General features: G+C 49.8%; 30 protein-coding genes, 1 tRNA gene and 2 pseudogenes. 19 read left to right on the top strand and 14 right to left on the bottom strand.

What is annotated here, in order from left to right; all coding sequences use genetic code 11:
- Positions 1-34: 34 nt before the first annotated feature.
- From tnpA to L4C36_RS19675, 10 genes and pseudogenes are all read left to right on the top strand, one after another.
- Positions 35-325, top strand: a complete 291-nt coding sequence (gene tnpA, locus L4C36_RS19720) for an IS66 family insertion sequence element accessory protein TnpA (RefSeq protein WP_428479509.1) — start codon at positions 35-37, stop codon at positions 323-325.
- A 112-nt stretch (positions 326-437) separates the two neighbouring features.
- A pseudogene (locus tag L4C36_RS19715) lies at positions 438-1631 on the top strand (ISL3 family transposase).
- Between the two features lie 15 nt (positions 1632-1646).
- A complete protein-coding gene (gene tnpB / locus L4C36_RS19710; protein ID WP_428479508.1) occupies positions 1647-1964 on the top strand; it encodes an IS66 family insertion sequence element accessory protein TnpB in 318 nt (105 codons plus the stop codon).
- An 86-nt stretch (positions 1965-2050) separates the two neighbouring features.
- A complete protein-coding gene (gene tnpC / locus L4C36_RS19705) occupies positions 2051-3550 on the top strand; it encodes an IS66 family transposase (protein WP_428479507.1) in 1500 nt (499 codons plus the stop codon).
- A gap of 1058 nt (positions 3551-4608) precedes the next feature.
- Positions 4609-5157: a leucine-rich repeat domain-containing protein gene (locus L4C36_RS19700; protein WP_428479506.1), complete on the top strand. Its 549-nt coding sequence runs from the start codon at positions 4609-4611 to the stop codon at positions 5155-5157.
- A 284-nt stretch (positions 5158-5441) separates the two neighbouring features.
- Complete coding sequence (locus L4C36_RS19695) at positions 5442-5834, top strand: SMI1/KNR4 family protein (RefSeq protein WP_428479505.1); 393 nt, start codon at positions 5442-5444, stop codon at positions 5832-5834.
- A 106-nt stretch (positions 5835-5940) separates the two neighbouring features.
- Positions 5941-6585 (top strand): hypothetical protein, encoded by a 645-nt coding sequence (locus L4C36_RS19690; protein ID WP_428479504.1) that lies wholly within the window; start codon positions 5941-5943, stop codon positions 6583-6585.
- A 110-nt stretch (positions 6586-6695) separates the two neighbouring features.
- Entirely contained in the window at positions 6696-7178 is a 483-nt protein-coding gene (locus L4C36_RS19685) for a hypothetical protein (RefSeq protein ID WP_428479503.1), read from the top strand.
- A gap of 113 nt (positions 7179-7291) precedes the next feature.
- Positions 7292-8281 carry an alpha-amylase family glycosyl hydrolase gene (locus L4C36_RS19680; protein WP_428479502.1) on the top strand — a complete coding sequence of 330 codons (990 nt, stop codon included), beginning with the start codon at positions 7292-7294 and terminating at the stop codon, positions 8279-8281.
- A 469-nt stretch (positions 8282-8750) separates the two neighbouring features.
- Complete coding sequence (locus L4C36_RS19675; protein WP_428479501.1) at positions 8751-9314, top strand: hypothetical protein; 564 nt, start codon at positions 8751-8753, stop codon at positions 9312-9314.
- A 247-nt stretch (positions 9315-9561) separates the two neighbouring features.
- On the opposite strand, the gene L4C36_RS19670 is transcribed toward L4C36_RS19675, so the two are convergent.
- The 3 genes and pseudogenes from L4C36_RS19670 to L4C36_RS19660 form a co-directional block, all read right to left on the bottom strand.
- A complete protein-coding gene (locus tag L4C36_RS19670) occupies positions 9562-10962 on the bottom strand; it encodes a sugar porter family MFS transporter (protein WP_428479500.1) in 1401 nt (466 codons plus the stop codon).
- Positions 10963-11345: 383 nt separating this feature from the next.
- Positions 11346-12644, bottom strand: coding sequence for a glycoside hydrolase family 18 protein (locus L4C36_RS19665; protein ID WP_428479499.1), 1299 nt, complete (start codon positions 12642-12644; stop codon positions 11346-11348).
- 219 nt (positions 12645-12863) lie between these two features.
- Positions 12864-13169: pseudogene (locus L4C36_RS19660) on the bottom strand (hypothetical protein); the annotation flags it as partial.
- A 767-nt stretch (positions 13170-13936) separates the two neighbouring features.
- Here L4C36_RS19660 and L4C36_RS19655 point away from each other — a divergent pair.
- Positions 13937-17152, top strand: coding sequence for an Ig-like domain-containing protein (locus L4C36_RS19655; protein WP_428479498.1), 3216 nt, complete (start codon positions 13937-13939; stop codon positions 17150-17152).
- Positions 17153-17426: 274 nt separating this feature from the next.
- Positions 17427-20675, top strand: a complete 3249-nt coding sequence (locus L4C36_RS19650) for a M66 family metalloprotease (protein WP_428479497.1) — start codon at positions 17427-17429, stop codon at positions 20673-20675.
- A gap of 120 nt (positions 20676-20795) precedes the next feature.
- On the opposite strand, the gene L4C36_RS19645 is transcribed toward L4C36_RS19650, so the two are convergent.
- The 4 genes from L4C36_RS19645 to L4C36_RS19630 form a co-directional block, all read right to left on the bottom strand.
- On the bottom strand, positions 20796-22067 hold the full coding sequence (locus L4C36_RS19645) for a leucine-rich repeat-containing protein kinase family protein (RefSeq protein WP_428479496.1): 1272 nt from the start codon (positions 22065-22067) through the stop codon (positions 20796-20798).
- An 86-nt stretch (positions 22068-22153) separates the two neighbouring features.
- Positions 22154-23149, bottom strand: a complete 996-nt coding sequence (locus L4C36_RS19640; RefSeq protein WP_428479495.1) for a hypothetical protein — start codon at positions 23147-23149, stop codon at positions 22154-22156.
- Positions 23146-24480 carry a cytochrome-c peroxidase gene (locus L4C36_RS19635; RefSeq protein WP_428479494.1) on the bottom strand — a complete coding sequence of 445 codons (1335 nt, stop codon included), beginning with the start codon at positions 24478-24480 and terminating at the stop codon, positions 23146-23148. Before L4C36_RS19635 ends, L4C36_RS19640 begins: the two co-directional genes overlap by 4 nt.
- A gap of 115 nt (positions 24481-24595) precedes the next feature.
- Positions 24596-25012, bottom strand: a complete 417-nt coding sequence (locus tag L4C36_RS19630) for a FixH family protein (protein ID WP_428479493.1) — start codon at positions 25010-25012, stop codon at positions 24596-24598.
- Between the two features lie 312 nt (positions 25013-25324).
- Here L4C36_RS19630 and L4C36_RS19625 point away from each other — a divergent pair, with 312 nt between their 5' ends.
- The 3 genes from L4C36_RS19625 to L4C36_RS19615 all read left to right on the top strand — a co-directional run bounded on the left by L4C36_RS19625 (position 25325) and on the right by L4C36_RS19615 (position 27483).
- Positions 25325-25789 carry a GNAT family N-acetyltransferase gene (locus L4C36_RS19625; protein ID WP_428479492.1) on the top strand — a complete coding sequence of 155 codons (465 nt, stop codon included), beginning with the start codon at positions 25325-25327 and terminating at the stop codon, positions 25787-25789.
- 245 nt (positions 25790-26034) lie between these two features.
- Complete coding sequence (locus L4C36_RS19620) at positions 26035-26952, top strand: DUF808 domain-containing protein (RefSeq protein WP_428479491.1); 918 nt, start codon at positions 26035-26037, stop codon at positions 26950-26952.
- A 150-nt stretch (positions 26953-27102) separates the two neighbouring features.
- Positions 27103-27483, top strand: a complete 381-nt coding sequence (locus tag L4C36_RS19615; protein ID WP_428479490.1) for a hypothetical protein — start codon at positions 27103-27105, stop codon at positions 27481-27483.
- An 82-nt stretch (positions 27484-27565) separates the two neighbouring features.
- Here the strand turns inward: L4C36_RS19615 and ptsP are convergent, their stop codons facing one another.
- The 3 genes from ptsP to L4C36_RS19600 all read right to left on the bottom strand — a co-directional run bounded on the left by ptsP (position 27566) and on the right by L4C36_RS19600 (position 31080).
- Complete coding sequence (gene ptsP / locus L4C36_RS19610; RefSeq protein WP_428479489.1) at positions 27566-30055, bottom strand: phosphoenolpyruvate--protein phosphotransferase; 2490 nt, start codon at positions 30053-30055, stop codon at positions 27566-27568.
- Positions 30056-30071: 16 nt separating this feature from the next.
- Positions 30072-30383: a PTS fructose transporter subunit IIB gene (locus L4C36_RS19605; RefSeq protein ID WP_428479488.1), complete on the bottom strand. Its 312-nt coding sequence runs from the start codon at positions 30381-30383 to the stop codon at positions 30072-30074.
- A 334-nt stretch (positions 30384-30717) separates the two neighbouring features.
- Positions 30718-31080, bottom strand: a complete 363-nt coding sequence (locus L4C36_RS19600) for a hypothetical protein (RefSeq protein WP_428479487.1) — start codon at positions 31078-31080, stop codon at positions 30718-30720.
- A 360-nt stretch (positions 31081-31440) separates the two neighbouring features.
- On the opposite strand from L4C36_RS19600, the gene L4C36_RS19595 reads away from it, so the two are divergent.
- From L4C36_RS19595 to L4C36_RS19585, 3 genes are all read left to right on the top strand, one after another.
- Entirely contained in the window at positions 31441-36051 is a 4611-nt protein-coding gene (locus L4C36_RS19595; RefSeq protein ID WP_428479486.1) for an alpha-2-macroglobulin family protein, read from the top strand.
- Positions 36052-36068: 17 nt separating this feature from the next.
- A complete protein-coding gene (gene pbpC, locus L4C36_RS19590; protein ID WP_428479485.1) occupies positions 36069-38315 on the top strand; it encodes a penicillin-binding protein 1C in 2247 nt (748 codons plus the stop codon).
- Positions 38316-38389: 74 nt separating this feature from the next.
- Positions 38390-38653 (top strand): hypothetical protein, encoded by a 264-nt coding sequence (locus L4C36_RS19585; protein ID WP_428479484.1) that lies wholly within the window; start codon positions 38390-38392, stop codon positions 38651-38653.
- 62 nt (positions 38654-38715) lie between these two features.
- Here L4C36_RS19585 and L4C36_RS19580 read toward each other — a convergent pair whose 3' ends face one another.
- The 4 genes from L4C36_RS19580 to L4C36_RS19565 form a co-directional block, all read right to left on the bottom strand.
- On the bottom strand, positions 38716-41205 hold the full coding sequence (locus L4C36_RS19580) for a beta-mannosidase (protein WP_428479483.1): 2490 nt from the start codon (positions 41203-41205) through the stop codon (positions 38716-38718).
- A gap of 242 nt (positions 41206-41447) precedes the next feature.
- On the bottom strand, positions 41448-42290 hold the full coding sequence (locus L4C36_RS19575) for an AraC family transcriptional regulator (RefSeq protein ID WP_428479482.1): 843 nt from the start codon (positions 42288-42290) through the stop codon (positions 41448-41450).
- A gap of 265 nt (positions 42291-42555) precedes the next feature.
- Positions 42556-42870, bottom strand: a complete 315-nt coding sequence (locus L4C36_RS19570; RefSeq protein WP_428479481.1) for a PTS fructose-like transporter subunit IIB — start codon at positions 42868-42870, stop codon at positions 42556-42558.
- A 21-nt stretch (positions 42871-42891) separates the two neighbouring features.
- The gene (locus L4C36_RS19565) at positions 42892-43926 is read right to left on the bottom strand and encodes a PTS fructose transporter subunit EIIC (protein ID WP_428479510.1); all 1035 of its coding nucleotides are present in this window, start codon (positions 43924-43926) and stop codon (positions 42892-42894) included.
- A 491-nt stretch (positions 43927-44417) separates the two neighbouring features.
- Between L4C36_RS19565 and L4C36_RS19560 the strand changes: the two genes are divergently transcribed.
- Positions 44418-44508 (top strand) — tRNA-Ser (locus tag L4C36_RS19560).
- Positions 44509-44597 lie beyond the last annotated feature (89 nt).

Raw genomic sequence — 44597 nt, 5'->3', positions numbered from 1 at the left:
GATCCTGTTTCTTCGTTATTTAAGGAGAAACACCATGACATCTACCAAACGACAACATTGGCAGTCTATTATCGATGAGCAAACCCAAAGCGACCTCACCAAAGCCGATTTTTGTCAGCAGCGTAATATCAAACTGGCGACGTTTTACTATTGGCTGAAAAAGCTACGCACTAATGACGAGATTCAATGTGTATTACCTATCTTGCTCGATGAAAAGGCAGAGGCTTCATGCGTTGAAGTGTTTCTGCCTAGCGGATTGCGGGTGTGCCTTCCCTGTGATTTTTCGCACGAGCAAATTCGCCATTGGCTTGAGGCCCTGCAATGATCCCCAGTGGCTATATTTAGGTTCATCGCGGATAAGCGGGAACTCAAAACAAAAACGGTAGTAAGTGATAGAGTTTTATCGCCAAACAAAACCAACACAAACTACCGTTTTCATGCCGAATCATACTTTCCTATCTTCATTCTGGGAAGGCTTTCAGATAGTAAAGTCTCATCAGACTGCATCACTTATTACGCTCACGCTTGAACCTCACTCTATCGCAAAGTGCCCTTGCGGACTTAATGCTCAATCCGTGCATGAGTACCAATGGCGTAACGTGAAGGAAGCAACGCTGCTTGGAGCGCCAGTTGAACTCTTTGTTCAAACTCGGCGGATTAAATGCAGTCACTGCGGTATTAGAACGGAGCGATTATCTTGGCTGGAGCCTTATGCTCGTATCACCAATCGCATGCGAAGTTATATCGAACAACTGCTGCCTCTTTTGCCGATCAAGCATATCGCCGAGATGACAGGAGTGCATTGGCACACCATCAAAGAGATAGATAAGCGCCGGCTTCAATAAGTGGTACCTCAAGTTAAATGGGGTGAATTGAGGCAACTCGTCATGGATGAGTTCGCCATTTTTAAGGGGCACCGCTACGCCACTGTCATTGCAGATGCGAAAAGTCATCAGGTTATCTGGATTGGTCTAGGTCGCAGCCGCAAGGATATACGACCATTCTTCGAGTTGTTAGGCGAACATGGCAAGAATATCGAAGCGGTAGCCATGGATATGAATACGGCTTTTGATCTTGAGGTTCAAGCGCATTGCCCAAATGCACGTATTGTTTATGACTTGTTCCACGTTGTAGCAAAGTTCGGTCGAGAAGTGATGGATAGAGTCAGAGTCGACCAAGCCAATAAGCTAAAACATGATAAGAAAGCGAGGCAATGGGTAAAGCGGTCACGCTGGGTATTATTGAAAAATAGAGATAATTTAAATACACAGCAGAACAGCTATCTCAATGAAATATTGGAGATAAATAAGGACTTGATGACGACCTATGTATTGGGCGCACAGTTGAAGGAACTCTGGCGTTGTGAGTCAGAGCATCAGGCAAAGAGCTTATGGAAGGTGTGGTGGGCTCAAGTCAATGAAAGTGGAATTAAACCCCTACAAGAGTTTGCCCGAAAGCTCAGTCCTTACCTTCATGGGATTACCGCTTCAGCACGCTATCCGTTGAACACCTGTACGCTTGAAGGGATCAATAACAAGATAAAATTAATAAAACGGATGGGCTATGGTTACCGAGATACCGATTACTTCTTCTTAAAGATCAAAGCGGCTTTCCCCGGAAAGCCGCGATGAACCTATATTTATCTCGTGTCGGGAATAACCGACATGCGCAAGTCGATTGATGGCTTGTCTCTCATTGTGGCAGACGTACTAGAAATGGATCCGCTGAGTAACGCATGGTTCATTTTTTGCAATCGAGGCCGAGATAAAATAAAAATCCTATTCTGGGATACCAATGGTTTTTGGCTCTATTATCGCCGACTGGAAAAAGGCCGCTTTAAGTGGCCAAAGCCCACGGCAGCAGGCCATATCCACATCTCTACCCAGCAGCTCAACTGGTTGTTATCAGGGCTAACGCTTGAAAACCCGCAAGCTCATCAACCTCTATACGGGCGAGAAGTGTGAGCTAGGATGCTGATCCGTATATTGAGCTTGAACGATCCTTTTTCGCTGTCAAACTAGGTAAAAATGATGAATGAAGAGCTGTAACAATGACCGTACTTCCTGATGATGTAGAGCAACTGAAAGCAATGTTGCGCCAACTTCAGCAAGAGAAACAAACACTGTCGGAAGAAGTCATTGAACTTAAAAGTGCGGTGCAACTGCTCACAGAGCAGCTCAACCTGAGTAAATCTAAACGCTTCGCGGCGCAAAGTGAAAAACATCCCAAAGGCACCTTCAACGAAGCTGAGCAGCAAAATAAGCCCGAGCCAAAACATCATAAGAAAGGCAGAAAGCCACTGCCTAAGACGCTAGATCGTGAAACTCGGGTACATACATTGAATGCACCGTACTGTGATTGTTGTGGTGATGCCATGCATGAGTGTGGCAGTGAAACGTCGGAAGAGCTGAAAATCATCCCTCAGAAAGTCAGCGTGATCCGCCATCAGCGAACCAAATATGCCTGTCGAACCTGTGAGAAAACGGAGCTAAAAAGTCAGATCATTACCGCGCCTAAACCGGCYAGTATGATCCCAAAGAGTATCGCCAGCCCTGAAACCCTTGCCGCCGTGGCTACCGCTAAATATGTCGATGCACTACCACTCTATCGCCAGGTTGAGATCCTAAAGCGTGCCGATATCGATATTAGCCGCGGTACGTTAGCAAACTGGTGTGTTCAACTTGGCGCTAAAGTTAACGTGCTGGTTGAAGCGATGAAGCAGCARCTTCTCCAAGAATCCCTTATCTGCGCTGACGAGACCACGGTGCAGGTGTTGAGTGAACCTGACCGAGCCGCGACAAGCAAATCGTACATGTGGGTGTATCGCAGTGGCGAATTCGYCCCACACCCTGTTGTCATCTATGAATATCAACCGAGCCGCGCTCAATATTGTCCGARAGCCTTTCTTGGTGATTACGCAGGTTACTTGTTGTGTGATGGATATGTCGGTTATGAGGGCCTAGAACTTGTTACCCTCGCAGGCTGCATGGCACATGCCCGCCGCAAATTCACCGATGCACAAAAAGCTCAGCCAACAGGGAAATCAGGACGAGCAGACAAAGCCCTCAGTTACATCGGCAGACTTTATGTAGTCGAAAGTCATTGCAAAACGTTGAGTGCGGAGGWGCGTCATCAATACCGGTTAGAAAAAGCTATCCCGATACTGGATGAGTTCCACGTATGGCTGAAAGATAGCCAAGAGAAAGCACTGCCAAAAAGTTTAATAGGTAAAGCCATCAACTACACGTTGAATCAATGGAATAAACTAATTACCTACCTCGAAGACGGCAAAATCAGCATTGATAATAATGTGACCGAACGAGATATAAGGCCGTTCACAACGGGTCGGAAAAACTGGTTGTTCTCAAAATCAGTCGCAGGTGCAGAGGCGAGTGCAAACTTATACAGTATTGTAATGACGTGCCGAGCCAATGACATCAACCCATATTATTACTTCTTACACCTGTTCCGTGAGTTACCGCAGAGGGCATCGGGCACTGATCTCACCAATTTACTGCCATGGAATGTTGAGTTAGGTGAGGCCGAATAAGGCCTCACTGCTTAACTGCGCGCTTACGTTGCAATGGTTGATTTACGCTCTCGCCATGCGGTGAGTCGCTAAGTTAACCGACTTTTCGTTATATATATTCTTCCGCTCTCACCAATATGATGAGAGCCCTTCACCCCACCACCCAGCTCTCGTTTTTGTCACTGAGGGTAACGGTGGCGACGGTAACGGTTCTACCTTGAAATCAAAACAATGAGCCTTGGTGTGAATTTGAGTCGCTAATATTGAAAGGTGAGTCTACGTTTTGGTGGTATGTAACCCATACCTTATTACTTCTTGGAAATTCGCGTTTTAAGGCTCTGTGTGCCTGTTTTTTAGTGGTCGCCATATCCCCAGTGGATGACGTATTGGAAAAGCCCGTTTCAACAATTTGAAAGTAACCTGGGGTTACACAGTAGATGAGAAAACCGCGATCTTTTTTGTAGGTTTTAAACTGAACAGCCTCTTTGGGCTGCAAAAGCTTGAGTTGTCGGTCTATTAACGGCGCGACTTGGGAGATATGAATCATAATTGTTTTCGTCTACGAGTATTACACAAGCAAAACGTCATTTAACAGTCAAAATAGCGTTGGCTCAAGCAGATTAGCTAAAGAAGGTTGTCGTAAGACGATTGGTTCAGGCTGGCCGCTATACTTTTGGGTCAGATCACCTCCCAATAAGAGGAAGCGCCACAGGCTTCAATACCAATGAGGGCTGGCGGGATATTAGCGAACGTTGCAAGAACTTTAGAGCTTTCCCTGAATTTATATAAAGAAAAGGGTTTTGTGTATCAATAGCTTGCCTGTCGCATCTTTGCCATGGATACTGAAACTATGTTGGCAAGATCAATGCCATAGATTGAAAGTGATAGGGTGGCCTCCGAGATTTTATTTAGCCTGACTCATCAAGTGTGGCAGAGTCTGGATGAGGGGAAGTCTATGTCATTCGTTAAATGTCTATATGAAAATTCTTGAGAGTACTTATTATCGAAGAGCGCATGTTTCGCTGCGTTACACGATTTTCATCCGCTCATGGTGGCGGCAGCACTCAAGGGGGGGGGATATGTTTTGGAGTCGAAAGTTTTCATCATTAGCTGCAGCTCTTGAAGTACCGCATAGAGCCAAAAAGCTATATCTTCTGAAGTCTGGTATTGACGCCGAACTGAGGAATATCGCGAAGTTAAGAAAGCTCACGGTGCTGCATATTGGTTGGCAAGAACTGAATCAGTTGCCCGTCGAGGTAACTGAGCTAACCAATTTGAAAGAACTTGTTGTTTTGAATTCTCCGATTGCTGTTATACCGCCAACGATAAGTCATCTCGCTTCTCTAAGGAAGCTAGTTTTCAGAGGTACTGATATCACGGAAATACCTCCTGAAATCGGGCTACTTCAACAACTAGAAGATCTCGATCTTGGTAACAACAATATTCACTCTTTACCTAGAGATATTGGTAACATCAAAAGATTAAAGTCATTGAACTTACATTATAACCCAATTGATTCTATCCCAGATGAACTTGATCGGTTGGATCAGTTGACGTTTCTGGGATTAACAGGAACTAAGTTCAGTGAGGCAAAAAGATGTGAGTTAACGTTGAGGTTTGAGTGTTAACAAGTGCTTTCAGCCTGACCCTAGGCTTGCTCCGTTTTAGTGAGCACACATTGAAGATCTTAGGCGATCATCATGCCAGCCTACAAACGGGAAAAAAGACAGCGTAATATTCACTAGCCTTCAAGTTGAAAACGGTTGAATGGAGCTTTGGAATACACAGAACCGTTTAGTCAGTAGCTGAAGAGCTTGATAGCGGCGTGGATCGAAATTTTAATATTTTAGTTTGGGTGATGATACAAAAGTCACCGATGGACAGAGTCAAATAAGCACTAAAGGAGTTAAAAGTGGCATTCAACCTAGATGAAGAATATGTCCTTCAGGCTGAAGTTGCGCTGGAAGCAACGCTTCCACGTAGTTACAGAGCATCAATGCAAAAAAGCAATGGTGGAGCCGTTGAAGTCGCTGATGATGTATGGGAGCAATATCCTATTTTTGATTCGTCTGATAGGAAGCGTATTTCTCGGACTTGTAATCACATTATAGCTGAAACTAAGTCTTGCGAAGGCTTCGGAAATTTTCCTAACAACGCACTTGCCATTGCAGGCAATGGGAGTGGTGATCAACTTGTCCTAATTAAACAAAGCAATTATTACACGGGCTCAGTTTATATTTGGTCATCTGAAACAGGTGAGCTTGATAAAGTGGCTAATGACTTCAATGAATTAACGCGCTTGTAACAAAATTCTCAGGCGAGTCCTATGTAGCAAAGAGCACGGGAGTATCGCACATAAATATCTCACTGCTTAATTGGACATTAAACGCAATACCACATAATGGTGAAACATGCATCGAAAACTTATCATATTATTTGCGTTATTTTTTTCAGGTTTAGCAATGAGTTCAGAAGAAGCGTTCTGGCAATGGTTTGAAGCCAATACCAGTAAGATCGAATCTTATAAAGAGGGGGATGATGAAGCGATATTGGATGAAATATTAACCCATCTTCATGCGTACAATAGTTCGTTGTACTATGAGTTTTCGACCAATCTCGAGCCTAACGAACTTGTCATCACTGCTGAAGGAGATCCGGATCAAGTCGACAGTGTTATGAATTTAGTATCAGCAGCACCTGACGTTGCTGGCTGGGCGTTTATTGCTTTCAAGCCTGCTCATGGCTTCACCTTCATAACAACGTATGAAGGCGTTGACTATGATCCTGCTAAACTCTGGTTTTTGCCTTTATCGAGTAAGAATAACCCTCAGGCTTTGGGGTTAAGAGTTGGCATACCTAACTATGATGAGGGGATTCACAAGCACGCCAAGAATGCTATGTATATTGTGCTAGATAGCGGCATTGGCGAGAAGAAGGTAATTGAGAACATTGACTACCTAGAAACAGTACCTCTCCCGAAAGATCCTGAATCGGAAGGCTACATTGAACTAGAAAGATTAGATGAGTATATTGATTACCATCGAAAAAATACTTAATGATCCAATGCATCAGACCGCTAATACTTTACTTATTTTGTGTTTGCTCACTGCATTCGCAGATTCATACTAAATAAGCGCATATGGGCTAAAGATTGGGGTGTTTGTGCATGATGAAGATTGAGAGTCCAGTATCCGCTTACATTGCTTTTGAAATCGAATACCTCGATGATCGTGACCTCATCGAGTGGGCAGTCAACTACCTTCTAACCAGTGAATATTCTATTGATGACATTGATCTCATTGCGTTGTTATCGATAAACACGAAGGATATTAGTGACGTTGAAAAAGCCGGATCTTACCTCTCTAGCTTCATATCTAGACAATGGCCAGAATTCAGTTTAAAAGGAAGCAAAGCAGAAGGTTACGCTAAGAAGCTCTTCCACCATCGCCTGAAACAATACCTAGCTGGAAAATGCAGGCCTTACGATGTCTGCAAAATGATTTGTCCGATTGAACAGTTATACGATTTTCCAGAATGGCTGGGTAATTTGTACAACGCCTGCGACTGGTTAGAGCCGGGTACACAACCCGCTGATTGTAGGTATTTGGAGGCGGAAATTGAGCAAGTGCTTAAGCTTCAGCCTAAATAATCAACGCGCCCCCTCCTGATAGCCCAAAACAAACAAGACACCCACACTTTTGTACTTTTTTGCCCTGCGTTCTAGGCTTTCTTTATCATGGATGAATTAGGGAGCCTGCAAACATGCCAAGGGCAAGAAAAACACAAGTCAGCTTGACCGACACACCGTATTACCACTGTGTATCGCGTTGTGTGAGAAGAACCTTTCTATGCGGTAAAGATCCGCTAACGGGGCAGTGTTTCGAACACCGACGAGCATGGGTGGAGCAACGGCTGCTGTTTCTTGCCAACGTATTTGCGATTGATATCTGTGCTTACGCGGTGATGAGTAATCATACTCATGTGGTACTGCATGTGGATGCTGAACAAGCCCAAATGTGGTCACAGGAAGAGGTGATCACGCGCTGGCATCGGGTGTGTAAGGGAAACTTTCTTTCCAATACTTGGCTGGATGAAAACCTGCGCAGCCAAATGGATCGTGCACAGTTACAGGCGGTTGAGCGTATCGTAGAAGACTGGCGAAAACGGCTACATGACATCAGTTGGTTTATGCGTTTGTTGAATGAACCTATTGCACGTCAAGCCAATAAAGAAGACGGCTGCACCGGACGTTTTTGGGAAGGGCGCTTTAAATCTCAAGCCTTGTTAGATGAAGCGGCACTCCTTGCCTGTATGGCTTACGTTGACCTTAACCCTGTTCGGGCGGGTATCGCGACAACGCCAGAATCCTCAGCCCATACCAGTATTAAAAAGCGCGCTAATGCCGCCAAATCAAGCTACCAACCGAAAACCTTACTCCCTTTTGTGGGAAATTCCCGAGCCAATATGCCCAAAGGCTTACCTTTTGTGTTTACCGATTATTTATTACTTGTCGATGAAACAGGGCATGCCATTCGTAATGGAAAACACGGCTACATATCAAAAAACGCATTGAATGTAATTTCCCGTCTTGGCTTGAGTGAAGAAAATTGGTTGGAATTAGCCTGCCGTTTAGAGCAAAACTTCTCTGGTGCAATCGGTAAAGAACACATGTTGCGTGAGTACCATCACCATATTGGCCAGCAACGAACTCAAGGGGTAAGCGCCAGTCGACGGCTGCTAAGTGCGGCTTGATAAATAACTTTAAGGGTTTCATTGTCGACTAGCCACCTGGCTAGGCTCTGTCGTGCAAGAAATTGACGGAAATCGCCATACCACAGCACTGAGATCGAAAATACTGATGAATACAGCCAATGGATTGGGGAAAGTGTGAGAAAAATGGTGGTTGAATAAGGGTGCTGTTAACCGGGTTTTATCATGGATGTCACAGTAAGGGGGATGAGTACGGCGGGATATGTGCAAACGTTGCAGTACGCGTGGGTGTCACAGTACGCGTGGGTGTCACAGTACGCGGTACGCGTCGTTGGCTCAATCTTGTCTTTCAGCAAAGAGTACGATTGCGTAACGAAAATATCCAAAAATGAGTAATTATGTTGAAGCCAAACACCTAGCACGGGAGAATAAACGGCGTAGACTTGCTGAACAAAGGTAGACATACCTGTCTCTGTTCATTGAAATATCAGTCTGCATAGAAGAACACATAATGCCATTATCACGTGTAAAAAAAGGGGTGGGCGCGCTATTCGCTGAACTGCCAACATCAGAAAAAGTGCTGCATGGTTTGAGTCTCGTCTGGGTTCTTTTGCAGATCATTTCCTCTAATTTCATGCATGTTCATGCCGACACACTTTGGGGAAATATCAACCTGATGGCCAAGTTCCACGTGTACAGTGGACTTTGCTTACTGCCAATCACGTTGGTGTTTGTATACCACGTGATCAAGCGTCGTACTATCGCCGATATGTATCCGTGGCTTTTTGGCCATTTCAGCCAAATCAAAAAAGACATCAATGTTCTCCGCACACTGCGCCTTCCTGAATCTCACCCCGCAGGCTTGGCTGCGACCGTTGAAGGGTTGGGTTTACTGGCACTATTACTTGCTTTAGTCACGGGCACGTTATGGTATCTCGGTGCAAGTAACGCGGGTACAAGCCCTCAGCTACTTGAGATACATAAAACCAGTGTTGGCCTGATTGAAGCTTACTTCTACGCCCATGGCGCAATGGGGTTATTGCACTTACTGCAATGGTGGCGCACGAAACCATAACCTCATCACATCAATTAAGGCGTATATGGGCGCGCAAGAAAAGGTCACGTATTGGGTTTTTATCATGGGTGTCATCATAAATGATCATAAATGTCTCATAAATGATGATAATAAAGTGTGGGCGCTTAAATGGGTTATCAATAATATCTCAATGAGATACGGTCAATCATAGATGGTTGAAGCAAGAAAAAAGGAACGCCTCATTGAGAACGTTCCTTTTGTTCATTTTAGCGGGCGCTGCTGATAATTAAAGTGTTTGTGTTTTTAGCTTTTCAGATTCTGCGTTGCGGTCAACCCACATTTGTTCGAGTTGCTCCAAGCTCATCCCTTTCGTTTCTGGTACGAACTTCCAGACAAAGTAAACGGTAAAGATACCGAAGATGCCGTACAGCCAGAATGGGAAGGCACCGTTGTATGTTTGGAATAAATACCCGTTCGTGTCATTCATCATCGGGAAGGTTTGTGAGACTAAAAAGTTTGCGAACCATTGGGCAAATACGGCAATCGACAGCGCTTTAGAGCGAATGCTGTTAGGGAAAATCTCAGAGAGAAGTACCCACACCACAGGGCCGAGAGACAACGCAAAGGCTGCGATGTATAGCAACATGAAGAACAGTAAGTAGCCCCCGATGGCATTTGTGTAAGCGGCGGTGCCGATTGCGATCATCGACACACCCATCGCCCCCGCACCGATCATCATTAACGGACGGCGACCGAATTTATCGACGGTAAAGATAGCGACAACGGTAAACGTTAAGTTTACTGCACCCACAAGAATGGTTTGGAGCAGTGCCACATCGGTTGATGAATCACTAAAGCTCTTGAAGATCTCTGGCGCGTAGTAAAGCACGACGTTGATCCCTGTGACTTGCTGCAGCACAGAGAGCATGATGCCGATAACCAGCACGCCCATCATTCCTAACGCAGCAATGCTAATTTTGCCTTTTGTTTCAGTGAGTGATTCTTGAATATCTCGCCATTGGTCTTCAATCGCCGCCCCTTTGTTGATGGCTGACAATAGGTTGCGCGCTTCTTCATTACGCCCTTTCATCGCTAACCAACGTGGTGTTTCCGGTACAGTGAAAAGTAGACCGAAGAAAAGGAGAGCAGGGATACATTCAGAGGCAAACATGTATCGCCAACCCGTTGTATTCAGCCATCCTTCCGTGCCGATCAGTGCAATGCCGTAGTTAACAAAGTAAACAACCAGCATACCGAAGATGATCGCAAATTGGTTACAAGATACGAGCGCGCCACGTTTGCTGGGTGGCGCGACTTCTGCGATGTACATTGGCGAGACCATAGAGGCGATACCGACACCAATGCCTCCGACAATACGGAAGAAGATAAAGACCCAGTAATTATCGGGTATCGCGGTGCCGACCGCAGAGATAAAGAACAAGACCGCTGCGATGAGTAATGCACCACGGCGTCCTTTTGAATTACTTAATTGACCTGCAAGAATGGCACCAATGAAACAACCAATCAATGCAGAAGATGCAGCAAAACCCAGCTCAGCAGCAGAGAGTTGGAAAAAGTGAGTTAAGGCGCCAGTTGCTCCTGATATAACCGCCGTGTCATACCCAAAGAGCAGTCCACCTAAAGCCACTACCACCGTAAGATGAAGCACATTTATCGTTTTTTTCATCGCTTGATTGCCTCTTAATTGTCAGTGACAGTAATTTAAATAGTTTCAGGTGGCGTATAAATTATTTAAAGTGACAAGCAGCTTACGTTATTTTGCTATTGTGAATACCATCAACGGTATTAAAATATACGCGATGTTTTATGGGATATTAGGCACGTTTGGAAAATTGATAACCGAATAAATAAAAAACATCATTGAGTATTTTAAAAAAAACATGGCGCACAAAGAGAGAAACAAAAAAATAATGAGAGATTGCGCCATGTTTTTTGTATGTGTGATGGAGAATAAAATGTTTTGGGTTGACTGCTGGCATACTATGACGCGATCAGAGCGGCCGGGGATTTCACGCGACCGCTTTTAGCGACAGGATAAGCACGAGACGGTTATTTGTTATCTGCTGATAAATTACCGATCCCTTCATTCATGGCATTCAACAAATCACCGTTATCCTGCTGGTAGGCCCACGAAAACACACCCGCCAGATTGTGCTTTATGGCATAACGGCCTTTTTGGTACACATCGTAAGGGTGGTCAAACGTCACGAAAGCGCCGTCTTTTTGTCTCCATGCATAATGGCAGGCGCAGTCTGCGTTATAACGAATTTCAAACCCATCGCGTCCTTTACCGTCTTTGCCCAATAGGGTGTCGTACAGCGTGGCATAGGTGATCACGCCTGATTCATCCCCCGGTTGTGTCGCGAGAGGAAACAATTCTGTCGCTGCGGTGCCAAATGGCCCCCCTTTGTCATGCGGGACAACGCCTTGCCAGCCTCGGGCATATTTGGCTACCCCAATCACGAGTTTTTCAGTCGGTACACCCATGGCGATAAACTTTTCGACGGCACGGTTCACGCTATGATCATGCCCCTTTTTCACATTGCTTGAGTGGGACTGCAGGTTGGTATGATGACCGATGTTGTCTGGAAACCAGCTGCCAAATAAATCGTAGGTCATCAGAAAGAGAAGATCGGTATGCGGGGCGACCTCACGGTAATTCACAAATTGGGTGAGGTAATCGATGGTGTTGACCGCTGCCGAGTTGATGTACTGGCGGTGGGTACGTTGCTCCAGTGTTTCTAATCCGACGTTGAGATCGGCCATTAACAACGCAAACCCGTTACCTTCTTCTGCGGTTAAGGGGTATTCCCAATCAATGTCGATACCATCAAACACCGGATATTTCGCCAGGTAATCCAATGTGGAATCCACGAACGTTTGTCGATGGGCTTCACTGGCGACCACGTGAGTGAAGGTGGCAGAACGGCCACCGCCGCCGATCGAAAGCAAAATCTTCAGGTGCGGATAACGTTTTTTCAGTTGCTCAAACTGCGCGATAAAAGTGGTATCGACCGTGCTATCGTTAACGGCTAATCGATTATCGGCAATGTCCTTACACACGTCATTCAACACATCCCGTTGCTTCTCGCCACAGACTTCCACGAACGCATAAATGAGGTGGGTCAGGTTATCGCCGTTGATCGTCGCGACCACCGATGGGTCAACCCAGTTACCTATGTAGGTCGCCACCACTTTGCCACTGCTTTGCTGATAAGGCTGAAATTCACCGGAGAATAAATTGTGCTGTGTTTTGGGTGGAACGAAAGTGTCATTAGCTACAGTGGAAGCCGATGTGGCGGCACACAACAGTGCCAGTGAAACCCAAGATGGTGTGAGAACGTTCATAGCAATCCTACATACAATGAATCATGAACAGGTTGCGTTATGTACTCAAAGGGATGAAGACATGCCGCGACCGAAGTATTGCTGCATCAATGCGCAATAAATCAATATAGAATTTGTGGGTATTGCTGAGCAATCTATAAACAATGCTTGTCGGCTATTGTGCGATGCAGTTCATTGTTTGGAACAAGGTCGAAGATAGCGCGATGGGATGCCCCCCTATTACCGCGAAGTACCTTTTGCCGCTAAGTTTAAACCCAATGCTTGTTGATACCTCTCCATATCGTGGCAGTGATAGGCGACTGACTGTCGCGCACCAACACGTAAATCGGGATCGGCGGAAGGATCGTTAACCAAATTGGCGGCCAAACTAAAAGAGTGCACGGCTTCGTTGTCGTGGCCGAACCGGCGATGGAGTTCGCCCAATACGAGCGCCAATTTTACTTGCTGCATGTCTGATGAAAAGCGGGCTTGTTGTTGCATGACCGCTGCGGTTGAGAGGCGTTGCAGCGCCTTTTCTTTAAACCGTTTTTTTTTGCGATGCGTGCTTTACGCTTACTGCGCTGACAAAAGCGCTGGGCGCATGCCTCTGTACTCATATAAATTGCTGATTAGCATAAAAAATGAGCGGAAAATCTTGTAGGAATTTTCCTATATACACTGTTATTGAAAATAAAAACTGAACCAATATCACAAAGTTGATAAATCGTTCGTGGAGAATGCGATTTTCCGTAGTTAAATACAGAAAAATTAGGATGTTAACTGAGATTGATATTCTGGTTTTTCATGAAACGATGAATACTGACTTTTTTAATATAAGCCTGTCGATTTCATGTTTGGATGATTTATGAAAACAAAACAGACCGGTATTGTTTCTGATAGCGGGCTTTAAATGTGTCGATAAATAATATCGACATGCTATTACCCACGCTATCGTCTCCATCACGCTGAACTGTAAGCATGAGTTCGCAACGGAGGGCGTGAATCATAATAATCATCCATGACACGCCCTTTAAATAACGAATGAATTTGTCTGAAAAGACGAATAAATAACAGAAGAGCTAAACTTTGAATAAATTAAATAAAATAACAATCGCACTGGCTGGTGTGATGTTTAGTGGTTATTTGCATGCCGCAGACGCACACGCATCTGATGTTGTCGCTTTTGTTCCTGGTGAAACAAAAGTAACAAATGGCGAGATGGTATCGTACAACGGCGAGTGTTTTGTCGCTAAAAATAACCCAGGTATCTGGGAAACACCGGATGCAAGTTCATGGTTCTGGACGGCGGCTGAATGTTCAGGCGAACCTACTCCAGAGCCAGAGCCAGAGCCAGAGCCAGAGCCAGAGCGCCAGAGCCAGAGCCAGAGCCAGAGCCAGAGCCAGAGCCAGAGCCAGAGCCAGAGCCAGAGCCAGAGCCAGGTCCAAACCCTGATCTAGGCGACATCATTCCATTTATCCCGGGTCAAACTCAGGTGAGCAATGGCGATGTGGTGTCTTACAACGATCAGTGTTTCATCGCGAAGAACAACCCAGGTGTTTGGGAAACCCCAAGCGCAAGCTCTTGGTTCTGGGAACTGACGGAATGTTCAGGTGAACCAGGCCCAGGTCCAAACCCCGATCCAGAGCCAACAGAGCTGTCTGTTCTGTCTCCAGTGGCAGGTCAGGTCGTTAACGCGAACGACGTGGTTGCGATCAAAGCAAGCGTTGACGGCGAATTGGCAGCAAAAGTAGAGTTCTGGGCAAACAACCAGAAGCTATCTGTGAAAGCGGTTAACCAGAGCCAAACCGTTTACACGCAAAACTGGACGCCAGTGGAAGCGGGTAGCGCGACAATCAACGTGATTGTACTGGACAAGAACAACCAGCAGCTTGAGCAGCAATCGGTTTCTGTGACCGTTAAAGAAGAAGTGACGGAAGACTTCACTGCTCCAGTAGTGACATTCATCACCCCAGCAAACGGCACAACGGTTAACGAAAAAGAGACCGTGTCTATTTCTGTTAATGCAACAGATGTGGATAACGACCTGAAGAAAGTCGTTGTTAAAGCGGGCAACCAGCAGATCTGTACGTTCGATGCCGCAACGACCGATAAGTTCGCGTGTGATTGGCAGCCAACCAAGACCGGCGACATCACACTGAACGCGATTGCGACCGATGCACAGAATCTAACAGCATCAGCGCGTGTGAAAATTACCGTTGAGCAAGACGTGGTAGAACCGCCGGTTGAGCCACCAGTGACACCACCGGGTGCGCTATGTGAAGAGTTCAATGTGTACCCTGACTGGACACGTGGTGATCACGCGACGGGCGGTGACATCATGGTTCACGACAACATTGCTTACTCTGCGATTTACTGGACCAAGTCAGTACCAGGCAGCGATGCATCATGGGCACTTCACCTGAACTGTGATGGCACAGAACCAGGTACGGCACCTTTGCTATCACTGCAAAACCCAATGGACCCAGTTCGTCTGGAAGTGGCAGGTTGGCCAAACACGTTTGTTGTAGCAAGCCCATCAACGGCGGCTCCTGCAACGTTGACGATTGATGCGATCAACAGCGATGCATTGGCGAACGTGGATGCACTAACGCGTGCGTTTGTATCAATCATCCAGCAGGCTGAGCAAGCAGGTACCGCATCCATCATCATCAACAGTGATGTGCTTGATCTGGCAACCAACGATAAAGGCGCAGCACTGGGCGCTGTATCAGTGAAAGAAGCGCTAACACGCGCTGTTGAAAGCACAGGCAGCAAGATTGATCTCGATGCCATCAACGCACTGAGCAGCGACGTGAAAGGCTGGGCACAAGCGCACAACCTGATCATCACCACGCTAGCGCCACAAGCGACATTTGGTTGGTCGCTACATATTGGTGAGTTCGCGTTCGATACGCATTCTGGCCGTCAGTCTGTCTGGGATGAAGCATCTGCATTTACGGCAGATCTACTGGATAACTTCGAACTGTACAAAGCGGATTCAGCAAACAAAGCAGACTTCGTGGCGTTCACCAAATCAGGTGAAACAAACGCACTGACCAGCGAGCAGTGGCACAATGCGCTTGAGTACGTGAAGCAAGTGTCTGACTACGTGAAGACACCAGCAATGCTGGCTGACATGCCAACGGCGCAAACGTCAGGTTACTTCATGGGTGACGCAGCGGGTAAACCTCAGCTACGTAAAGCGGCTTACAGTAACGTATTCGCGATTCTGTTTGATAACGATTCTTCGGATCTAACCAACAAGATCGATCAATACCAAGATGTGAAAGTACCGCTGTACTATGTCGGTAAAGAGCTAGAAAAAGGCTCGCTAACCACGATTGAAGCGCTGAACCAACAGTTAGCAGCCGCTGAAAATGCGATGGATAACGAAGCATTCCTATACGAAACACCGCAATCACAGTGGGTTCCGTCAACGGTGTACAAATGGAATGACTTCCTTGATGGCCTGAATGCGATGCACAACATCGGTGTGGCAGGTAACAAGTTCTGGCTATTGAACGAAGGCGAAGATGATGCAACAAACATCAAATACGCCAAAGTCGCGATTGCTGCGTTCCTAGCACAAAGTATGCAAGAAACCATTCGTTACAACGCGTGTGACGAGAACAACTGGTCTGAAGTGAAATACGGCGCGCCAGCGGATTACCCGATGACGGCAAGCTGTGGTCAGCTGGGTCAGAAATACGCGGATTACGGTGTGAACCCAGCATCGGGCCTAGATTACGCTTACTCGTGTCCTCGTGATAACAAGATGGAAGTGAGCGCACTGACACATGCGAAATGGTACGGTGCACCTGCGCCAGTATTTGCAGCGCCAGATGCGGTACTGGAAGAGCGTGGCCTGCTAGTGAACGGCGCAGTAGGTCGTTGGACCAACAACGGTCACTGTAACGATGTACCTGAATCGGTAGATACGTCGAAGCAGGTTTGGGAACGTGATACGTGTAAGACGTACGTTGGCCAGAAAGCCGGTAGCTTCATTTGGGACGGCAGCAGCCAAGAAAGTGTTGAAGGTTGTGGCTGGTGGGGCCGTGGTGTTATTCAGACTACAGGTCGTCAGAACTTCGGTACGCTGAACCACTACCTAGGTCGCTCACACGTTGACCCAGAGACCATTGGTAAAACGATTGACGGCGTAACGGTTGAAGCGCCACCGGCGAACCCGCTGTACGCTGAACTTGATTTCTGTTCAAACCCAGGTTTGATCTGTAGCTCTGAAGAGAACAAAGAAATTAAGTGGATTGCAGGTCTGTTCTACTGGGTAACGTCAGTACAGGCTTACAACGATGAAGGCGGTCAGTACGCGGATTGGAACTACTACAACGAGCTGAAAAACTACGTTGATGGTGGCATGAAAGGGTCTCAATTCATTGATGACGTTTCAGGTATCGTTAACCGTGGTTGTCCTGACTTGACGTGTTCAACCGGTGACGTTCACAACGTGAAAGAGCGCCGCGAGAACTTTAAGCTAGTGCTAAAGCAATTGGGCCTTAACCCACAATAATGGGTTGTCACGTTCAATGAAATCAGATGGTTGAAGTCTGATTAAGTAACAAGAGAACCCTGCTTTTGATGCAGGGTTCTTTTTTATCTGTCGTTTAGTGTGCCTTTCTGAGAGGCGCCATTTTGCATCTGCATCCCCCTCATATCGGCCTACGGTAGAAGTAAAAAAATGCTTATTTTGTGGGATTAGTTCAAAGAAAAAATCATTCCTGTAACAAATCGTTTCGGCATTATTTATATTGCTGACAAATTAATTAATAGTCATTTGGATTAATATGAAAAAGACCTATATTGCTTGCTTGATCCCCGCACTGCTTGCGAGCGGAGCGGCGTTTGGCGTACAAACGATGCCTGCTGACATGCACTATTTTAGCCAAAAGGAATTGCCATCCGACACGCAAGGTCGCTTGTTAGGCACCGTAAGTTTGGCACAAAGCCTGATTTTACCGACGGCCAATACCCTTCAAGATGACCGTCATCCCCACTTGGTGGCGTTACGTAAGACTTTGGTGATTTTTGAGCCGCAAGCCAATAACGTGGCGAGTAACGAGCCGATCACAGTGATCGCGAAAAATGCACAAGGTGACGTTGTGCATCGCGCCGCAATGCAACTGCCGAATCAGCAGCCGACAATTGCCAGCCAACTTGATCTGGATATCGATACGACCAAACCTGAACAGTTTGATCGCCATCTTACGCAATTTCATGAGATTTCCAGCATTGCTGATGAAGCCGGCCAGCCCGCTTTCCGCAAGCTGTTAGCGCAGCATGACACCATTCATGTTGAGTTGAGTGATGGTAATTGGATGAAGCACTTTACGCTGCCGGAAGATGACGCATTCACGGATAAAGTCGTGACCTTTTCTTCCCATGCTGGCTATAACTCGCACATCCAATATTCAAGGGGGAACGATACGCTGAGTCGCGGTCGATCACTGACTTATCATAACCTGAATGGTACTTGGTATGCTCAGGGGGACATGGACATCAATAAGGTGGCTTACAGCGACAAGGCTTACACCGTTGCGCTGCCAGCGGAAGTGATGCAACCGGGCCTGACGCTCACGTTCACCACGAGTGATGGCAAAGAAGGCGTACTCGATAATGTAAAAATTGGCATAAATACGCACTTGGTGTTGAATGCCGTCGACATTGGTTTGTTAACCCCGCCAAGAAACGCGTTTGTCTTTGCCAAAGATCGCGAACTGCAACGTCAGTATTTCCAAAATATTCAGATCAGTAAGTTAACGGTGAACCCGTACGAGTCGATATATTTTCCTGAAATCATGCTGCCAGATGGTCGTTTGCTGACAGATTATGATCCAAGTGCGTTTGATGTGTATGGCAGTGATTCACACTACCGTGTCGCACGTGAATTGGTATCGGCCGGGATCAACAGTGCCAACTACGGGGTGAACTCCTCATATGTGCGCAGTGGTACATCGTGGATCATTGATAACCCATATTACGCCGCGCAAGTGACGGTGAACATGTCGGTCGGTAAATACTCGACGGGATTGGTTAACCATGGCCTGCTAGGATCCTATGTCGGGGTCGCGTCAGTTGCTAACTCAACAGGTAATGAATTTACCCATGAGACCGGCCATGAATTTGGCGTGGGTGACCATTTCCCGGGCGGTTTCCGAGGGGCGATACACAACCGTTCCACCGAGCGTAATTCAGCATGGGGATGGGATGCCAATAAGAACATCTTTATCCCGAATTTCCTCCGAGCAGCGAACGGTCAGAGCACCTGTTACAACGGTGAATGTGCAGAACCGTTTGAGGGCCATGCCTTCGGTAAAGGCACCATGTCGGGCGGCTGGCCGCTATACCCTGAGCAGAATGCTTACACACTTTTCGCACCTTATGAATCCAGTGTTTTCCAAGACGCGTTGGAAACGAAAGTTAACTTTGATCTGAACTCGCCAACCGGTTTCAGTAAGTGGAATCATGATAAAAAAATCATGGAGCCTTGGACCAATACAGGGATCGATAATTTAGGCCTTGTGGTGATCATGTTAAATGATAAGGAATCCGTGCATCAGTTCGGCCCTGACAGCACTAAGCTGCAAGAGCTGTATACCGATTACAACATCGTTCATATTAATATGCGTGATCGTCATTGGGCCAGAGATCTGTACTTAACCAATGATGCGAGCTTTGAAGGCAAGATTGCATTGGTTGAGTCGTCAGCAGCATGGACGGCGACGGTGCATTTCAACGGTACGAGTCGTCCATTGCCGATGGGCAGTAAATATGCCTATCAATACACTCAGGGTGAATGGGTAGAAATAGACAACGATATCCTGAATAAGAAAATTGAGCGTACACCGAATAAGCAAGGTGTGGCAGTGACCACGCTCGTTGGCTATTACGATCCAGAAAACACGCTGCCAAGCTATATTTATCCGGCATTGCACGGTGCGTATGGCTCGGTTTACGAAGACCGTTTCATGCCTTCTGCGTGTCAGCTGAACGTGATGACGCGCGAAGGCGGCACCAAGACGTTTAACCTACACAACCGCCGTTTAACTACGGGGATGATGAACCGTTTCCACGTAAACGTTGAGACGGCTTTGCAACCCTACCAAGCGGAAGTGGTATGTCACGATGAAGTGTTAGACACGATTGCACTTGCTGCGCCAAAAGCGCCACTGAAGCCGAGTGTTATCACCACCGAAGCTGGCCAAGCACCGACGATTCAGGGCATTGACGATGTAGTGATTGCCCAAGGTGAGGCGTTTGATCCGCTGGCGGGTGTAACCGCACAAGATGACTTTGATGGCGATGTTACGGCATCGTTGGTCATTGAAGGACAGGTTGATAACCAAAAAGCCGGTTTCTACACCTTGACCTACAAGGCCTACGACAGTGCGCAAAGTGAAACCGTGGTAACCCGTACAGTAGAAGTGTTCAGCGAAAAGCCGGTACTGGCGGGCGTTGCGGATGCCAAGATCGATCTTGGGGCGGCGTTTGATGCGATGAACGGCGTGTCTGCGCAAGATGCAGAAGACGGTGACTTGTCTGCTGCTGTGTCGGTATCGGGTCAGGTGGACGCGAATACGGCGGGCGCATATGTGCTGGTGTATCAGGTGACAGACAGTGCGGGTCAAACCGTGACGGCAGAGCGTACTGTCACGGTTGAAAGTTGTGAGAATGCGTGGTCAGCACAGAGCATTTATGTTGCCGGTGATCACGTGTCGCACAATGGTGCAGTATGGCTAGCGGGCTGGTGGACGCAAGGCGAAGAGCCGGGCACAACCGGCGAATGGGGCGTGTGGAAGCAAGTGTCTGATAATGGCTGCGCAGTACCCAATCCAGGACCTGAAGTCACACCACCACCATCAGGTGAATACCCTCTGTACCAAGCCGGTACGGCTTATCAAGAAGGGGACATTGTTAAAGGGACTGACGAACATCTGTACCAGTGTAAGCCATGGCCAAATTCTGGCTGGTGTGCAAACGCCGCGTATGCGCCGGGTACCAGTGCTTACTGGCAAGATGCGTGGAATAAGCTGTAAGCCTATAGGCTGCTAGAAAATACAACGAGAAAAGACCAAAAAGCGGTGTGAAGACACCGCTTTTTTTCTGTCTGTCGTTTGGCCCTGTCGCTTGGAGCTGCCGTGTGGAGCTCAGTCAGATCATGCGGCTTTGTGTGACACCAGTGGACAGTCTTGTTTAGCCATTTGCTTGAGCTGCAGGAACATGTCGCTGTGCTGATCTTCTGCTGCACATACACTCAGCAGATCATCAATGAAGTGCTGAAACGCACGGTACTCTATCTGCTTTACTTGCGCTTGCTGTGTGTCTGTCAGCATGTGATACATGGTCGCAGCACCAAAATCCCCGAAAATGATATTGGCGTCTTCATCAAACAGGGTGTTATGGGCATAGAGATCGCCATGACACACTTGATTACTATGCAGGTGCGCAAACACATCGGCCATTTGCGTCACGATCTTATCAATTTGCGCAATCGACAGCGTAAAGCCCGCAGGGAAGGTATCGCGGGTACAGGTACTGAACGTTGGTGGCAAACCTAAGTTGCGGTAATGGCTTGGGATCAAATTCATGATCAAGGCAAGGTAGCCTTCCTCATTCACTTGCGCCAAAGATTGCACCACGTTGGGGTGGTGTCCCACTTTCAGACAAGCCTGTAACTCGTCTTCTGGGTAGCCATCGCTGGTCACCTCGCCTTTAAACACTTTAACGGCAATCTCTTCAGGGAAGCGATCTTGGGCGTGAAGCCATGAGGCTTTAGAAATCACGCCGGACGCCCCTTGGCCGAGTACCTGATGCAAGGTGAAATCGCGCGATGGCACACACGGTACGGTATGGTTTTTGATGTCTGACTGGCTAAACGGGTTTCCGGAAAACGCCAACCATGCCAGTTTCGGTAGCCCGAACAATTGATCTGGGCATTCGGTGAGTTGGTTGGCAGAAATGCGCACTAGCTCAAGGTTGCCCAGTTGCGACAGGGTTTGTGGCAACTGAGTCAGGCGATTACCCGCTAAAGCCAGTTTTTGCAGACGAGGACGTTCCCCCAAAGCATCTGGCAGGGTGTCAATTTGGTTTTCCGTCAAGATCAGCCAGCGCAGTTTTTGTGGTAATGACTGTGCAGGCACGTGTTTGATCTGGTTGGCCTTGAGTCCCACCATTTCTAGCTCAGGGCATTGGCCGAGTACGTCGGGGAGCGTGTCAAACTGGTTGTTAGACGCAAAGAAGATCTTCAGTTTCTTCAGCTGGGCAAATTCATCCGGCAGCGACGACAACTGGTTATCCGACAAATCCAGAATTTCTAAGCTCTCTGCGAGAGACAAAATTTCTAAAGGAAAGGTGGTTAATTGCTCGGATAATTTCAGACGCTGAACGCCCGCCAGTTCGCCCGATTTAAGCTGAGAAAGTGTCTGCAAAATGTTCCATCCGTAAGTCGCGTGAGACAAAGTCCGGTAGTGTACTGAACATTGATGCAGACGACTATGGGAAATACCTGTGCGTTTTACCTGACGTTTTCTTTTCCCGATTCAATAAACAAGATAACCACCACCGTGATGAGAGGCAGGTGACCGATCAATTCGTCGGTGCCGGAGAGCCAGAGGGTGATCATGAAAATGGTCAGTAGCAAGGCATAAATGATCCGGTTGGCGAAATGGAAGATCAGTAGCAAGCCGATCAGCGCTTCGCTGATCCCGACAAAAAACACAAAGTGCAAATGGCTGACTTGCGGCAAATTCAGCAGCGGGAAGAAATTGTAGTAAGGGTGCTGTTCAATAAACGCCAACGCCATGCCGGGCAACATCAGTTTGTTGTGCAGCCCTAATTCGAGCAGTTGCAGGCCAAGCCCAATACGCAATAAGTGGATTGCCAGTGTGCGCCATTGGGTTTTGTCGACGCCTAACCCCTGACACAGGCGGGTATCATTATGGTTGAGACTTGGGCCTATGCAGATTAAGGCCAGCCCCACAAAAAAGAATTCAAAGACGTAATCAAGCGCAATAAAAAACGGGAAGAATATCACCAATGCCAACGCGGTACCGGCGATCGCCACACCCGTCAAGCTGACCGAAAAGGCCATGAGCACAATGGCGGAGGCTTGGATGATGACGCCATAGATGGCTTGTTGCGGTGATAAATACAGGTTGGGGGCAAGAAACTCCCCTTGCAATAAGTTAATCGCTAAATAGGTGTTGATGACCAACACCAGTATGTACCACAGCCAAGGGTGGGTACTGACAACCGGTCGATCTAAGCCGGTCTTGATCGCACGAGGCAGCACAGGCGCGTAAGAGAGTGTTGCGGCGAAGGCAAACAACCCGAGTGTGATAAGGGTGATCATCAGCGAAAGCGTATCCCATGGCAGCGTTACATCTGGGTTGGTGCCGTCGGGAACAAACCACCGGACATGCGCATGACTGGGAATACTGAAGGTGGCGGCCATCGCAGCGATGAACCGCCCGATAGACCGTGGTGATGAAGCGGGCGAGTGAGTGCTCATTGTGGGTTCTCCGAAGCATATTGCATGGCATAAGCGGTATAGCTTGAGGCGGGATAAAGTGAGGCCGCATGGTTTGACTGGGAATGGTCGGATTCAAAATGGCTTGAGTTGGCATAGATGTCTGTGGGGGGATGGCGGTGATCACGGCTCAAGGTACGCAAAAAAGCTTCCAATTGATTCAGCTGATAAGGCAATAATTTCAGCGGGCTAAGATCCGTGTGTGCAGCAAATGGGGTGGCCGCTCGGTTGTAATACTGCAAAACGTCATGCAGCGTGGTGAATTGCCCTGCATGCATGTAAGGGGCCGTTTCGGCGATGTTGCGCAGGGTGGGCACTTTTGTCGCCCCGCGTAGTTCAGGCGTGTTCCGTTTACTAAAACGCAGGGCTTTGCATTGTTCTGGCGCACTGTCGCTGTAAGGGCCTAGGCAATTAAAGGGATCCGCGTAGGCGGTTTCAATGCCATTGAGCCGTCCTGCTTTTGCCATCGGATGCGGGGACGGCACGGTGGTGACATGGAACCCACCATTGGTCAGTAGTGGGCCGTTATGGCAATGCAGGCATTGACCTTGTTCGCTGATAAACAGTTTCAGCCCCGCGATTTCATCCGGGCTAAAGGTATTATCAGTAAACGTATCGGCAGTAGACGCACTGCCTGTAAATACATGCGTCGTCGGTAAGCCAGATGAAGCGTTGGCTGTCAGTAGCTGGGTCACAAACCGATCAAAGCGGGAAGGTCGGGGCCATAACGTGGCTTGATAGGCCGCCAGTGCTTTGCCGATATTGGCAAAGACGTGATTGATCGCCGTTTGAGTGTCTTTATCTAACTGCTGCCAGTGTTGCTGCTCATGGGCAAGGGCACTGACGGGAGAAGCCTGTGCTGGCAAATCATCTTGCGTGATGGCGGATGGTAAGGGACCAAAAGTCGCCGCGTACGCGTGCGGGTAATAGCGCGCAATGAGCTGTACATAATCGGTACGGGTGCCGTGGTGCTCAAGCGGGTGCTCTAACGGTTTCAGGGCTTGTGACCACAGGCTGTCCACGCGGCCATCCAGCATATACCATTGTAAGGACGCGACGCCTAGCAGGGTAGGTACCTGTTTGTCGAGGTTGATCCCACTGTTTGGGGAGGCCGTGAAATAGTGGTCGGGCTGGTGGCAGGTCGCGCAGGCGATCTGCCGTGAACGGCTCAAACGTTTATCAAAAAACAGTTTCTCACCCCATTGTGCCGCCGAAGGATCGTGTAAATACGCATTCGAGGGGTCCTCTATATCCCAGCGATCAGGGAGCCGTAGCCCCTTTAAGATCGCGAGTTCTTCGGCCGTCCAAGTCATGGGCTGTCTCTCTTGGACGTTAATCCCGAGTTCAGTCAACACAAGGCCACCTAAGCAAGTTGCCCCCAGCAATATCATGCCAAGAGTCCATGCTCGACGGGATGCACTCGCGGGTTTATTGGCTGTTTTCATGGGTGATCGCAAAATCAAACGTGATATGGAAAGGCGGATTAAGGTTTTGATTAATCAGCTCAAGTTGCCATTGCCCGAACATATTGAAAGCCATGCCATCAATCAGGTATTCCCCTGGTGCGGTTTCTTCTATCAGTGTGGGTTGAGTGGGAAAACCGTGTCGGTGTGCGGGCATCCCTCCCTGTACTCTAAAGTGCAGGCCTTCCACATTTTTACCCACGTTGTCGGTAATGTGTACCTGCCAAGCATGAATGCGGTTGAGTGAAATGGGCCGTTTAAGTGGTTGAGCCGTGACCATAAAGTGCGGTGTGGTCTGCATTAAGGGGAAAGGCGATGCCGCCGACAGAGAAAGCGGTAAGCACAGCAGCATTAATGTCGCGAAGAGAAGGGGGATAGGCATAGCATCACACAAGGCTTGTCATCGTTCTTTTGAGCTTTGTGTTTCAAGCGGGTGTCGTCAAGTGCATACAAGATTTATGTCGGGTGGTCTAACTATCAATACATAATCATGAAAAGAAGGCAGGCATAAATATGCGCAGAAGTGATATTTGTCGCAAAGCCACACACTCCCATTTCCCCATTGGCCTGCAAAAGGAATAACGGGAAACTTTCCCACTTGCAGAGGCAGTGACTACCCTAAAAGGGTGCTATTAACTGGACGCGGTCGCGCCCTTTTTGCTGTTTGCTGCCAACCCGATGAGAGGAGAGGACTGTGAATATTGTCACCGTTGATGAAACCAATATGCCGGTGTATCTGAATTTGAGTCAGCCCTATGAAGCGGAATTTTCCGTCTACACCAAGAAGGTGCCTGATGATCAGGGGGTGTTCGCCATGGATACCTTGATCGGGGGCAATGTGAGGGGGTTCTTGCTGTATATCGATAATGCCCCGGCGGGGTTGGCCGCAATTGCAGAAACCGCAATCGGGCATTATGAAGTGTGTGATTTTTACGTGGTGCCCGTGTTTCGGAAAAATCGCATGGGTCAGCAGTTTGCGCACCAGTTATTCGCCATGATGCCGGGCGAATGGGTGAGTAAACAGATTGCCGGTGCTGACCATGCGGTGGCGTTTTGGCGTCGCACCATTGGGGCGTATACCGATGGGGTGTTTGTGGAAGATATATATGCCGACAGTTATTGGGGACCCGTGACCAGACAATGCTTTTCGGTGAAATAAACCGGCACGAATGACGTTGACAGGTTTGTATGGCAACGCCGTGTTTTTCTTGTCTGCACGTTTTTGTTTCTGTGCATTTTGTCGTCTCTGTCTGAGAGATCAGACGGTTGGATAAAATTCACTGCACACAAAGGCACCGATGGTGGTAATATTTTGTTACATTTTGAGTGTGGTGCCTATGCAGTCTTGCGGCGGTCCACATTGACGTTAACGAAAAACGAATACGAAAGAGATAGAGGTGCCATGTGGCTGGAGCAAGTTTACTCACCCTGTTAGATGATATTGCGACCGTATTGGATGATGTGGCGGTGATGAGCAAAGTCGCCGCGCGCAAAACCGCGGGGGTATTGGGCGATGACTTGGCGTTGAACGCGCAGCAAGTGGCGGGCGTGCGTGCAGAGCGGGAAGTGCCTGTCGTATGGGCGGTGGCTAAAGGCTCGTTCCGCAATAAATTGATCCTGGTGCCGGCAGCCTTGCTGATCAGTGCGGTCGCGCCATGGTTGATCACGCCCATGCTACTGCTGGGTGGGTTATTTCTGTGTTTTGAAGGCTTTGAGAAAGTCACGGAGAAGTTGTTCCATAGCCATGCCGCGGATGACGCTGCTGACGTTGTGCCGATGGAAACCGAGGAAGACTTGCTGGCCTTTGAGCGCACTAAAATTCAGGGGGCGATCCGTACCGATTTTATTTTGTCTGCTGAAATCATTGTGATTGCCCTCGGCACCGTGCAAACGGCCCCTATGCTGACGCAAGTGCTGGTGGTGAGTGTGATTGCGTTGTTGATGACCATCGGCGTCTATGGCTTGGTCGCGGGTATCGTGAAGTTGGATGACTTGGGTTTCTACTTGGTGGATCACAGCCAGCCAGGCACGCTCAAGCGTTGGTTCGGTAACGGATTGATCAAATCAGCGCCGTATTTGATGAAGTTCTTGGCCGTGGTTGGCACCATTGCCATGTTCTTAGTGGGCGGTGGCATCGTGGTGCACAGCATTCCGAACTCGCACGTTTTGCTCGATCACCTGTCAGCGCAAGCGGCCGTGGTGCCGGGCGGCGCGTTGATGCTGCCTGCCGTAGTGAATGCCGCAATTGGCCTGTTCAGTGGCGGCGTGGTGTTAGTTGCCGTGAAAGCGTTTGGTTGGGTGAAAGCCGCTGTTGCGTCGTAGCGCGCAATTTCTTCTTTATCACGTTAGCAATACACAAAACGGCTTTCTATTGGGAAGCCGTTTTTTTATGCTCCTCAATGAATGCATCATGGCATAGCCAATGAGGGAACGCATGCAAAGTGGAGATTGGAAATGAGGGGGAGTGACGAAGTGGTATTCGTTCAGATTTTGCTGTTTGTGGCGCTGTCAGGTGTGGCTTTTCATTTTATCGAAAAGGTCGAGTATGCCAAACGTAAGAGACAGTTAACCCAGCTTTTCGGTGTGTGTGTAGTGAGCGTGTTGAGCGCCTGTTTTTATTTTCAAACTATCGTGCCTGAACAGCATGTGATGAAAGATTTCTTCCTTCCCGTGTTCGGATTTTCAAGCGGATTTTTTCTGCTGGGTGTTTTGACGGATATGTTGACGGAGAGTCTGATTCGAAAGACTAAGTTTCGCGCTGTGCTTTCTGTTTATTTACCCATTTATTGCGTGATGTATCTGTTTTTTGCCTTTTTCGCCATGGTTATGCTGTCTGGTTTTTATGGCAGTTGATGATAGATAAGAGGGGAAAAACGGTCGCCGAGAAGGGAATTCACGACGACCGTTTTTGTTTGTTCGTGGAATGACTGCGGGATTACAACGGCAACTCTTGCTGCAGTAATGCAATCACCGCGTCGCCGCTGTCACAGGCTTTCAGGCTGTCACGGAAACTTGGGTGGATCAGCTTACGGGCGAGGCTAGAGAAAATGCGCATGTGCTGATCACCTTGTTCGTGGTTCAGCGTCAGCATGATGATGAAATCCACCTCGCCAGAATCTGACTGCCAATCAATCGGTGATGACAGTTTCGCGATACTGATACTGGAGTGGGCAATGTTGGCCGACTTGGTGTGCGGAATGGCAAAGCCATGCCCTAGCCCCGTCGAGAACACCGCTTCACGTGCCCAGATATCGTCTTCCAGTTTGTAAATATCATTGGCACGACCCGTCACGCCAAGGTTACCGACCAATGCTTGAATCGCTTCTTCCTTGCTGGCAAATGTTGCCTCTGTAAACACGCATTCAATGTCCAGCAACGGTTTGCTGGCTTGCTCACGCTGCGCTTGCTCAAGTAAGGTATCCACATCGGCAATGGTAGCGCACTGGCATGCCTGCTCGAACAGGTGCTGACACTGGCTAAAGTCCATTTCGCGCAGGGCAGTTTTAGTGGCGGCAATTTTCGGCGTACTCATGCTGATTTCATCCAGCCCTGCGCCCACCAATAAAGGCAACACGTGTGTATCCGCCCCCAGTTCACCACACAGGCCAATCCAACGACCATGCTGGTGCGCTGTGCTGACCACTTGATCCAGCATACGTAAGAACGCCGGTGACAAGCTGTTGTACAGCGATGCCACTTGTGCATTGTCACGGTCAACCGCCAGCAGGTACTGAGTCATGTCGTTTGAGCCAATGCTGAAGAAGTCCACTTCCTGACAGAACTGATCAATGATGAAGGCCACCGATGGCACTTCGACCATGATACCCACAGGCAGGGAGGCATCGTAAGCGATACCGGCCTTGTCCAATTCGGCCTTGACGATGGCTATCTGGTCTTTCACCCAGCGAATTTCCTCGATGCTATGGATCATCGGGATCATCACTTTGGCATTGCCATGCACAGAGGCGCGTAAAATGGCACGCAACTGTGTATGGAACAGCGGCAGGAACTGCGGGTAAATCCGCACGGCACGGTAGCCCAAGAACGGATTGTTCTCTTCCGGCAGGTTCAGGTATTCAATCGGTTTATCGCCCCCAATGTCCATGGTACGGATGATCACAGGCTTGCCGTTCGCCGCTTGCAGCACATCACGGTAGTGTTGCACTTGCTCGTTTTCATTCGGTGCTTGTGGGCGATCCATGAACAGCATTTCAGTACGGAACAGACCAATACCTTCCGCGCCTTGGTTAAAGGCCGCTTCCGCTTCCAGCGTAGACGCAATGTTTGCCGCCACTTCCAGTGAGTGACCGTCTTGGGTGCGGGCGGGTTGCAGGGCAAAGGCGTGTTGGCGTGTTTGCTGCTGTTTTTTCAGCAGTAAAGCGCGGTTGAAGTAGCGTTGTACTCCCTCATTGGCCTGAATCGCCATAATACCCAGTTGGGTGTCGATATAGACTGGGGTATTCAGGGCGTTCATGCACTCGCTCAACGCGATCCCTGACAAGGTCGGAATGTTGAATGCTCGGGCAAGAATCACGGTGTGAGAGGTACTGCCTGCCTGCGTCAGGATCAAACCTTGCAGCAGGGTTTTGTCTAAGCCTAAAAATTGGCTGGGGGTTAAATCGCTTGCGATCACAAGGCTGGGTTCGGTCAGGGCAAATTCGCGCTGACAGGTAACGTGTGGGTAGGCCGCCATCAGTAACTGGGTGGCCACATCACGGATGTCGAGTACACGCTCGCGCAGGTAAACACTGGCAGACTGTTGCAGTTGGGCAGACAGTTGCTCAACGATGGCTAAAATGGCATCGGCCGTGGAGTGTGTTGCAAGTAATGCGGTGACGCCATCGACAAGTGTGCTGTCCTGTAGCATCGCTAAGTGCGCATCTAAAATCGCTTTTTCATGTGCATTAGCCTGTGCAATGGCCTGTGTCAGGTTGGCATTGACCGTTTGGTGCGCATCGGTAAAGCGGGCGTATTCATCGCCTTGTGCCGCCGTTGAGAAACGCACTAAATCGACATGCTGGAAGTTCACCAGCGTGCCGTGGCCTATCCCGTGTGCCAAGCGTGTGCCGTGCAATAACGTGGGGGTTAATCGGGTCAACGATTGTGGCAGAACCACGGCATCATCTTCACTGGCAAGGGCTAATGCTTCATCACAGTATGGAAACACATCCGTGATGTAGTGCTGCAAGGTGGCCAGTGCTTCTGTGCTGTCTGCACCGTCAAATAGCAGGGTACAGTCATCATGTAACAGGGTATCTGTGCCCACTAGCGCCAGCACGCTTTTCGCATTGCCGCGGTTGCCATTACGGTGATTAATCAGGGTGATTTGGCACTGGAATGGCTGGCAGGCTTTTTCTAAGTGGCCCGCTGGGCGAGCGTGAATACCGTTAGGGAGTGCACAGCGAAAAGAGAGTTCGTGTTTCATGGTCACTGCCTTGTAATTATTGTGCTAACAGTTGCTGACATTGAGAAAAGACACGACGAGGGTGTTGCAGTGCATCCTGAATCGTTACTTCTAAACAGCGATGCTGGGCAAAGCGTTCATGGTTTTCGATACGAATATCAGCCGCCAAAATCACGATGTCGGCACGCTGAATATCTTGCTCCGTTAGGCGGTTTTCGATCCCCATTGCACCTTGGGTTTCCACTTTAATCGCGAATCCTAGCTTCTTGGCGGTTTCCGTTAATTTATCGGCGGCCATATAGGTATGTGCGATGCCGGTAGGGCAAGCGGTAATTGCAATCACTCTCATTCTTTTTTCTCCTGTCAGGGAAGGGCTGATATTGACAATATAGGAGGATGTTTAGGGGGGAGATAGAAGAGAAAACAACCCTTTACTGGATATTTGTAACGTACCGTCGCAAGCGTGATAACGATCACCACTGCCTGACAGCATGAAAGGCAGGAAGAAAGGGCGTCAGCACCGAAAACCACGATGTTGCGGTGACGGGCAGGCTGATATAAGAGGAAAACGTGGGCGTAAAATGTCAGGGGTGAGGGTGACCATGATGGGTGACTCACCCCTGTGATTAGCATTTTTAAGGCGCAGGCTGGTGTGCGTTCGACCTGAAGGCAGACTGAGCGACTCAGTATGCGGCATGCGTTGATAAAATGTCGCGCAGTGGGCGGCGGCGCATGGTCAATGCATTATCTTGATAATGGTAACTTTGGCACTCGTTTGCTGCGGGATTGATGAAGGATTTATCGACTTGATACGGTGTGCCTTTGGCCAGATGCCAGAGAAAATGTTCGAGCGCTTGATCAAAGCGGTCTTCATTGGCTGTTGCTTGAGGAGACGAAAAGGTAAAGGTGACGAGGTCGACGGGGGTGTTGTGTTCGGTGCGCGTTCTGATGAGTTCTTTAAAGCCAAACGAGACTGCTTGCGGGTGTATGCCCCCCGGCAGCATGTGAGCAGGAACAGTTAAAGCAGCTTGGATCAGTGTCATCATGGACTCCCTGTATGATGTGCAACCGTTCATGATAGTGGCATAACTCGGTTGCAGGATTCAATGGAATTCACAATTCGTGAGGCAATTTGCAAGGCATCTCCGTATCGCTCAAAAAATGACACACAAATATGCGGGTTAAGTCGAAAGATAGTACGGTTAGCGTATCACCGTCGTCGTTTCTTTCAGGATAATAGCGAATACCCGTGCGTGCCATTTATCACTTATCCCGTTTTTTGCACCCTATTTTTACCGAATGTGTTTCATCGGCGTGATGGCATCACGCGGTTTGCATTTGGCTTTGCACGCACGGTTGACCTATTCAAGGAATGCACGACCCACTCAGGACCAAGGAGAATGTCCATGCCGACGCTGTCGACGACCGTAAGGTGGTTTTATACTGCTTTGTGGCTCTTTCTATTGACGCTTTATTCATCGGTGAGTACCGCGACCCCCTCTGTGACGCAGCCTGACACTCAAGCTGCGACCACCGTTTTGCAAACCCCAGAAGTGGCGTTTGTGGGCACGGGACCACTGGTACCGCGATCACACAGCCAGTCGATCCCCATTACGGCGATGAACTTGTCGGAAGTGGATGTGGAGATTTTACAGATCACCGATCCAGACACCTTTTTGAATCAGCAATACCTGCTGGATAGCCCCTCACCTTATACGTTGGAGCAGCTCAAGCATGCCTATAAAAGCGTGTTTTCTGATCGTTTCACGTTACCGGCGGGGGCGGTGAATACGCACATTACCGCCCGCTTGCCGATCCCGCATACGTTTGATTCCGGCTGGTACGTGGTGGTGCTGAAAGCGCCTGGCAGTTTCTATGAGATCCAAGCCAAGCACATGTTGCTCACCAATGTGGGGATTCAGGCGCGTTTGTATGATAAGCAAGCCGTGTTCAGCATGGCGTGGCTCTCGGATGGTGCCGCGATCCGCGAGGGGGTGGTTGAGCTGTACCGCGACCATAAGCGCCATCAAACCGTGAACATTGATGATCAAGGGTTGGCGGTGTTTGACATGGCGGTGAAACCGACCGATGTGGTGGTGGTACGCGCTAACGCACACGGTAAACAACCGGCGGATATAGGTATTTTGCCGTTACGTGAAGTGCCATTGGATTTGTCTGATCATGCAGTCGGTGGCCGCAGCTACCAAGCCATGGAAGCCCTGATTTACAGTAACCGAGACTTGGTGAAACCGGGTGAAACGTTGCCAGTGAATGTGCTGTTGCGTGATCAAGATGGCAAGGCCATTACTGATATGCCCGTGACATTGCATGTGCTTAATCCGCTTAATGAAGTGATTTTAAGTCGCCAGCTCAAGCCGCAAGCGGCCGGCTATTTTTTCAGTGAACTTGAGACTGCCGCCAGTTGGATGACAGGCCGGTACAAAGTAGATGTGCGGTTGGATCCGAGCGCGAAAAAGCCGATCAGCCGTTTCTTCTTTGAGCTGGAAGAATTTGTGCCTGAGCGGATGGATCTCACCTTTACCGCACCGTCTCCTTTGGTGACCGCCGGCAAAGACGTGCTGATGACGATGAAAGGCCGATACTTGTTCGGCAGTCCGGCGGCAGGAAATGTGCTGACGACAGATTTGATCCATCAGCCGGTGCAGCATTTACCGGGGCCGTTTGAGGCATTCTATGTCGGCCATCCACAGCAACTCGATAACGTATACGAAACCCGCGATCGCCAAACCTTGTCTGAGCAAGGGGAAGTGACCGTATTGCTACCGACCCCAGAAAAAGCGGCGCTGAAAAGTCCGGTGGCGACCACGGCGAATTTTGCCTTGTTGGAAGCCGGTGGCGCCGCGGTGCAGCGTTCATTGCGTTATATCACGTGGCAAGATGCCGCCGTGCCGGGGATCCGACCCGCGTCTGACAACGTGGGGTATGATTCGAATGCCGAGTTTGCGTTGGGGCTGATCAGTGCCGATGGCCAAGCCTTGCTGGCGGGCGAATTGACGGTGACGATGGATTACGACCAAGGGGCTTACTATTGGTTGTATGAAGAAGGGATCGGTTGGAGCCGCAAGAAGCAAGATCGCTGGCGTCGCGTGGCGACACAGACCGTGAATGTGGCAGACGGCAAAACCGATGTGCAGTCTTTTCCGGTGTCGTGGGGCGATTACCGCATCACGGTGACCGATACCGCCACAGAGATGTCGAGCAGCTACACCTTCTATGCCGGCTGGTATGCAGGCAGCGAGCAGATCAAAGCCAAGCCAGAACACGCTGATATTAAACTGGACAAAGAAAGCTATGTGGCGGGCGAGTCGATCAAAGCCACGATCACCGCGCCGATAGCGGGCAGCATGCTGGTGACGCTGGAAACCGATCAGCGTGAGTGGTCGACCCGTGTGAAAGTGAAAAAGGGCAAGCACATTGTCCGCGTACCGATTGCAAAAGACTTGGCACGTCACGACATTTATCTGACCGCCACCCTGACCGGCCAGCAAGCCAATACCCCGAAACGCTATTTTGGCATTGTGCCAGTGACGCTGGATCGGGATGACCGCCGCTTAACCGCGCATGCTGCGTTGCCCGAAGTGATCCGCCCGCTCGAATCGCTGTCGATCCCGATCACCGTTAACCATATCGCCCCTGAACAAGCGGACAATACGTGGGTCACGGTGTCGATTGTCGATAAAGGGATCATCAACCTTAGCCGTTTCATGCCGCAAGACCCGTTTGATTACTTCTTTGCCCAACGTCGCTACCGTGCCGATGTGGTGGATTTGTATTCGCGTTTGTATGACTTGCGCCCGAACCCGTATGCACAATCGCGGTTTGGTAGTGATGCCATGAGCAAGACGGACAATAAAAACGACGACGTGGTCGAAAGCAAAACCGTGATTTTGATGTCAGCCCCGATGCAGGTGGTAGATGGCCGCGCGGACGTGACATTTGATATGCCGGACTACAACGGGGAAGGACAAGTGATTGTCACCGTGTACAACGGCACACAAGTCGGGATCGCGGTGGATGATGCCACCATTGCGGCGCCTGTGGTCGCGGAATTGAGCGTGCCGCGTTTCGTGGTGCCCGGGGATGCTGCGAGCGTGACGGTGGATCTGCACAATGTCAGTGGTGAAACACAAACCTTGGCCTTGCGCGTGGGCAGCAGTGAGGGCGTGACGCTCGATCCGAAAGACGCGACAGATGCCGCCACGCCAACGGTGCCTGCGTCTGTCACCCTTGAAGATGGCCAGCATGTCAGTTACCGCGTGCCGTTCTCGCTCAGTAAAACAACCGATGCGCGTAGTGTACTCTTTGCGCTGCAAGCGAGTAATGACACGTTAGATATCGCCCGTGATTGGACGGTGCCAGTCAAACATGTCACGCCTTGGGTCAACAAAGGCAGTCGCCATTGGATCAAGCCTGAGCAGTCGTTAGCGATCACCGCCGCACAGTGGCAAGGGCTGCAGACGGTGGCAGGGGAAGAAGGCCACGCACTGATCAGCCGTACGCCGTTGTTGAATGTGGCTGACCAAGCCCGTGCTTTGTATGGCTACCCGTACGGGTGTGCCGAGCAGACCACCAGCAAGGCGTTGCCGTATTTGTACACACATCCGGCATTAACGACCTTTAAAGCGCAAGCTTATCAGAATAGCCATGTCGGGCGCTCAATCGCAAAAGGAAGCACACCACCGAGCGATCAAGCGGTGTTATATCAAGCCGTGATGGCACTGAAAGCGATGCAAACGCCTATGGGCGGCTTTGCGTTATGGCGCAGCGAAGGGCAAGAGCAGTTGTGGTTAACCGCCTATGTCACGGACTTTTTGCTACAGGTTGAGAAAGCGCATGCTGGCACGGTGCCAGAGGCGATGCGTACCCGTGCGTTGTCACGGCTAGAGGAATACCTGAATTACCCAGGGTATACCCAAAGCATGTCGCACAACGTGGAGGCCGCAAACAGTGCGTTAGCGTATGCCGCGTATGTATTGGCAGCAGAAGGCAAAGTGCGCTGGAGCCAATTGGAAGCCTTACCGATTGAAACGTATCCGTCCATGCTCAGTTACCTGCACATGGCAGCCAGTTATGCGCAAGTGGGCGATCACAGCAAAGCCTTAACCATGCTGAAGCAGGCCAAGACGATACAGCGTCAACGTAATTACATGGATGACTACGGTTCAGTACTGCGTGACAATGCGAAAGCGGTGTCGGTGTTAGACACATTGACCGTGATGCCGGTGCTTAACGACGCGGCAACCCGTCTGCAAGCGACCTTTCTGGAAAGCGTGATCGATCAGCAGGCGAGTGAGTCATGGCTCAGCACACAAGAGCGAGGCGCACTCTTGCAAGCGGCGATTGTGACGGAAGCGCGCAATAAAGCCGAGCCGATCTCGGTAAACATTGCGAGTAAGGCGCTGACAGAGATCCGTAGCGTAGAAGTCGCGGTATTGCCGGGGATCACTCTGTCGAACCCGAATGACTTCCCGCTGTACGTTAACCTGCAAGCCACCGGGTATGCGAAGGCCAATAAAGCCGTCTCTAACCGTCAGAACCCTGACAATACGTTGAAGGTTAACTTCCTTAAACGCAGCCTTTACCAATTAGACGGGCAGGCGTTTGCGGGAAATACGGTGAAAGTGGGCGATCGCTTACTGGTGATTTTGCAAGTGAACCTCAATGAAGGTGTGCCTGATGGGTTAATGGTTGAGCGCATTCCGGCCGGTTTTGTGTTGGAAAACCCACGCTTAACCGCAGGGTTTGATATGCAGACCTTGATGCCAGAAGGCTTCTCGCTCGACACGCCGGATCATGTGGAATACCGCAATGATCGCTTTGTGTTGTCACAGCGCTTTTCGGAAGGGGCCAAGTATACCTTTGCGTACTTGATCCGAGCGGAAGTGCCGGGGCAGTACACGGTGCCACCGATGTTTATGGAAAGCATGTACACCCCCGAAAAACATGCCGTTTATTGGCAAGCAAAAGGGGATGACATGATCGTGGTGACGCCATAAAACGCGCGATGAGGATCATGGGGGGCACACTGGCAACGGTGTGCGCCATCACTTTGCTGATGGCGGTACTCAATGTGTGCTATCCCTTGCCCCCTATTTACCCGCACGGGCCCGCGACGGTGGTGGTGAGCCGTGACGGGCAGATTTTACGCGCCTTTGCGGACAAGCAAGGGGTGCGCCGCTACACCATCACCACAGAGGCTGTGACGCCGTTTTATCTCACCGCGTTACTCGATTATGAAGACCGTTGGTTTTACGCACACCCGGGGATCAACCCGTTGGCGATTGTGCGTGCGGCAGGGCAGTGGCTGTATCATGGCCGAGTGATCTCTGGCGGCTCGACCTTAACCATGCAAGTGGCCCGTTTGATTGATCCGCACCAGCGATCGATCAGCGGCAAAATGAAGCAAGCCTTCCGCGCGTTGCAGTTGGAATGGACATACAGTAAAGATGAGATCCTCGCCTTTTACCTTAACCTCGCGCCGTTTGGTGGCAACTTGCAAGGGGTTGAAGCGGCCTCGCAACGCTATTTTGGCAAATCGGCCAAGGCGCTGACTCAATCAGAAGCCGCCTTGCTGGTGGTGTTGCCGCAAAAGCCGTCGTACAACCGTCCTGATCGTTATCCTGAACGCGCCAAAGCGATGCGCAATAAAGTGTTACACCGCTTGGCACAGAGCGGCATACTGGATGCGCGCAGTCTGCATTTTCTGACGAATGAACCCTTGGGGTTACGTCTGCATAAACGGCCGATACTGGCACCGCTCTTGAGCCGTCATCTTAAACAGGCTTCGCCGCAGGCCGATGTCATTCACACCACCATCAATCACAGCATTCAGCAGCGTATCCAGCGTTTATTGGCTTTGCTGAGTCATCAGTTGCCGATAAAAAGCTCCGCTGCCATCGTGGTGGTCGATAATCAACGTGCTGAGATCATTGCCTATCAAGGTACCGCTGATTTTACCGACCCCACCCGTTTTTCGCATGTGGATATGCCGCGTGCCATCCGTTCACCTGGTTCGACCTTGAAGCCGTTTATTTATGGCATGGGGTTGGACAACGGCCTGATCCACTCGGCCAGTTTGCTCAGTGACATACCGTCGGTGTTTCAAGGCTATAAACCGCGTAATTTGAATGGCCGTTTTCAAGGGGCGATTAGCATGGATGAAGCGCTGAAACAGTCATTGAATATCCCGTTGATCCAAGTGTTTCATGCCTTAACCCCGCAAGCGTTTGATGCAGGCATGGCAAAAGCGGGGATCGCGTTTCATCATGACGCGGCGAATTTATCGGTAGGGTTAGGGGGAACCGGCACCGACTTGCTGAGTTTGGTGACGCTCTATCGCTCGCTGGCGATGGAAGGCCACGTTACGCCACTACAGGTACAGACGGCCTCTCCGCGACGCTTATCCGCGCCGTTTGTTACATCGCATCTTGAATCACGCCGTGCGCAGTCAGGCACCGCACCGTCTGAGCCGGATTCACGCGTGTTGTCACCGGCCAGCAGTTGGATCATTTATCAGACGCTCAGTGAAATCACCGCACCGGATCGCGTGGTGCCGACTATCCGGCGTAAAATTGCGTGGAAAACCGGGACCAGCTACGGTTATCGCGATTTTTGGTCTATTGGTGTCAGCCCTGATTACACCGTGGGGGTGTGGATTGGCCGCCCAGATGCCAGTCCGGTGATTGGTTACTTAGGGGCAACGCAAGCTGCCCCGTTAATGTTTGATACCTTTGATCAACTACCGCGTGATCAGCGCACCGTGCGCCGCCCGCGAGACGTGGTTAAGCAAACGATTTGCTGGCCGGGCGGCAAAGCCAAGGCGGCCACCCCGCATGGGCAATGTGCCATCCAAAAAGAAGCCTACACGGTGCGGGGTATTACCCCTCCCACTTTACAAACGGATGGCCAATTTATGCGCTCGGGCATGAATACGTCGGGCTGGGCATCGGCGGATTCCATAGTATGGCCGACTCAGTTGGCTAACTGGCAACACTTGAAAGGGATCCGCGCCGCTGGTGGGGCAACGCCGCAGGCCGTGGAAATCCAGCATATTAAATCGGGACAGCATTACTTTACGGATCAGTTAGCCGAGCTACCGCTGGTGGCCAATACGGATGCGAAAGACGTGGTGTGGTACGTCAATCATCATCCGTACTCAGCCGATGCCTTAACGTTGGCCGACTATTCGGGCCCAGTCACCATCAGTGCCTGCCTGCACGCCCAGTGCGATGTGAAGACGATTATGGTACATGCGAAGTGATTAGAGGGAATGCAATAGTGTTGTCTGGTATTCCCAATGACAGGGACAATGTCGGGGGGAGGACTCGTTACTTAATGTTTATCATATTTTATTTATTGGCGTGGATAGCCATATTACTTGGGGCTTGGTGCATTAACATGAATGCCAAGCCGTACCTGTGGCAAATTGTGCCGTTTGTGGTGGCATTACTTATCATGCCTTTTCTCACGGGATACGGTCACAAGAGGCTGGTTATCGTTTTATGTTTCGCGGCTGTGATAGGGCTTGTGTTGGCCTGTTTGCAGATCAATGGCTTCATTGATATTGGGCAAAGCAGTATGTTGCCGCCGAGAGAATAAAAAAGGGAAGCCAACGGGCTTCCCTTTCTGTTATGACAGCATTCTTGCCGACATGGCGATACTCAGTACGTCTCGCGCAGGTGGTAAATACGCAGGTTATTCGCTAATTCATCGGCGGTTGCATTGCCTTCATAACGTACGCGTTTTGCCTGTCCGGTAATGCGGGATGGTAACAGCGTAAAGCTGGATTCGGTGAAGCGGCCTTCGCCCTCAAACTCAAGGTGAACAAACAACGCGGGCTTGTCGGTATCAACCTCTACCCACATGCCGTCGGCATCTTGGCTGACTGTCCACGTCAGGTTGATGTTCTCCAGTTTGGCTTGCTTGAACAGCGCCGGATAATGGCTGTTTTCAATCACCGCTTTTCCATCTTGCGGGTCACTGCATTGCAGCCGCACATGGTAGAAATACTCGCGTGCTGCTTCGGTGTTTGCTTTGTCTGTTTGTGGCGCATCGGGTGCGGACCAGATCACCGCGCTGCTGTCAGGGGCTAAGGTGGTTTCGATATCCCATTGTGCCATCACTTCCCCGTCCCAGCGGATCTGCATCACGTGTCCATGAGTTGGCACCGAGTGGTGCACATCGTTCACGGCGTGCAGGCTCAAGCAGTCTTGGTCAGCAATGAAGGTCGCCAGTTGTGGCGCAAAGAAGCGTTTGGCATGGTAATGCAGTTGCTTCCAGCGGCCGGTGTATTCAATGCTCGACCACGAGCTGACAGGCCAGCAGTCATTCAACTGCCAGTACAAGATGCCACGGCAGTGGGCTTTATGGGCGCGCCAGAATTCACTGGCGGTTTTGATCGCCAACGCTTGCTGTACTTGGCTTAGATACAGCATGTTGTCAAAGGTGTTCGGGAAACGGAAATAGCGGGTGAACATCTCAGTGATGATGCTGTTGCCACGGGCGTTTTTCTGGTGCTGCTCAAAAGTCGGAGAGGTTACGTTCCAGTCGTCTTGTTCAGCGTAGGTTTTTACGGTGGGCAATGACGGCCACGACTGGTAACCAAACTCAGAGCAGAAACGCGGCTTCACGGAATGGTACGCATCCAGCGATTTGCCGGAATGCCACACATCCCAGAAGTGCATGTCGCCGCAGTTATCATCGTGCCACGCATCGCCAAAGTCTAACTCGCCGTTACACGGTGAGCTGGCCCAGAAGCTGCGGGTCGGATCTTCCTGCTCAACCGTTTGTGCCAGCATGCGGTTAAGGCGGTCGTAGTTCACCACGTATTTCTCGCGGTTGGCGCGAGATTCCGGGTACCAGTTGATCGCCCCAATCACTTCATTGTCGCCACACCAGAGTGCCAGTGACGGGTGATCGGCCAAACGACGCACTTGGTCGCGCACTTCTTTTTCCACATCTGCCAAAAAGTCCGGCGTTGACGGGTAAAGCGCACAGGCGAACATCAAGTCTTGCCACACCAATAAGCCGAGTTCATCGCACAGCTCATAGAAAATGTCGTGTTCATACATGCCACCGCCCCAGATGCGGATCATGTTCATATTGGCTGTGACCGCGTCTTCTAACAATTGGCGGTAGCGTTCGGGGGTATGGCGTGCGGGCAGGGCATCCAGTGGGATCCAGTTCGCGCCTTTGGCGGTAATAGCACGGTCATTGACCATGAAGGTCATCGCGCTGCCGATTTCGTCAACAGTGGTATCCAGCGTGAGTTTGCGCAGGCCGATCTGTTTAGTGATGCTTTGTTGGTTCAGGGTCACGGTGAGCGGATACAGTGGCTGTTCCCCGTAGCCTGCTGGCCACCAACGCTTCGGCGCATCGATAGTGATCGTGTGTTGTAGTTGATGCACCCCACCGGTTTGTGCCGGTGCTGCTAGGGTGTGGGTGTGGCCATCAAAAACAATGCTAAAGGTGGCTGCGGTGTCACGGGTAACCAGTTGCTCGTAGTCTGTGGTGACCGTGAGTTGGCAGCGACCGTCATCCAGCCAAGTCTGCGTGGTACGTGTCTGTAATAAACGGGTGTGCTGAATAGGTTCAAGACGCAGTGAGTCATACACACCGCTGACCAACAGGCAGATCCCCCAGTCCCAACCTGCATGGCATTGGGTTTTACGCAGAGTGTTCATGTGTGGAATTTGATTATTGCCCACCGCCCATGGCACCGGGAACGGCAGTTTTTCTGCGCGCTTCGCCGCTTCAACATCGTTGCGTGCCAGCGCGATAGTAATACGGTTCTCGCCTGCGCGCAGGTGCGGTAAGACATCCACCTGATAGCGACGGAACATGTTGTCACACGTTAACACGGCCTGATCATTGAGGGTGACCGTGGCCATGGTATCGACAAACGCCAAGCAGAGATCGACCGCGTGCGCGGTGTCCCATTGCGGATCATGCATAAAGGTGCGGGTGAGTACCCAGTCACTTTCGCCCACCCACTGTACGTCTTTCTCGTTACAGCCCTGATAAGGGGGAGGCAGTAAATCATGCTGGATCAACGCTGAGTGAATATCACCCGGTAGCGAGCAAGCAATGGTGATGTGCGGGTGCTGAGGTGACGTGAGTTGCCACTCGCCATCCAGTAAGAAAGTAGACACGGATAACTCCTGTTGAATGTGCCGATATTGAGGCCAGTATAGGGGGCGGCACCCATCACGAGGATAGGATTAATGTAGCAAAAGCTGGATCATTGTACCGTTGTGCGTGTTTTGTGATGTGCGATCATCAGGCAAAAAAAAGCCCGCTCGGGCGGGCAAGGTTGGAACAAGTTATTATTGTTATGGGATTCGGAGTTACTCGTTGACACAGCTGAGCATCACCACCCTGAGGATTCAAGGTGTCAATGACAGCGGTATTCGGTGGGGGTTTTGCCCGTTTTACGTTTAAACACGCGGCAAAAATAATTCGGGTCGTGATAACCACAACGTTGTGCCACTTCTTCAAGGCGGAAGTTGTAGCGTTTGAGCATGAATTTCGCTCGCTCAAGGCGAACCCAGGCAATATAGTCCGCAAAGCGCATGTGGCCTTCTTGACGGAACAGGCGCGATAAGTGGTTGGGCGAAATATTAAAGCGGCCCGCCACGGTATTGCGATTAATATTGCGGTGAAAGTTCTCTTGTACGTAGATACAGACGCCTTTGAATAAATCTTCACTGCGGCGACCGGTATCTTCCTGTGGCTGCTCAATCATGTCTTTGCAGTAGCTAAGTAGCGCGAGCAGTAAATATTTGTCCGCCGGCTTTTTCTGCTTTTCATGCGCCAGCGTCGACAGCGCCGTTAAAATGTGGTCAATCGCTCGGCCCGTACGTTGCGGCACACTGTATTTCACCACATCATAAAAGCCATCTTCTCCGGCGTGTTTGCTGACAAAGCTAAACCCTAATTGGCTTTTACCAAATAGCAGGCTAAGTACTGAGCACTCATGGTTCCAGCTGGGTTTGTTCCATGTATTAGCAGGAATAAAGAGGGCATCCCCCACGCCTAATAAAACCTGTTGAGTTTGCTGGTGTGGGGCTTCCAGTACGTTTTCATACTGACCTTGGAAAACCAACTCAAGACGGGGGAAGTTAACCTGATAACTGTTTTCTGGTGGTGGCATTTCATCGCCAGCAAACCAAACGCGGTCAAAGACAGCGGGATCGGCAATCACGGTGTCGATAAGGTCTGTAAAGGTCTGTTTCATGCGGTTAGCCTGTTAGTAATGCCTGCCAGTAGTGACAAAGAAGAGCAGGGTGAAGACATACAAGCTCGCCTAGCTATCTGGGCGGAGATTGTCATACAAAACTCCCTTAGTGGCGATGTGTTAGTCTGTAAAATGTTAACTGGGTATCGTTTTTGCAGAGTATTGTTTCGCTACACGATGCCTATATGGATAAAAAATCGCCTTGAAAGACGGATTTACTTTCAAGGCGATAACGAAAAAACGTTAATCATTAAGTCTTTGTAAATTAAACGCTTGCAAGGTGCGCTTCAATTTTGTCCATAATCTGTGGGGCTTTCTTCACGGCATCTGCCACGCCCACACGAACGATTTTCTTGCCGGTGAAACGCTCTTCTTTTTTGATCGCAATATCTTTAGTCAGAATGATGATGTCAGCCGCTTCCACTTCAGACATCAGAATTTCATTTTCGATCCCGATAGAGCCCTGTGTCTCAATCTTTACTTCCCAGCCTTTGGCTTTGGCTGCGGTTTCCAAGGCTTCTGCTGCCATGTACGTGTGTGCTACGCCAGATGGGCAAGACGTTACGCCAAGTAGTTTCATTAGAATTCTCCTAAATGTTTCTTAATTAAAGTCAAGTTCAAGGCTGTCATCGTCTGTTGTTTCAACAGTATCTTGACGTTGATCGATGGGTTTTTTCAGTGCATTTACCATCAAGGCTGTGGTTAATGCGCCTGCGGCAATACCCACAATATAAAAGATGCGGCCGTCAACTACGGGCAGCACAATCAGCCCCCCCCAAGGTGCATGGTTCAGCACATTGCACATAAAGCCCACGACGTTACCAACCATACCGCCGACCACGATAGAAGGAATAACGCGTACCGGATCCGCGGCGGCGAAAGGAATCGCGCCTTCAGTGATACCGATACACCCCATGATGCCTGCGGCTTTACCCGCTTCACGCTCTTCATCGGTGTAGCGTTTGGGTGACAGCAATGTGGCAAGGAACATACCCAGTGGTGGTACACAAATAGCGATACCCACGCCGCCCATGAGCCATGGCTGCGTGCCCACTTGGGTTTGTGCAAATAGTGTGGCGACTTTGTTGATAGGGCCGCCCATATCAAAAGCCGTCATCCCGCCCAGTACCACACCCAGTAACGCTTTTGACGCCCCCGCCATGCCTTGTAGTCCGTTGTTCATGGCTTCCATCGCCGCAGCGATAGGTGCACCGATCACCCAGATCACGAGTGCAGAAACAATGAATGTGCCGCCGATAGGCAAAATGAAGTAAGTAGAAATGGCTTTGAGCTTATTCGACAGCGGAATGCGTTTTAGGTGAAGCACGACGTAACCGGCAATGAAGCCAACAATGATCGCGCCTAAAAAACCGGCTTGTACTTGGTTGGCCAGATACGCACCAATCATGCCCGGCGCAAGGGCGGGGCGATCTGCAATGGAGTAAGCGATGTAGCCGCCAAGCACTGGAACGAAAAGCGTGAAACCTGCGATACCCATATCCCACAGCCCTTCAAGGAACACCCCCTCTGGTGCCGCCCCTTTACCCCCAAGCATGACTGAAAGGGCAAGCAATACACCACCGGCGACAACGAAAGGTAGCATGTGGCTAGTACCTGTGAGCAGATGCCTTTTCATAACCGACAATTGGCTTTTCATCTTCATTCACTCCATTTTTATGGTTTATTATTTTAGTTAGCATCAAGGCCAACGAAATAGGGCAGAGCGGGGGTGGGATAACCGTGAGTTATCGAATTGGCAGCAATTATGGAGCGATGAAAACAGCCTAGCCATTGGACAAATGGCGCATTAACTGGACTTTTGTACCACTGAGGGGGAGTTGTGATTTAGCTCTCAGGCAGGTAGTGAGCCAAATCACGCTATCAAAGGGGCGTTTACGCGTGTTGTCTCGCTGTATTAAAAATCCAGCACAACATGACACCGCCTTGGTTTGTAGGGCGGAACGTTTAACTGGCCATAGATAGCCTCTTTCGCGTGTTGTTTTTGTTATAGAAACAACGCGTCGGTGTTGGTTTGAACAATGCGGCCATGGTTTGGTGGTATTGTGAGCGGTTGGTCTTTTTAGGGGTTTACAACCTTCTTTCTTCATCGTATTATCGCCGCACTCAGGAGAGATGGCTGAGTGGTTTAAAGCACCGGTCTTGAAAACCGGCGTGGGTTTATAGCCCACCTAGGGTTCAAATCCCTATCTCTCCGCCACATTCTAGAAATCGGGTTTACCGGGTTTCATACAGAATTGGAGCCACATTCTAGAAATCGGGTTTACCGGGTTTCATACAGAATTGGAG

Source organism: Photobacterium japonica (genome assembly GCF_050337005.1).
GTDB classification, from domain to species: Bacteria; Pseudomonadota; Gammaproteobacteria; order Enterobacterales; family Vibrionaceae; genus Photobacterium; species Photobacterium japonica.
Note: the sequence above shows the minus strand (reverse complement) of the source record. Positions and strands in the feature narration are given on the sequence as shown.

Bases quoted from the DNA above. Each gene is read 5' to 3' on its own strand.
- tnpA (WP_428479509.1), top strand. From the start codon at position 35: ATGACATCTACCAAACGACAACATTGGCAGTCTATTATCGATGAGCAA.
- L4C36_RS19700 (WP_428479506.1), top strand. From the start codon at position 4,609: ATGTTTTGGAGTCGAAAGTTTTCATCATTAGCTGCAGCTCTTGAAGTA.
- L4C36_RS19690 (WP_428479504.1), top strand. From the start codon at position 5,941: ATGCATCGAAAACTTATCATATTATTTGCGTTATTTTTTTCAGGTTTA.
- L4C36_RS19685 (WP_428479503.1), top strand. From the start codon at position 6,696: ATGATGAAGATTGAGAGTCCAGTATCCGCTTACATTGCTTTTGAAATC.
- L4C36_RS19680 (WP_428479502.1), top strand. From the start codon at position 7,292: ATGCCAAGGGCAAGAAAAACACAAGTCAGCTTGACCGACACACCGTAT.
- L4C36_RS19675 (WP_428479501.1), top strand. From the start codon at position 8,751: ATGCCATTATCACGTGTAAAAAAAGGGGTGGGCGCGCTATTCGCTGAA.
- L4C36_RS19670 (WP_428479500.1), bottom strand. From the start codon at position 10,962: ATGAAAAAAACGATAAATGTGCTTCATCTTACGGTGGTAGTGGCTTTA.
- L4C36_RS19665 (WP_428479499.1), bottom strand. From the start codon at position 12,644: ATGAACGTTCTCACACCATCTTGGGTTTCACTGGCACTGTTGTGTGCC.
- L4C36_RS19655 (WP_428479498.1), top strand. From the start codon at position 13,937: ATGTTCAGGCGAACCTACTCCAGAGCCAGAGCCAGAGCCAGAGCCAGA.
- L4C36_RS19650 (WP_428479497.1), top strand. From the start codon at position 17,427: ATGAAAAAGACCTATATTGCTTGCTTGATCCCCGCACTGCTTGCGAGC.
- L4C36_RS19640 (WP_428479495.1), bottom strand. From the start codon at position 23,149: ATGAGCACTCACTCGCCCGCTTCATCACCACGGTCTATCGGGCGGTTC.
- L4C36_RS19635 (WP_428479494.1), bottom strand. From the start codon at position 24,480: ATGACTTGGACGGCCGAAGAACTCGCGATCTTAAAGGGGCTACGGCTC.
- L4C36_RS19630 (WP_428479493.1), bottom strand. From the start codon at position 25,012: ATGCCTATCCCCCTTCTCTTCGCGACATTAATGCTGCTGTGCTTACCG.
- ptsP (WP_428479489.1), bottom strand. From the start codon at position 30,055: ATGAAACACGAACTCTCTTTTCGCTGTGCACTCCCTAACGGTATTCAC.
- L4C36_RS19605 (WP_428479488.1), bottom strand. From the start codon at position 30,383: ATGAGAGTGATTGCAATTACCGCTTGCCCTACCGGCATCGCACATACC.
- L4C36_RS19600 (WP_428479487.1), bottom strand. From the start codon at position 31,080: ATGATGACACTGATCCAAGCTGCTTTAACTGTTCCTGCTCACATGCTG.
- L4C36_RS19595 (WP_428479486.1), top strand. From the start codon at position 31,441: ATGCCGACGCTGTCGACGACCGTAAGGTGGTTTTATACTGCTTTGTGG.
- pbpC (WP_428479485.1), top strand. From the start codon at position 36,069: ATGGGGGGCACACTGGCAACGGTGTGCGCCATCACTTTGCTGATGGCG.
- L4C36_RS19585 (WP_428479484.1), top strand. From the start codon at position 38,390: ATGTTTATCATATTTTATTTATTGGCGTGGATAGCCATATTACTTGGG.
- L4C36_RS19575 (WP_428479482.1), bottom strand. From the start codon at position 42,290: ATGAAACAGACCTTTACAGACCTTATCGACACCGTGATTGCCGATCCC.
- L4C36_RS19570 (WP_428479481.1), bottom strand. From the start codon at position 42,870: ATGAAACTACTTGGCGTAACGTCTTGCCCATCTGGCGTAGCACACACG.
- L4C36_RS19565 (WP_428479510.1), bottom strand. From the start codon at position 43,926: ATGAAAAGGCATCTGCTCACAGGTACTAGCCACATGCTACCTTTCGTT.